The sequence below is a fragment of the Microbacterium sp. MMO-10 genome (assembly GCF_037148715.1).
GTDB lineage: Bacteria > Actinomycetota > Actinomycetes > Actinomycetales > Microbacteriaceae > Microbacterium.
The window spans coordinates 787,862-836,204 of sequence record NZ_JBBCSV010000003.1; the positions used below are offsets into that span (position 1 = coordinate 787,862).

Consider the following 48,343-nt stretch of genomic DNA (forward strand, 5'->3'; position numbering starts at 1 on the left):
CGCGTCGAGCCCGTAGGCGTGCGCGACGGCGGCGCGGCCCGTGATCCGCCCGAACACGAGCAGCTCGATGAGGGAGTTGCCGCCGAGCCGGTTCGCACCGTGCAGACCGGAGGAGGCCTCGCCGATCGCATAGAGCCCGTCCACATCGGTGCGGTGGTCCTCCGGGCGCACCCAGACTCCGCCCATCGAGTAGTGTGCGGTCGGCGCGATCTCGATCGGGTCCTTCGTGATGTCGAGCATCTGCAGTTCGAGGAGCGTCTGGTACACGCGGGGCAGGCGGGTCATGATCGTCTCGCGGGGCAGGTGCGAGACGTCCAGCCAGACGCCGCCGTTCGGGGTGCCGCGGCCCTCCGCGATCTCGGTGTACGCCGCCAGCGCCACACGGTCGCGGGTGGACAGTTCCATCCGCTCCGGGTCGTAGCGCTGCATGAACCGCTCGCCGAGCGCGTTGCGCAGGATGCCGCCCTCGCCGCGTGCGGCCTCGGAGACGAGCGTGCCGGCCTCGCTCTCCGGCTCGATGATGCCGGAGGGGTGGAACTGCACGAGCTCGGGGTCGCGGATCCGCCCGCCCGCCTCGACCGCGAGGCGGAAGGAGTCGCCGGTGTTCTCGTCGCGGCGGGACGAGGTGCGCCGCCAGATGCGGTTGTGCCCGCCCGCGGCGAGGATCACGGCGTCGGCGTGGATGAGGTACCGGGTTCCGTCGATGAGGTCGAAGCCGTACGCGCCGAAGATCCGCGGGACCGTGCCGCCGTCCGGGCCCTCGACCTCGTCGACCAGCAGGCGCGTGATGTAGACGGTGTCGAGGATCGGGATCTCGAGCTGCTCGGCGCGGCCGGTGAGGGCTCGCTGGATCTCCAGGCCCGTGTAGTCGCCGGCGAACGCGGTGCGACGGAAGGTGTGCGCGCCGAAGAAGCGCTGCGAGATGCGGCCGTCGTCCTCGCGGGCGAAGCCCATGCCGTAGCGCTCGAGGTCGCGGATGCCCTCCTCGGCTCCCCGGGTGACGATCTCGACCGTGCGCGGGTCGGCGAGGAAGTAGCTCTCCTTGAGGGTGTCCGCCGCATGCTGCTGCCAGCTGTCCTGCGGATCCATGGTGCCGAGGGCGGCGTTGATGCCGCCCGCGGCGAGCGAGGTGTGCGCGTCGTGGCGCGGGCGCTTGCCGACGGCCAGCACGTCGACGCCCTGCTCGGCGATCTCGATGGCCGCGCGCAGGCCGGATCCGCCGGTGCCGATCACGAGCACGGTGGTGGCGACGAGGCGTTCGCGAGGGGGGTTCTCAGTCATGGGTTCCACGCTAGGAATCCGCCGACGATTACTCCAATGCATAATTCCGCTGGACTGAATGCCTCTAGGCTGTGGCCATGAACCTCGAGCAGCTCCGCGGATTCGTCGAGATCGCCCGGCTCGGCAACTTCACCCGTGCCGCCGAGGAGCTGCATCTCGCGCAGCCCTCCCTGAGCCGGCAGATCTCCACCCTGGAGCGCGAGCTCGGATCCGAGCTGTTCCATCGCGCGCGCGGGCACATCTCGCTCACGGCCGCGGGAGAGGTGCTGCTGCCCTACGCGCGGCGCATGCTCGCGGATGCCGCGTCGGTGCGGCGGGAGATGGCCGAGATCGCGGGCCTGCGCCGGGGGCGGGTGCGCCTGGGCGCGCCGCCGTCGCTGTGCGCGAGCATCGTGCCCGAGGTCGTCGGCGCCTTCCGCGCCGCGCACCCCGGGATCGAGCTGGAGCTCACGGAGCGCGGCTCGCGCGGGCTCGTCGCGGCGCTCGCCGAGGGGGCGCTGGATCTCGCGCTGCTCGCATCCTCCGACGCGGCGGCGGCCTCGCCGGTGAGTCTCAGCCGTACGCCGCTGCTCGAGGAGGATCTCGTGGTGATCTCATCCGCCGCGCAGTCGCCGGTGAGCCACGGTCAGGCGATCGCGCTCGCCGCCGTGGCGGATCTGCCGCTCATCGCGTTCCCGCGCAGCTACGAGCTGCGCGCCGCGACCGATGCGGCCTTCGCCGCCGCCGCGCTCGCGCCCGAGGTCGTCGTGGAAGGCCCCGAGATGGACACCGTACTGCGCTTCGTCGAGCGCGGAGTGGGCGTCGCCGTGGTGCCCGCCATGGTCGCACTCGACCGGCCGGGACTCCGCGCGGTGCCCCTCGCCTCGCCGAAGCTGACGCGCACCGTGAGCCTGGCGCACCGGGCCGACATGGCGCCGACGCGCGCCGCCGCGGCCCTCCGCGACACGATCATCGCCACCGCCGACGCGCTCGTGGGATCCGGCGGCTTCGTCGCGAAGGCGGTCTGAGCCCCGCGCGGGTCAGGATCCGGAGAGCACGTCCCCGAGGACGCCCGCCGCCTCGGGGAAGCGCTCCGGGCCCTCGCCGGAGTAGGTGAGGCGCACGAACGCGCCGGACGGCTCGGCGGGGAACCACTCCGACCCGGGCGCGAGCACGACCCCGCGCGCGGCGCACTCCCGCACGACCAGCCCGTGCTGAGCATCCTCTGGGCCGGGATCCTGCTGCGCGAGCAGCTCGGCTGGGCGACGATCCTCGGCGGATGCGCCGTCATCCTGTGCGCCGCGCTCGCCGTGCGCACGCGGCTCCGCGGGAGCGCCTGACGGGTCCCGTCCCGAGGAGCGATGCGCGTCCTTCCGCGGTCGTTCCGCGGATCGGCATCGCTCCTCGAAACCGCTGCCGAGGGCTCAGTGCCCGCAGGTGCAGGCCTCGCCGCCGCCGCAGCAGGCGGATCCGGATCCGGCCGCGGCGTGCGCCTGCGACGACTCGGGCACGTCCATGCCGGGGTTCTGGTCGAGGAACCCGTAGGGGCGGAACGCGAAGCCGGCGGTGTCGACCGGCATGATCGGCCAGTCCTCCGGGCGGGGGAAGTGCGTGAGCCCGAAGGTGTGCCAGAGCACGAGGTCGGCGCCGTCCGGGCCGTCCAGCGGGGCGTCGTCCGCGGAGTACGCGGGCAGGCCCGCACCGCCCTGGTGCGCGTTCGGGTAGCGGCCGGCCGGCCAGATCTCCCCCTCGCGGTAGGCGGTGGCCCAGAGGTGCCTGGTCGCGAACGCGGCGCGCGCGGCGACGGAGGAGGCCGGATCCGCCATGAGCAGCGCGGTGGGCTGCGGCACGAGCTGGTAGGCGGTCGCGCGCCCCACGGCGTTGGTGTGCGAGGCGCTCTGGACCTCCCAGACCCGGGCCACGGAGGTGTCGGCGTCGCGCTGCGCGGCGGACTCGGATCCGAGGACCGTCTCGGTCCAGCTGAAGGCGTTGCCGAACGGGTTCTCCGGCCCCATCGGCACGCGCTGCGCGTCGACCTCGAGGAGGCGGTTGTCGTTGCCGTCGATCGCGACGTCCAGTCGCGCGGAGAAGAGGTGCTGGTGCACGGGCGCGAACACGCCGGGGGCGAGCTCGGTGGCATGACGCTGCGGGACGCCCGGCTCGCCGGCGCCCACGAACACGATGCCCGTGGCCTTCGCCACGACCTCGATCGTGCCGTCCAGGCCGAAGTTCCAGTAGAACCCGTAGTCGTAGTTGCCGATCGTGGAGAAGTAGGAGACGACGAAGCGGCGCGCGCGGCGCACGTCCGAGCGGCCCTCGAGGTTCGTGTGCTTCCAGAGGATCCCGGTGTCCTCCTCGTGCATGCAGACGACGTTGGGGATCCGGACCGGGTGGCCCCGGTCGTCGGCGACGTAGCCGTCCAGGTAGCGGATGACGCCCAGACAGTCGCAGCCGAGCTCTAGGTGGTTCGCGTTCTTGCCGAGCAGGTACTCGCCGGCGTCGAAGTAGCTGATCCAGAAGCGCCCCGGTGCGGTGTCGCCGTAGGGGACGACCATCTCGGGCACGCTTGCGCGGTTCAGCACCGGGCGCCCGTCGAAGGTCACGTCGTGCAGCACGAGGCCCTCGCGGGCGTTGAAGCTCACCCGCATCGACCAGTTCTCCCACTCCACGAGGGATCCGGTCACGGAGAAGCTCGGCCCCTCCGGCTGGACGATCTCGATCGGCTTGAGCGAGCTGCGGGCCTCGCCCTGCACCTCGGGGTAGTAGTTGCCGTGGCCGGCGGGCACGGGGACGTCGCCGACGTCCTCGACGCGGATCACGCTGTTCGCCGTGAGGTCGATGTGCACGATGAGCCCCTCGACCGGATGCGCCCAGGGGGAGTCGAGCTCGTCGTAGCGCAGGAACGTGAGCGAGCGGATCACGCGCCGCCCGACCTCGTCGGCGCGGCCGGTGTAGCCCGGGGCGAGGGGGCCGCAGAAGGCGAGGTCGATGTGCTCGGCGAGCCCGCGGCGCTCCATCGCGGCGCGCCACTCGGGGGAGGCCTTGGCGATGGCCTCGGCGCGCTCGTACTCCTCGAACAGGTACTGGGGCTGGCCGTACGGCGGGGCGTCGTTGGGCACGCGGTCGGCGCGCAGCACCTCGCCGCGCGTGATCGAGACCACGACCTCGGTCGCGACCCCGGTCGCCGTGTCGAGCAGGGTGGCGTCGACGCGGCGGTCGATCGGGGCGCCGGGACCCCAGGCGGCGAGCTCGGCCCGCGTCGGCTCGTCCGGCAGCAGCATGGGCACGCGCACCGTGTCGCCGAGCAGGCCCGCGGACACGAGGATCGCGCGGGCGGCGGCGATCTCGGGCCCCGTGAGGGGATCCAGCGGGTGCGGCGTCGGGATGGCGTCGAGCGTGATCGGCTGCGGGGCGTGGTGGGACATCGTCGACCTCTGCGGTTTAGTTGAGCGACTGCTCAAGAAACGGGTTGGGTCGATGATAGGCCGCGCGAGGGTGCGGGCGCAATGGCCGGATCCGCGGGGCGGCGCTCCCTGTGCTCGGGCGTGGGCTGTCGGCTGTGCTCGATGGCGCGGCTCGCACAACTCAGGCTGGAGTCTGCCGAGGCTGCGGCGCAGTGCCGAGATGTCGCGGGAGGGGCGCGTACGGGCGGACGCCTGGCCTGAATTGTGCGAGCGCCACGTCTGGCTCGGGGCGGAGGGAGTGCCAGCCTGAGTCGCGGTCACCGGTCGCGTCGCCGTCACCGGCCGGGGGCGCCGGTCGCCGGTCGCCGGCCGGGGCGCCGGGGTCAGGCGCGCCAGGGGGACAGGATCGCCGCGAGCACGCGCAGGTGCGCGGCGGGGTCGGCCGGCTCGGCGACCTCGACGATCTGCTGCCCGTAGGTGATCGCACGGAGGAGCGCGAGCACGTCGTCGAGCGGGGTGTCCCTGCGCAGCTCGCCGTCGGCGACCGCCTCCTCGAGCGCCTCGGCGGTCTCGGTGCGCCAGAGCGGGATGGTCGCCATCGAGGCGTCCGCGGCGGGGGCGAGCGAGGCGAGGCGTCCCCAGAACCCCACGACGACGTGCGCCTCGGTGCGGGTCACCGCGTCGACCGGCAGCACCTCGCGCATGATCGCGTCCAGTCGCGCGAGCCCGCGCAGGCCCTCGGTCGCGGCGCGGATCCGGTCCTCGGTGCGGCGGGTGACCTCGGCGGCCGCGGCGCGGATCACGTCGTCGAAGCCGTCGAAGTAGTGCCACAGGGATCCGACGGCGACGCCCAGCTCGCGCGCAACGGCGCGGGAGCTCACCCCGTCGTGGCCGTCCCGCGCGGCGACGGCGAGGAGCGCAGCGGCGATGTCGCGCCGGCGCGCGTCGTGGTCGACGACTCTGGGCATGCGTCCATCCTGGCCCAGTCCGGGGCGGGGTGCGGCGGATCCGCTCCCGCGCGGGGCCGAGTCGTGCGCGACGATACGGTTCCTCCCCGGGGTATTGTTTTTGAGCGAGCGATCAAGAACACTGTGGGCATGCTCCATGCGGCGGTGTTGCTGCTGATGATCGGATCCGCGATCACGGCCGCCGCCTGCTGTCTCGCGGCGGGCGGCGTGATGCCCCGCGCGGTGCCCTGGCAGGCGCGGCAGAGCGCGGTGGTGATGGCGCTCGGGATGATCGCCCTCTGCGCCGGCGAGGGCGACGCCCGTGTTCTCCTGCTGATCGCGGTCGCGGGGATCGCATCGGCCATGCTCGGCGTCGTCGGCACGCGCGGACGCCCGCACGCCGACGCCTGCTTCCACCGCGCGCTCGGCTGCGTCGTGATGGCGGTGTGCGCGCTCGCGATGCTCGGTGCGCGATCCGGGGCGCCGGATCCCGCACCCGCCGGCTTCGGCCATGCGGGGCACGGCGCGGTCGTGCCGATGTCCGTGGCGGCGGCGATCGGCGTCGCGGCGCTGCTGGGACTGATGGTCCTCGCCCGGGTGCGCCACCGTGGCGACGTCGGGAGCCCCCTCGCGGGGAGCCCCGTCTCGGGAAGCGCCGCCTCGGAGGGCGTCGCGGTGGGGAGCGCCCTGGTGCGGCTCCGCGGAGTGCCGCGTGGGCGGATCCTGCTCGAGGCGGAGGGTGCGGCGATGGCGGTCTCGCTCGTCGTGATGGCGGTGATGGTCCTGGCGCCCTGATCGGCGGGGCGCGCCGGTCGGGCTTTCCGGGTATCGTTCGGATCCCGTACATTCTGGTGCATGACCTTTTCCGGCACCGCCGCGATCGACCTCGGCAAATCGAAGTGCCGGGCCCGGCTCTCGATCGACGGCACCCGGACGCACCGCGAAGGCGGGGGAGCCCCCGGACTCGCCGCGCGCGACGGCGTCGCCCTCGCCTTGGCATCGATCCTGCCGCTGCTGGCCGATGCGCGTCCGGAGCGGATCGGCGTCGGCGCGGCCGGCGCGATGTACGCGATCGCGGAGGCCGAGGCCCTCGCCGGCGCGCTCGCGGATGACCGCGGCGCCCCGTGCGCCGTCACCTCCGACGTGGTCACCGCGCACGCCGGCGCGCTCGACGGCGAGGCGGGCGTGCTGCTCATCGCCGGCACGGGCGCCGTCGCCCTGGGCATCACCGCGGACGCGCACCGCATGGTGGACGGCTGGGGTCCCGACCTGGGCGACCTCGGCAGCGGATCCTGGCTCGGCCGCGAGGGCGTACGTGCCGTGCTCCGCGCCCGCGACGGGCTGGGGCCGGCGACCGTGCTGACCGATGTGCTGACCCTGCTCATCGGAGACGGCGCCTCCCCGATCGCCTGGGTGGGCGGGGCCGCCGCACCGGCCCGGCTGCTGGCCACCTTCGCCCCGGCGGTGCTCGACGCCGCCGATCAGGGCGACGCCGCCGCGCAGGCGATCCGCGACGAGGCAGCCCGCCTGCTGACCGAGACCGCGCTCGCCGCGTCCGGGGGATCCTCCGTGGTCGCCCTGCACGGCGGGCTGACCTCGCACGACGGCTTCCGTGCCGCGGTGACGTCGGCCCTCGGCGCGCGCGGACTCGAGACCCTTCCCGCCCGAGGCGATGCGCTGGACGGCGCCGCTATGATCGCCGAGGGGCGCGCCCCTCTTCACGAAAGGTTCGTGCACCGTGTCGGATGAGAGCAAGCCGGGAGAGAACCCGAACGACGACGCGCGTCTCGCCGCGCTGATCGGCGAACTGTCCCATCTGTCGACCGAGCAGGCCGACACCGCGCGGGGCGACCTGGACCTGCTGCCGACGCCCGAGCTCGTGCGCGCGATGAACGCCGAGGACCGGCGCGTTCCGGAGGCGGTCGCCGCGCAGGCGGAGCATATCGCCGAGGCCGTCGACGGCATCACCGAGCGCTTCCGCCGCGGGGGTCGCCTGGTGTACATCGGCGCGGGCACCGCAGGGCGGGTCGGGGTCCTCGACGCCTCGGAGTGCCCGCCCACCTTCGGCACGGATCCGGGCATGGTCGTCGGCCTCATCGCCGGCGGGGAGGGCGCGATCCGCAGCGCCGTGGAGGACGCGGAGGACGACGACCGCGCCGCCGCCGAGTCGCTGCGCGCGCTCGGACTGGGCGAGAACGACACGGTCGTCGGGATCTCCGCCTCGGGGCGCACCCCCTATGTGCTCGGCGGACTCGCCTATGCGCGCGAGGTCGGCGCGCTGACCGTCGCGATCGCCGCCAACGCCGGATCCGCCATCGGCGCCGCCGCCGATGTGCCGATCGAGGTCGTCGTCGGGCCGGAGTTCGTGACCGGATCCACCCGGCTCAAGGCCGGCACGGCGCAGAAGCTCGTCGTGAACATGCTCTCGACCCTGTCGATGATCCGCCTCGGCAAGACCTATCGCGGCGTCATGGTCGATCTGCAGGCGACGAACGAGAAGCTCCGCGCGCGGTCGGTGCGCACGCTCATCCAGCTCACCGGCGCCGCCCAGGGCGACGCCGTGCGTGCGCTCGCCGAGGCGGGCGGATCGGTCAAGCTCGCCCTGCTCATGCTCTTCACCGGCGCCTCCGCCGAGGCCGCGGCCCCGGCGCTCGCCGGCGCCGGTGGAGTGCTCCGCGACGCGATCGCCGCGCTGTCCTGAGGCCGCCCCGCGACCGGTGCGTGGCGCGGCCGGATCCGCTCCCGTCGCAGAAGATGTCGTTCCGGATGACGGAGAGCGACGACTTCTGCGACGGGAGCAGTGCGGAGCAGCGCCGGTGCGCGCGGCTCAGCCGGCGGCCGGGCGTACGGCGAACCAGGCGATGGCGGCTGCGACGAGGGCGGCCGAGGCCATCGTCACGCCCATCGTGACCGCGTTCGCCCCGCCGGCCATCACGGCGAGCGGCGACAGCAGCGGGCCGACGAGGAACGTCGACATCCCGAGCAGGGCGGACGCGGTGCCGGCCCGGGCGCCGTGGTGCGCGAGCGCCAGCGTCGACGAGTTCGGCCCGCCGAGCCCGACGCACAGCATGAACCCCACGAGCGCTGCGGCGAAGCCCCACACCCCGATGCCGAGCAGGGCGACGACGGCGAGCACGACGGTCGCGATCGCCGTCGTCGTGGTCCCGGCCAGGTAGACGCGCAGCGGGCTCGAGCGCCGCACGATCAGCCGGCTGAGCTGGGTGCCGGCGATGTTCGCGAGCGCCCCCAGCGCGAAGGCGAGGCTGAAGCCCTGCGGATCCAGGCCGAACTCGTCCTGGAGCACGAACGACGACAGCGACAGGTAGGTGAAGAAGGCGACGCCGCCGCCTGCCCCGGCGCACAGCACGGCGACGAACAACCGGTCCCTGAGCACGGCGCCCGTGTGCGATCGCAGCGTGTGGAGCCCTCCCGGATGGCGGTCGGCGCGGTCCAGGGTCTCCGGCAGGGCGAACACGACCACGAGCAGCAGGGCCACCCCGATGGCCGCGAGCACGCCGAAGATGCCCCGCCAGTCCATGATCCTGGCCAGCTGGCCGCCGACCACGGGCGCGATCACCGGAGCGGATCCGGAGACGAGGAACAGCAGGGACAGCATGCGGCTGAGCTCGGCGCCGTCGAACTGGTCGCGGGCGATCGCGAGGCAGATGACGATGCCCGCGGATCCGGCCAGCCCCTGGAGGAACCGCGCGACGAGCAGCACCTCGATGTTCGGGGCGAGCGCGCACATCAGCGAAAGCACCGCGAAGGCCGCGACGCCCACGAGGAGCGGACGACGGCGCCCGAACCGGTCGCTGAGCGGCCCGGCGGCGAGCTGGCCGAGCCCGAGCCCGATCATGCATGCCGACATCGTGGCCTGGGCGAGGGCGTCGCTCGTGCCGAGCGCGGCGGAGAGCTGGGGCAGCTGCGGCAGGTACAGATCCATCGACAGCGGGCCGAACGCCTCCAGCATGCCGAGCACGAGCATCGCCCGCAGCGTGCTCATGCGCGGGCGCGCCTGCACACCGCTCATCCGTCGAGCCGCAGCACGCGGCGCAGCCAGCTCTCCCGCGCGGCGTTCGCGGCGACCGAGACCACGGCGTCGGGGGAGAAGCCGTGGAAGCCGTGGTATCCGCCGGCCCAGACGTGCAGTTCGGCCTGTCCGCCGGTGGCCCAGATCCGGGACGCGTAGTCGACGGCCTCGTCGCGGAACGTCTCCGCGGCCCCCACCTCGATGTACGCCGGGGGGAGGTCCGCGAGGTCGGTCGCGCGGGCCGGCGCCGTGTACGGCGACACCCGGTCGGTGAAACGGTCGTCGCCCGCGATCGCGGTCCAGGCGGTGTCGTTGTTGTTGCGGTCCCAGGCGCCGATGCCGTCGTACTGCCGCGCGGACACGGTCTCGTTGCGGTCGTCGAGCATCGGGCAGCCGAGCAGCTGGCCGGCGAGCCGCGGGCCCTGGCGGTCGCGCGCGAGGAGGGCCACCGCGGCGGAGAGGCCGCCGCCCGCGCTCTGCCCCGAGGCGATGATGCGCTCGGGGTCGATCCCGAGCTCGTCGGAGTGCGCGGCCATCCACAGGAGCGCCGCGTAGCAGTCCTCCGCCTGGGCGGGACCGGGGTGCTCCGGGGCGAGGCGGTACTCCACCGCCACGCCCACCACGCCGTGCCGCTCGGCGAGGTCGATGAGCTCGGGCGTGCCGAAGAAGCGGGTGCCGAGCACCATGCCGCCGCCGTGGATCGACAGCACCGCGGGGGCCGGATCCGCAGCGGCGGCCGTGGGGCGCACGATCGTGATCTCGACGGCGGGGGCGCCGGCGGGACCGGGGATCGTGCGGTCCTCGAAGGTCACGGCCCTGCCCTCGGCCTGCGCCGCCATCGGGGGGATGATCGTCGCGAAGTGCGCGCGGTTGGCGAGGATCGTGTCGGCGCGCAGCGGGATGATCTCGACGAGGTCGAGGAACGCCGCGAGCCCGTCGACGAGCTCGGGGTCGTAGGGCACGGGCGCGACGGATCCGATCGCGGTCTCGTTCGCGGCCATCATGCGCCCCAGATCCGGCGCAGCCAGCTGGCCCGCGCGGCCAGCGCCGCCCGGGAGATCTCGGCATCGGGCATGTACATGTCGAAGCCGTGCGCGCCGCCGCCCCAGACGTGCAGCTCGGCCTGTCCGCCCGTGGCCCAGATCCGCAGAGCGTACTGGGTGTCCTCGTCGCGGAACATCTCGGCCTCGCCGACCTCGATGAACGCCGGGGCGAGGCGCGAGAGGTCGGCGGCATGGGCCGGCGCGGCGTAGCCCGAGGCATCGGGGCTGAACGCCAGGTCGTCGCCGAGCAGGCACGACCAGGCGAGCAGGTTCGCCTCCCGCTGCCACGTGCCGATGCCGTCGTACTGCAGGCTCGACACCGTGGTGTTCGTGTTGTCGAGCATGGGGCAGAGCAGCAGCTGGCCGGCCAGCGCGGGTCCCTGCCGGTCCCGGGCGAGCAGCGCCACCCCGGCGGCGAGGCAGCCGCCCGCGCTGCCGCCGCCGACGATGATCCGGTCGGCGTCGACGCCGAGCTCGGCGGCGTGGTCGTGCAGCCAGAGCAGCGCCGCGTAACAGTCCTCGAGCCCGGCCGGGGAGGGGTGCTCCGGCGCGAGCCGGTACTCGACGTTGACCGCGACCACGCCGTGCTCCTCGACGATGTCGACCACGCGGCCGGTCTCCCAGCTGCGGTGCCCGACGATCTGTCCGCCGCCGTGGATGTTGACGAACCCGGGACGGGCGGATCCGGCCGTGCCGCGCGGACGGAAGATCGTGACCTCGATGCCGGGCGCTCCCGCCGGACCGGGGATCACGCGGTCCTCCCAGTCGATCGCGCGCCCGGCGATCACCGTGTCGTTGTCGGGGAACATCGCGTCCGTGCCCTCGCGGGGGAGCGTGTCCCGGGTGAGCGCGGGCTGCGGGTTCTGCGCGATCGCGTCGAGCACGATCTGCACCTCGGGGTCGAACGGGACGGGGGTCACGGTCGGGTAGCCGGCGGCGGTGACGGTCATGCGGGGATGCCTTTCAGGTTGTGCGGAAGGTTCTGGCCGAGCAGGGCGACGTCAGGGGCCTTCGGGGTCGACGATGTCGCGATCGGCCCAGAACGGCTCGACGAGGCGGCGCAGCTCGGCGGCGCCGACGCGATCGACGAGGGCGGCGGCATCGAGGTTCGCGCGCAGCTGCGCGATGCTCGACGCGCCGAAGAGGGTCGTGACGAGGGCGGGGTGCGTGAGGGTGAACGCGATGCCCAGCTGCGCCGGGGTCGCGTCGAGCGACTCCGCGAGCGCCGTGAAGGCGGGCACGTCGTCGATGATGCGCTGCCGGATGTCGCCCGGATCCCGCCCGATCTGCCGGTCGCCGTTCACCTTGCCGGCGAGCACGCCGCCCTCCAGGCAGTCCGAGGCCTGCAGCGTCAGCCCCTGCTCCCAGAGGCGGGCGAACGGCGCCCCGTCGGGGATGGAGCGGCGCGAGACGCTGTACTTCAGCTGGGCGATCTGCGGGCCGGGGACGCCCTCGGCGGTCGCGATGTCGATGAGCCGCTGGATAGATCCGGCCGACCAGTTGTTCACGCCCCAGGCGCGGATCAGGCCCTCGTCGGTGAGCCGGGCGAGATCGAGCACGAGGTCGCCCAGCTCCAGGTCGTCCCGGCGCAGGTCGCCGAGGATCACCAGATCCGCGTGCTCGGCCCCGACGCGGAACAGGGCGTTCTCGAGCTGGGGGCGGAAGCCGTCCGCGCCGAACGCCTCCAGCCACAGCTTCGACGAGAGCAGCCATTCGTCGCGTCGCAGGCCCGCCGCCCGCACCATCGCGCTGAAGATGACGTCGGTGAAGGCGGGCGGCATGCCGGGCCCCGTGTACACGCCGACGTCGAAGAGGTTCACGCCGCGGTCGACGGCCTCGCGGAGCATGGCGGTGGCGTCGCCGAAGTCCATGCGGTCGTAGGTGTGCCAGGAGCCGAGCGAGAACAGCGACGCGCGGATACCGCTCGTGCCGATCTCGCGCCGAGCCATCTCCGGTCGATGCGGTGTCGTGGTCTCTGCGTTCATGGTCGCGGTCTCCTTCACAGCCGGGGGTCGATGACGGCCTTGACCTCATCGAGGTGGTGCATGTTCGCGATCTTCTCGGAGGCCTGGGCGAGCCCCACGGGGGCGCTGAACAGCGCGTCCCACGGGTACCGGTCGGCGAAGGCCTGGAAGAAGTCGATCGAGCGGGCGTAGTCGGCGATGTCGCCGTTGAGCGAGCCGACCATGGTCAGCTCCTTGCCCATGAGGGCGCTCACGGGGAAGGCGTCCCCCACGGGACCGGTGGACCCGACGATCACGACGGTGCCGCGCGCGGCGGCCATGCCGACGGCGTCCGGTCCCACGCTCGGTGCGCCGGCGAAGTCGAACACGTGGTCCGCGCCGTGGCCGTCCGTGAGCTCCATCACCTGGGCGACGACGGGGCCCTCGCGGAAGTCGACGACCGCGTCCGCGCCGAAGCGCGCGGCGAGCTCCAGCCGTGCGGCCGGGGCGCCGACCGTGATCACGCGTCCGGCGCCGGCGATCTTCGCCACCGCGGTGGCGAAGATGCCGAGGGCTCCGGAGCCCTGCACGACGACCGTGGATCCGGGGCGGATCCGCCCGCCGCGCTCGAAGGCGCGCAGCACGGTCTTCGCCGCGCAGCCGGCCATCGACGCCCACGTGTCCTTCACCGCATCGGGCAGCAGCAGCTTCGCCGCCCCCGGGGTGACGTAGGCGTACTCGCTGAGTCCGGCGGTCGCGAACGGCGGCACGTCCGAGCGCTGCAGGAAGCCGTAGCCGCGGCGGGAGCAGTGCACGGGCTCGCGCAGCACGACGCATCCGTAGCACTCGCCGCAGGTCGACTCCGACCAGCCGATCCGGTCGCCGACGTGCAGCGGCCGGCCGAGCGCATCCACGGTGCCCTCGCCGAGGGCGACGATCTCGCCGACCATCTCGTGGCCGAGGACCATCGGCAGCATGCCGGGGAAGGTCATCCTGCCTTCCCAGATCTCGATGTCGGTGCCGCACAGGGTCGACACCGCGATCCGCACGAGGGCGGCGCCGGGCGGGACCTCGGCGGGGAGGGGCAGATCCTGCAGGGTGAGCGGCTGACCGTGCTCGGTGAGCACGGCTGCGCGGGTCGTGGTGGGGATGGTCATGCGGATCCTTCCGGGATCGGGGCGTTCGCCGGGGGCGGGGCGGTCAGACGAGCAGCTGGCCGCCGTCGACGGGGACGGAGACGCCGGTGATGTGGCTCGCGGCGGGGCCGGCGAGGAAGACGACGAGCGGGGCGACCTGCTCGACCTCCGCGATCGTGCCGAGCGGGATCCGCGCCTCCCAGGCGGCGCGCGCCTCGGGGTCGGTCGCGAAGCCGGCGGTGAGCGGGGTGAGGATCGGTCCGGGCGCGACGGCGTTCACGCGGATCCGGCGTCCTGCGAGCTCGATCGCGGCGGTGCGGGTCATCGCGTCGACGGCGGCCTTGGTCATCTCGTAGTGGCCCATGCCCGGCGTGGGCTGGCGCCCGCCGATCGACGAGGTGTTCACGATCGCGCCGCCGTCGGGCAGGCGCGGGGCGAACTCGCGGAGCATGAGGAACGTGCCGCGGATGTTCACGGCCACGGCCGCGTCGAAGACCTCGAGCGGGACCTGCTGCTGGGTGCCGCCGCCGAGCACGACGCCGGCGTTGTTGACGAGCACGTCGATGCCGCCGAGCGCGGCGCCGGCCGCGGCGACGGAGGCGGGGTCGGCGATGTCGAGCGCGATCGCCGTGGCGCCGAGCTCTGCGGCCACGGCGGCTGCGGCCTCGGCGTTCACGTCGCCGATGATCACCTCGTCTCCGGCCTCTCGGAAGGCGGCGGCGATGCCGCGGCCGAGCCCGGAGGCTCCTCCGGTGACGAGAATGCGGCGGGGGGAGATGGTCATCTCACGTCCTCTCTGACGGGGCATCTCCGTTATATTCTACAAGCATAGAAAAACGCAACCCGGGTTCCTCCCCGGTCGTTGAGCGAGGACGGCGCAGCCGCCCGAGACGAAACGCCCTCACAGCAAGGAGCACACATGTCAGCGTCGACACTTCCTCACCGCGCCCTCGGCGGGCTCGTCGTCCCCCCGCTCGCGCTGGGATCCTGGAACACCTGGGACCGGATGGATCCCGACGACGCCGCGGCCATGATCCGCCGCGCCGTCGAGCTCGAGGCCGGGTTCTTCGACGTCGCGTACTACAACATGGGTCCGCACGCCGAGAACTCCCGCACCGACATCCTCTTCGGCCAGGCCCTGCGCGAGAGCGGGATCGATCGGAGCACGATCGTGCTGTGCGGCAAGCTCTGGCTGTGGGACTGGCCGAACCAGTCGTTCCGCGCCCAGCTCGTCGAGAGCCTGGAGCGCGCGGGGCTCGACCGCTTCGACACGCTCGTGGTCGGCGACTACCTGGACGAGCCCGACGTCGCGCGGATCGTGGCCGACGTCAACGCGCTCATCGCCGAGGGTCTCGTGGGCGGGTGGGGCATCAACAACTGGCGGATCGGGCACACGCGGGCCGCCCTGGCCGTGGCGGCCGACACGGGTCTCGTCGGACCCTCGTTCGCCCAGCTCAAGTACGGCATCGCCCGGCGCGCCATGGCGGAGGGGGCCGCCTACGGCCCGCTCTTCGCGGACGGGACGCTCGCGCTGCAGGCCTCGGACGTGTTCGAGGGCGGGATCCTCGCCACCGGCCTCGTGCCGCAGCGCAAGATCGGCGCCGACGTGGGCGGCATTCGCGAGCGCATCCTCGCGCTGTACCCTGAGGTCGCCCGCATCGCCGACGGCTTCGGGGTCACCCCCGCGGCCCTCGGCATCGCGTTCTGCCTCACCCATCCGGCGGCGGCGAACGTGCTGTTCGGCGCCTCCCGGATCGCGCAGCTCGAGCAGAACCACGCGGCCCTCGCGCTCGTCGCCGAGCGCGGAGGCGAGGTGCGCGAGGCGCTGGCCGGTCTGCAGGCGGACGTCGTCGTCCGCGACGACGGGGCCTGGTGAGCGACGTGGCGGAGGCCGCGCGGCGTCGGGACGAGAACGGGACAGAGGGACGAGGAGCACGCAGTATGGATCTTCAGGACGAGACGACGCCGTCCGCCGGCTACCGCGGCTTCGGCGGCCGGGTGGGGGAGTTCACCTCGGAGTCGGAGCCGTGGTGGCCGCCGCAGCCGAGCGCGGCGCCGGGGGCCCCGAACGTGATCGTGGTCCTCGTCGACGATCTCGGCTTCAGCGACCTGGGACCGTTCGGCGGGGAGATCGACACCCCGCACATCGATCGGCTGGCCGAGGAGGGGTGGACCTTCACGAACTACCGCACGGCGCCGCTGTGCTCGCCCGCCCGCGCGGCCCTGCTGACCGGGCTGAACCCGCACCGGGCGGGGTTCGGCCTCGTCGCGCACACCGACCCGGGCTATCCGGGGTTCTCGTGCACGCTGCCCGAGGACGCGCCGACGCTCGCGGAATCGCTGCGCGCCGGCGGATACGCGACCTTCATGGTCGGCAAATGGCACCTCACCGTCGACTCCCGCCTGCACGACGGCGCGGACCGGTCGTCGTGGCCGCTGCAGCGCGGCTTCGACCGCTACTTCGGCTCGATGGACGGCTTCACCTCGCTGCACCACCCGCACCGCCTCGTCCAGGACAACTCGGTCGTCGACGTGCCGGAGTTCCCGGACGGGTACTTCCTCACGGACGACCTCACCGACCGCGCCATCGGCATGATCGACGACCTGCGCACGAACGACGCGGCCAAGCCGTTCTTCCTCTACTTCGCGCACACGGCCGTGCACGGGCCGATCCAGGCGAAGGAGGCCGACATCGCGAAGTACCGCGGCCGCTACGAGGCCGGGTGGAACGCGCTGCGCGAGGAGCGGTTCGCCCGCCAGCGCGAGCGCGGCATCGTCGGAGGCGACGCGGCGCTGCCGCAGGGCGCGCTCGCGGACGAGGGGCGCATCCCGTCCTGGGACGACCTCGACGACGCGGAGCGGGAGCTGTTCGCACGCTACATGGAGGTCTACGCCGCGGCCGTGGACGAGGTCGATCAGAGCGTGGGCCGGCTGATCGCCCACCTCGAGGAGCGGGGGGAGCGCGACAACACCATCATCGTGGTCGCGAGCGACAACGGCGGCACCGCCGAGGGCGGTCCGCGCGGAACCCGCAGCTACTTCGCCCAGTTCGGCAGGATGGGACCGGATCCGGAGGGCTGGGTGCCCGACGAGCCGCGCGAGGTCGACCTGATCGGCGGCCCGCGTCTGTTCGCGCATTACCCCGCCCGGCTGGGCGCGCGTGTCGAACACGCCGTTCCGCTCGTTCAAGGGCTCGCTGTACGAGGGAGGGGTGCACGCTCCGCTCATCGTCTCCTGGCCTGCCGCGCCCGAGGAGATGCCGGCGGGGCTGCGCGACCAGTTCGTCTTCGTCTCGGACCTCGCCCCGACGATCCTCGAGCTGACCGGGACGCCGCGGCTGGACCGGCGGCACGGGAAGGAGGCCGTGCCGAGCGACGGCCGCAGCGTCGTCGACGTGCTGGGCGACCCGCAGGCGCCGGGACGGCAGGACCAGTACTTCGAGTGCTTCGGCAGTCGCGCGCTGATCGAGGACGGCTGGAAGGCGGTCTCCACGACGCCGCCGACCCGGGAGCAGGGGGCGGCGGGCGGCGTCTGGGAGCTCTACCGTCTCGCGGAGGATCCGACCGAGACGCGCGACGTCGCGGCGGAGCAGGAGGAGCGCACCACGCGGCTCGCCGGGCGCTGGCGCGAGGAGGCCTGGGCGAACGGGGTCTTCCCGCTCGACGACGACGGATCCCTGCACCGGATCCGGCCCGCGACCGAGCGTCCGCTGGGCGATCCCGTCGCCCTCGTGCCCTACCGGCCTCCGCTGGAGCGCTACCGTTCGGCGGCCCTCACCGTGCTGAGGTCCTTCGAGGTGCGGATCGACGTCGTCACCACGGCGGACTCCGCCGGCGTGCTCGTGGCGCACGGCGATCAGGGCGGCGGCTATCTCGTCGCGATCGACGGGGGCGCCCCTCTCGTGTCCTACAACGCGTACGGGCGCATGCATCGCGCCCGGGGCGCGGCGCTCGCCCCCGGTGCGCATCGCCTGGTGCTGAGGATGGCGGAGCAGGACGACCTGCGCTGGAGCGTCGAGCTCGAGGTCGACGGCGCCGCGGGCGTGCGGATCCCCTCCGTGCCGATGCTGCTGGGAATGGCGCCGTTCACGGGGATCAGCGTGGGATACGACTACGGCGGACCCGTCGACTGGGAGCTCTACGAGAGGCATCGCAGTTATCGGTTCGACGGACCGGCGCTGGTCGTCCGCTACCTGCCGGGTGCGAGATCGGCCCACGACGTCACGGAACTGCGCGAGATCGACCGCCAGGTCGCGCGGGTCGCGGATTGAGCGTGCGCCGCCCTCGTCCGAGCCGCGGGCGACAGCTCTGCGCGCTCGGACAAGGGCGATTCGCGCAGGGTCATGGATCCGGTCCGTCCCGGGGGAAGAACTGCTTGCGTTCTTTTTCCACACATGTAGACTAAACGCAACGACACATCGGAGTGACGTCGGCAAGGCTCCCCGGAGCGCGGCCGAAGGTGCTTCGAACCCTTCTTCACCTCAACCCGCACCGAGAGAAGGAACCATGAAACGAGTGCCCCTCGCGATCGCCGCGGCCGTGGCCGCGGTCCTCGCCCTCACCAGCTGCTCCGGCGGCGGAGGCGCCACGACGCAGGCGAGCGACGCAGCCGCCGCGGCGAACGCCCCCGACGACCTCAACATCGGCAACTTCCTGGACGTCACGTCCTGGGATCCGGCCCTGGCCGACATCGGCTTCGACGGGCCGTACCTGTCCGCGGTCTACGACGCCCTGATCGCCCTCGACAAGGACGGCAAGCCGGTTCCCGCCCTCGCGGAGAAGTGGGAGGTCGCCTCCGACGACCTCAGCATCACCCTGACCCTGCACCAGGGCGGGAAGTTCAGCGACGGCACCCCGGTCGACGCCGACGCCGTCGTCAAGAGCCTCGACTACCTCAAGGCGGGCGCGCGCTCCGGCGAGGCCTACACGAACGTGTCGTCCTTCGAGGCGGTGGACGACCACACGGTCAAGATCAACCTCACGCAGCGCGACGACACCATCCTGTACTTCATGGGACTCGGCCGCAGCTACGTGATGTCGCCGAAGGCGATCGCCGCGGGCACGCTCGGCAAGCAGCCGGTCGGCTCCGGCCCCTACACGCTGGACAGCGCGACGAGCGTCGCCGGATCCGAGTACCACTTCACGAAGGTCCCGGGCTACTGGGACGCGAAGGCGTACACGTTCAAGAACCTCGCGATCTTCCCGATCATGGACGCCACCGCCCGCCAGAACGCCATGCTCAGCGGTCAGATCAACGTGCAGTACGGCGACATCACGAACAAGGACGCGGCCCAGCAGCAGGGCTGGAACACGGTCTCCCGGGTCTCCGGCTGGGCGGGGCTCGTCATCACCGATCACACCGGCGCGAAGAACAAGGCGCTCGGTGAGCTCAAGGTCCGCCAGGCGCTGAACTACGCCTTCGACGGCGCGGCGATCCTCAAGGCCGTCGGCAGCGGCGCCGGCGTCGCGACGAACCAGGTCTTCCCCGACGGCGGCTCGGTCAACGACCCGTCGCTCAACAAGCAGTACGCGTACAACGTGGACAAGGCGAAGCAGCTCCTCACCGAGGCCGGCTACCCGAACGGTTTCGACATCTCCATGCCGATGTCGCCGGTGTTCGAGCAGTGGAAGCCCGCCGCGGACCAGGCGCTGACCGCGATCGGCGTCAAGGTCACCTGGGACAACATGCAGATGCCCGACTACCAGCTGAACGCGCCGAACTACCCGATGTTCATCTCCTTCCTCGCGATGGACGGCAACGAGGTGGCGACGGTCGCCCGGCAGGTCACGTCCAAGCAGTGGTTCAACCCGGCACCCGACTACGCGAGCAACGCGGTCCTCGCACCGCTCGTGCAGAAGGTCCAGGACACCAAGGGGAGCGACCAGACGAAGGCGATCAAGGACCTGAACAAGGCCCTGGTCGACCAGGCCTGGTGGTCGGTCTGGTACCAGGCGGACAACACCTACTACTCGGTGTCCGGCATCAAGGTGCAGCCCGTCATCGGCATGATGTTCCCGACGCTGCGCTACATCACCAAGGGCTGACGCCCCGGGGGCCGGGCCCGTCGCCGGGTCCGGCCCCCGTCTCCTCCTCACTCCCGAGAGGTCCTCATGCTCCTGTTCACCGCGAAGCGGCTGCTGTCCGGCATCGTGCTGCTCGTGGTCGTCTCCGTCGCGACGTTCTTCCTCGCGCACCTGGCGATCAAGGATCCGACCGCCGCGCTCCTCGGCACCACCGCGAGCCCCGCGCAGCAGGCCGCGCTGGCGACGAAGATCGGCATCGACCGTCCGCTGCTCGTGCAGTTCTGGGACTGGTTCTCGCACCTGCTCACCGGCGACTTCGGATCCTCCTGGCGCAACTTCCAGCCCGTGGGAGCGCAGCTCGCCATCAAGGTCCCGGTGACCCTCTCGGTGGTCACCTTCGCGACGCTCATCACCGCGGTCCTCGGGATCGCCTTCGGCATGGTCACGGGCCTGCGCCCGGGGACCTGGTTCGACCGGATCCTCAAGGGCGTGTCCGTGGTCCTGTTCGCCCTGCCCGGCTTCTGGGTGAGCCTCGTGCTCGTGATGTGGTTCGCGGTGCAGCTGAAGTGGTTCCCCGCGGTCGGCTACGTCCAGCCCTCGCAGTCCTTCGACGGCTGGATCCGCTCGCTCACCCTGCCCGCGATCTCGCTCGCGCTCGGCGGCGTGGTCGCCGTCTCGGAGCAGCTGCGCAACGCCGTGATCGCGCAGAGCCGTCAGGACTGGGTGCGCACGCTCCGCAGCCGCGGGCTCTCCCCGGCCCGGGTCAACCTGCACATCCTGCGCAACGCGTCTCCCGCGGCGCTCACCGTCATCGCCCTCATGTTCGTCGGCCTGCTCAGCGGCGCGATCGTGGTGGAGCAGATCTTCAGCCTCCCCGGCATCGGCATGCTGACCAACCAGTCCTCCCAGAACGGCGACATCCCGATGCTCCTCGGCATCACGGTGGTGTCGATCGTCTTCGTCGTGATCATCAACCTCCTGCTCGACCTCGTGCTCGGCTGGATCAACCCGAAGGTGCGCGTCGCATGACCACCACCGACATCCGCGTCGCGTTCGACCGCGCCAGGCAGCGCCGCCGCTCCGGCCTGTTCCGCCGGTTCCTCCGTCACCCCGGCGGATACATCCCGCTCGGGATCTTCGTCCTCATCGTGCTCGTGGGCGTCGCAGCCCCGCTGCTCGCGCCGATGGATCCGAACTTCGTCGACCTCGCGGCCGCCAAGGCGCCGCCGTCCGCTGCGCACCTGCTCGGCGCCGACTCGACCGGGCGCGACATCCTCAGCCGGCTCATCTACGGGACGCGCGTCACGATCTGGGGCGCGCTCATCACGATCGTGACCGCGGTCGTGATCGGCGTCCCCACGGGCGTCGCCGCGGGCTACTTCCGCGGCCCGTTCGACCGGATCGCGATGTGGGTCAGCGACGCGCTGCAGTCGATCCCGGGCATGATCATCCTGCTCGTGGTCGCCGCGGGCAGCCGCAACAACTTCGAGCTGCTCATGGTCACGGTCGGCGTGTTCATGGTGCCGGGCTACTTCCGCATCGCGCGGTCGCAGACGATGTCCGTGCGCGAGGAGCCCTACATCGATGCGGCCCGGGTGTCCGGCCTCTCCGATGCGCGGATCATCTCCCGGCACGTCGTCACGGCGGTCTACCCGCCCGTCATCATCCAGACCGCGCTCACCGCGGGCATGGCGATGGGCATGCAGGCGGGGCTCCAGTTCCTCGGCATCGGAGACTCCAACGTGCCCAGCTGGGGCGCGATGATGCTCGAGGGCTTCCGCCTCATGCTCACCTACCCGCTCATGCTGCTGTGGCCCTCGGTCGCGCTCGGACTGACGATCGCGGTGCTCGCGATCATGGGATCCACCCTCGCCGAGCTGGCGCAGGTGCGCACGCCGCGGCTGCGCCAGCGCGGCGCGAAGGGCGCCGACGCGGCCGTCGAGGCCGCGCCGGCGACCGGAACCGTGCGGCACGCGGCCGAGGCATCCGCGCTGCGCGTGGAGAACCTGCGCGTGAGCCACGCGACCCCGAACGGCGTCGTCGAGGTCGTGCACGGCGTGACCCTCGACGTGGCCCCCGGCGAGGTCGTCGGGATCGTCGGCGAATCCGGATCCGGCAAGTCGCAGACGGTCTTCTCCGTGCTCGACCTGCTGCCCGCGAGCGGTGCGAGCACCGCCGACGCCATCCGCATCGCCGGTCAGGACGTCACGACGGCGACGCCGAAGCAGCGCCAGGCGCTCCTCGGCCGCGAGCTCGGCTACGTGCCGCAGGAGCCGATGAGCAACCTCGACCCGTCGTACACGATCGGGCACCAGCTCATCGAGCCGCTGCGCCGCGTGCACGGCATGAGCGCCGCCGACGCGAAAGCCAGGGCGCGCGAGGTGCTGCTGCGGGTGGGACTGGCGGATCCGGACCGTGTCCTGCGCAGCTATCCGCACCAGGTCTCGGGCGGCATGGCGCAGCGCGTGCTCATCGCCGGCGCGATCTCGGGCCGCCCGTCGATCCTCATCGCCGACGAGCCCACCACGGCCCTCGACGTCACCGTGCAGGCCGAGGTGCTCGAGCTGCTGCGGGAGCTGCAGCAGGAGTACGGCATGGCGCTGCTCATCGTCACGCACAACTTCGGCGTCGTCGCCGACATCTGCGACCGCGTGATCGTGATGCGCGGCGGCGAGATCGTCGAGCAGGGCGACGTGGATCCGCTGTTCGCGCACCCGCAGCAGCCGTACACGCGGGAGCTCATCGCGGCGTCCCTCGACGACGCGGCAGGGCGGGCGGAGCTCGACGCCGAGGGGCGCGCGGGACTCGGCACCGTCGGCCGCGTCACCGCCGGCACGACCAACACGACGGAGGTGCGCGCATGACCGCGCTGCTGGAGGTGCAGGACCTGGTCGTCGAGTACGGCCACGGCCGGTCGGCGTTCCGTGCGCTGCACGGCGTCTCGATCGACGTCGCGCCGGGGGAGTGCATGGGCCTCGTCGGCGAATCCGGATCCGGCAAGTCCACGCTCGGCAAGGCGATCCTCGGCCTCGCGCCCGTGACCGGCGGCAGCATCTGCTTCGACGGCAGGGACATCACCTCGCTCGGCCGCGCGGAGCGCCGCGCGCTCGCGGCCGACGTGCAGGTCGTGTTCCAGGATCCGTACGGATCCCTGAACCCGGCGATGACCATCGGCGACATCCTGTCCGAGCCGCTGCTGACGAGCGGCCTGGGCGGATCCGAGGCGCAGGCGCGGGTGCGCGAGATGCTCGACCGGGTGCGCCTGCCCGAGACCGCGATGGACCGCTATCCGAGCGAGTTCTCCGGCGGGCAGCGCCAGCGCGTCGCGATCGCCCGCGCGCTCGTGCGCCGGCCGCGCCTGATCGTGTGCGATGAGCCGGTCAGCGCCCTCGACCTCACCACCCAGGCGACGATCCTCGACCTCTTCATCGAGCTGCAGCGCGACACGGGCGTCTCCTACCTGTTCGTCTCGCACGACCTCGGCGTGGTGCGCCGGGTGTGCCACCGGGTCGCCGTGATGTACCACGGGGAGATCGTCGAGACCGGGGCGGGGGAGCAGATCACCCGTGCACCGCGGCATCCCTACGCCGAGCGCCTGCGCCTGGCCTCGCCCGTCGCCGACCCCGTCAAGCAGCGGATCCGCCGGGCCGAGTGGCTGGCGCTGCGTGAGGCAGCGGATGCCCCGGTACGGTAGCAGGCAGCGATCCCGCAGCTGCGCGCCCCGGTGCGCGCCGTCGCCGGACGCCCCGTCGGAAGGAACCCATGCCGAAGATCATCGATCACGATCAGCGTCGTCGGGAGATCGTCGAGGTCGCCAAGGGGATCATCCTCAAGGGCGGGTTCGAGGCGGCGACCATGCGCAGCATCGCCGCCGAGGCGGGCTTCGCGAACGGGGCGCTGAAGCACTACTTCCCGGGCAAGGAGAGCATCGTCGCGGCGACGTTCGAGGCCGTGCTGCGGGAGCACGACCTGTGGCTGCAGGCGTCGATCTCGGCGGAGGTCGGTCCGGAGGAGATGCTGCGCCAGATGCTGGTCGGGACGCTCCCCAGCGAGCCCGAGGAGATCGCCAGCGGGCGCGTGCTGCTGGCGCTGTGGGAGTACGCGATGGCGAACGAGTCCCTCGCCGAGCTCTACCAGGTGCACCTGGCCCGCTGGAGGGCCATGCTCGTGGAGCGCATGGAGGCCGCCCGGGACGCCGGTGCGATCCGGGACCAGGACTACGTCGCCATGGCGAACGAGTTCATCTCGGTCGCCGTGGGCGCGACGGTGATCAACCTCATGTATCCCCAGGGCGATCGCATCCCCGACTATCAGGCCTACATCGACCGGTTCCTCGCGCGACTGCGCTGACCGCGTCGCCGGCGGCCTCCACCCCCGATCGAGAGGAGGGCGCCCGATGAGCGGTGCACCCGAGAACACCCTGTCCGTCACCCGGAGCGCGGGCTCCGGCCGCCCGGTCGTGCTGCTGCACGGCCTCGCGTCGCGGGCGACGCAGGACTGGCCCGCGCCGGTCTGGGAGGAGGCGTTCGCGGGTCGGCCCCTCGTCCGGGTGGACCTCCCCGCCCACGGCGAGAGCCCCGCGGTCGGCGTGCTCCCGACGACCGGCGTCGTCGACCTGCTCGCGCAGGCCGTCGCGGCCGTCGCCCCAGGGGAGGAGGTCGACCTCCTCGGCTACTCCCTGGGGGCGCGGCTGGCCTGGGCGCTCGCCGCGCACCCCGCGCTCGCGGTGCGGCGCGTGGCGCTCGGCGGGCTCAGCCCGATGGAGCCGTTCACGATGGTCGACCTGCCCGCGGCCCGCCTCGCAGCCGCGGGGGGACCGGCGCCGGCGGATCCGATCACGGGCATGATCCTGGGCATGACGACCCTCCCCGGCAACCGTCCGGAGGCGCTGCTCGACCTCATCGAGGGCCTCGCCGCCGAGCCGTTCGATCCCGCCGTCGGCGCGCCGGCCCAGCCCGTGCTGCTGCTCGGCGGGGTCGAGGATCCCATGGCGCAGGGGATCGACGCGCTCGCGGCGGCGCTGCCGGACTCCCGGGTCGTCCGCGTCCCGGGCGACCACCTCGGGGCCCTGCACGCCCCGGAGTTCCGCGCCGCCGCCGCCGGGTTCCTCGCCGAGGACTGACCCCGGCTCCAGGCTCGTCGACCGGGCCGCCGACGCCGCCCGAGTCGAAACGCGGCCCCCCGACACGTTCGGGGTCGTTGAGCGAGGACGGCGGAGCCGCCCGAGACGAAACGCGGCTTCCGAAGATCCCGTGGACACCGCTGTCCACTATTTCCTACAATTGTAGAAACAAGAAAGGCACACCATGACAACCACACCCGACGCCGCGCGGATCCTGGACATCGCGACCGGCTACATGGCCTCGAAGCAGCTCTTCGAGGCGAGCCGGATCGGCCTCTTCGCGGCGATCGCGGACGGCGCCGACACGGTCCCCGCCATCGCCGAGCGCACCGGCGTGAGCGAGCGCATCGCGCGCATCCTCGCCGACGCGATGGCGGGCAAGGGGCTGCTGACCCGCGCCGACGGCCGCTACGCCCTCGAGCCGGACTCCGCCGCGTACCTGGCCGGCGACGCCTCGGCCCTCGACCTCGCGCCGTTCCTCACCTTCCTCGGCGAGATCAGCTACCCGCACTGGCTGCAGTTCGCGCACACCGTCGACACGACCGAGCCCGGCGACCTGCAGATGGACGACGCGCGCTGGGGCACCTTCATGGCCGGCGTCATGACGTACAACGCGCTGCACGCGCAGGAGTTCGGCCGCCTCGTCGACCTCTCCGCCGCGACGAACGCGCTGGACTTCGGCGGCCTGTCGGCGGGCTTCGCGCTCGAGGCGATGCGGCGCAACCCGGGCCTGCGCACGACGTTCCTCTACGCCCCCGGGTTCGAGGACGGCATCGCCGAGGCCGTCGAGGCGGCCGGCGCGGCCGACCGCGTCACGGTCGAGATCGGCGACACGGCGACCGCGCAGCCCCAGGGCGCCTACGACGCCGTGCTCGCGAACCATGTGATCCACCGCTTCTCCGCCGAGGAGAACGCGCAGATCTTCCGCAACCTCCGGGCCGCGGCGGTGCCGGGCGCCACCCTGACCGTGCTCGATTTCTTCCTCGACGACGACGCGCAGCAGCGCGGCATCGACGCGCTGCACGCGGGGGAGTACCTCGTCATCGACGGCACGATCGTCTACCCCGAGGCGCAGGTGCGCGGCTGGCTGGCCGACGCGGGCTGGGACGTGCGCGAGAAGATCGCCCTCCCGGCGAGCCCGCGGGTGCTCATCGCCACGGCGGTGTGAGGCGGCGTCGCCCTGCCCTGCGGGGCCGGGCGACGCATCGGGATCCGATCCTGCGGACGGGAGCGGATCCGGGGCGGGCGACGAGCGGACACGTCGCCCGCCCCTTTCCCGTCGCGCGGGCGGGTCCGGGCCGCTGCGGAGCGCCTCAGAGCGCCGAGCGCACGGAAAGGTGTCGAGTGCACGGCGCGTTCGCGTGAAGTAGCCGTGTGCTCGGCAGGATCCGGTGCATTCGGCGCACCACGATCCGAGGTCGATCAGCGGATCAGCCCCGCTCGAACACCGTCCGGCCGTCGACGATCGTGCGGGCGACGCCGATGCCGGCGACAGGACGGCCGGGCTCGGCCGGATCCTCGTCCAGCACGGTGAGGTCGGCGACCTTGCCCACCTCGAGCGATCCCTTCCACGCGGACGCGCCGTCCTGGCGGGCGGGATCCAGCGTGATGCGGCGCAGCAGGGCGTCCCGGGTCGCCGCGTCGTCGCGGCCGAGGAGAGCGAGCGAGGCGTCCAGCCCGATGCGCCAGTCCGGCGTCGCGATCGGGGCGTCGCTCGTGATCGTGGTGAGGGCGCCCGAGTCGATCATGGCGTGCAGCGGCCAGGCGGCGGCGGTGCGCTCGGGCCCCAGCTGCGTCCCGGCCCACGCGCGCGTGTGCTCGGCGATGAGCGGCTGGACGGCGAACCCGGCGCCGACGGCGCGCATGCGCTCGATCTGCGCGGGGGTGGCGAGGTCGGCGTGCACGACGTAGTGCGGCGCGGCGGCGACGTGCGGGTGCGCCTCGAGCACGCGCAGGAACTCCTCGATCGACTGGTCGCCGGTGGCATGCACCGCGACCTGCTCGCCCCGCTCGACGGCGAGGCCGATCATGCGCCGGTAGGCGTGCAGCGCCCCCTCGGCGCCCTGCGGCAGCAGCTCGCCCGAGCTGCCGTCCGGGTAGGGCTCGCTGACCCAGGCGGTCGTCATCGGGGGGATCCCGTCGGCGAAGATCTTGACCCCGGTGACGGCGAGCCAGTGCGGATCCGTCTCGGGCTTCGGCGCGAGGATCCCCCGCTCGAAGTCCGCGAGGTCGGCCGTGCCGTCCAGCTCCCCGAACAGGCGCAGCAGCGTGACGCGGGCCGTCTGGGCGCCGGCGCGATGGAGGTCGAGGTAGGCGTCCATCATGGCGGTGCCGAAGCACCCCGTCTCGCCCCCGTCCTCGCCCGGCCCGATCCCGGGTTCGGTGTAGCTCGTGATGCCCAGCTCGGCGAGCAGGCGCCACGCGTTCCGCAGGGCGTCGCGGCGATCGGCGTCCGTGTGCACGAGCCGGCCGGCCGGCTGCTCGTGCGCCGGGATGTCGGAGAAGAACAGGTGCGGCCAACGGGCGCCGAGCCAGGCGGCGTGCAGGTGCGCGTCGTTCACGCCGGGGATCGCGGTGCGGCCCTCGAGGTCGACGGTCGCCGCAGCGGGGAGCGCGCGGGCGTCCGCGCCGACGGCGACCACGCGCCCGGAGCGGATCGCGAGCGCGTCGACGACCGATCCGTGCGGGTCGAGGGTGCGGATCCGGCCGCCGTGCAGGAGGAGATCGGCCGCGTCGCCGAACGGTGCGTTCTTCATTATTCCACCAGTGTAGACGAACGATTCTCTGGAGCGCGACGATTCGGGAGGGGGCGTGTCCTGCCTCTCCGTCGTGGCGGATCTGGCGCAATTTGCCTGCCCGCGGCTCGGCAGGACGGGGCCGTGCTTCAGCCTGGAGTCAAGAACAGCGGTTCTTGCGCGCCGGATCGGCCGGTTCGAGGGCGTGCCGACGCCTACCCTGGGAGAGGGCGGATCCGCCCCACCCGATTCCGCGCCACCGATCCCTGGCGCATCTGCTTGCAAGGACGCTGATGAACGACTTCGCCGCGCGCCGCGACGACTGGAAGGCCAGAGAAGAACTCGCCGAGCGGATGATCCCGCTGATCGGCGGGCTGAACCGAGATCGCGACGTGGTGACGTCGCTGCACGGGCACCGCCTGCTCGGGCTCTCCACGACCGAGATCCTCGAGGTGCACGAGCGCGTCGCCGCCCTCGGGCACGACGAGCTCGCGCTGGAGGACACGCTCGCGGTGCTCGAGGCGCTGCGCCGGCTCGCCCCGTCCGCCGCATCGCTCGACGTCGGCCGTCTGGTCGAGAACGTCCAGGGCGACGAGGCGACCCTCCTCGAGCGCCTGCGCGCCGAGCTCGCCCCGGCGCTCGGCGAGGCGTCCGAGGCCGCCGAGCCGACCGACGTCGTGCTCTACGGGTTCGGCCGCATCGGCCGCCTGCTGGCGCGGATCCTCATCGCGCACACCGGCGGGGGCAGCGGGCTGCGCCTGCGTGCGATCGTGGTGCGCAAGGGGGCCGAGAACGACCTCGTCAAGCGCGCCTCGCTGCTGCTGCGCGACTCCGTGCACGGGCGCTTCGAGGGCTCCGTCGACGTCGACGAGGAGAACTCGCAGCTCATCGCCAACGGCACCCGGATCCAGGTCATCTACTCCAACGACCCGGCGACGATCGACTACACCGCCTACGGCATCCACGACGCGATCGTCGTCGACAACACCGGCCGCTGGCGCGACGAGGCCGGCCTCAGCCGCCACCTGGAATCGACCGGCGTCGCGCGCGTGCTGCTCACCGCACCGGGCAAGGGCGACCTGAAGAACATCGTGCACGGCATCAACCACGACACGATCGAGGACGGCGACCGGATCCTGTCGGCCGCGTCCTGCACGACCAATGCCATCACGCCGGTGCTCAAGGCCGTCGACGAGGCGTACGGCATCGTGCGCGGTCACGTCGAGACGGTGCACTCGTTCACCAACGACCAGAACCTCATCGACAACTTCCACTCCGGCGACCGCCGCGGCCGCTCGGCGGTGCTCAACATGGTGATCACGGAGACCGGTGCCGCGAAGGCCGTCGCCCGCGCGCTGCCCGAGCTCGCCGGCAAGCTCACCGGATCCGCGATCCGCGTGCCCACCCCCGACGTGTCCCTCGCCGTGCTGCATCTGACGCTGGAGCGCCCCGCCGAGAAGGCCGAGCTCAACGACTACCTGCGCCGCGTCTCGCTGCACTCGAAGCTCCGTCAGCAGATCGACTACGTCGAGTCGCCCGAGGTCGTCTCCACCGATTTCGTCGGCTCGCACCGCGCCGGCATCGTCGACGGCCTCGCCACGATCGCGAACGGCACCGACGTCATCCTCTACGTCTGGTACGACAACGAGTTCGGCTACTCCAGCCAGGTGATCCGCGTGCTCGAGGTCATGGCGGGATCGCACCCCGTCGTGCTGCCCGTGCGCCGCGAGGTCACGCTGCAGGGCTGAACCCCGCTCCGTCTCCTCCTCCCCGGACGTCGGGCGAGCCGAGCCGTGGGCCGAGCTCGCCCGGCGTCCGCGAGGTCTCCGCTGCGCGGAGACCGATCCGCGATCCGCGGCGCCGTCTTGGACTCGTCTGGGAGAGCCGGTGGTGAGATCGTGGTGAGGACAGGAGGTCCGCATGACCGATGCCCGCCCGCGGCTGCTCTACGTCGAGGACGATGCCGACATCGCCGAGATGTCCCTCGAGGTGCTCGGCGAGACCTATGCGGTCGACCACGTGACGGACGGCGCTGCGGCGCTGCGCCGTGCTCTCGACGAGCGCTACGACGTCATGCTCGTGGATCGTCGGCTGCCCGGGATGGACGGGGCGAGCCTCGTCGCGGCGATCCGCACGGCGCACATCACGACGCCGGTGCTCATGCTCACCGCCCTCGGCGCGGTGCCGGATCGTGTGGAGGGGCTCGACGCCGGCGCGAACGACTATCTCACCAAGCCCTTCGACTTCGATGAGCTGCTGGCGCGGCTGCGCGCGCTGCGCCGGGGATTCCAGGCGGAGGGGCGCCGCCGGGAGATCGGCGACTGGACCTTCATCCCCGACTCCTGGGTGCTGCATTCGCCCACCGGCGCCCGGGTGTCGCTGACGGCGACCGAGGCGGCGTTCCTCGAGTTCCTCTCGGCGAGCCCCGAGCGCGTGTTCAGCCGCGAGGAGATCCTGCGCGGCGTGTTCTCGTCGGCGGACGGCGTGGGCACCGTCGACACCTACGTGCACTACATCCGCCGCAAGACCGCGCCCGAGATGATCGACACCGTGCGCGGACGCGGCTATCGCGCGGGGGATCCGCGATGATGCGGCCGGCGCGACGGTGCGGGGCAGCGTCATGAGCGGATCCGCCGACCGCGAGCGGGTGCGCCGCTCCGCGCGTCAGATCGGCCTCTGGACCGGCGTCGCCTCGGCGGTCGTCATCGCCGCAGGCGTCGGGATCCTCGTCGCCGTGATCCTCGCCACCTCGCGGCCGCAGGGGGACGACCGCGTCACGGCGGGCCCCCGGCCCGGCGGCTTCGCCATCGACAACCCGGATCACGTCGTCGTCGACGTGGACAGGGTGCTGCCGTGGGTGGTCGTGCTCGGCGTCGTCGGGGTCGCTCTGCTCGGACTGATCGCCTGGTTCACGGCGCGGCGTGCGGTCGCGCCCCTCGAAGGGGCGCTGCAGGCGCAGCGCGATTTCGTCGCCGATGCGAGTCACGAGCTGCGCACCCCGCTCACCGCACTGTCGAGCCGGGTGCAGATCCTGCAGCGTCGTGTCGCGCGCGGGGAGGACATCGGCGACGCCCTCGACCGGCTCCGCAGCGACACCGCCGTCATGGACGAGATCCTCACCGAGCTGCTTCTCGCCGCGCAGGCCGACCAGGCGCCCGTCCGGGCGGAGGCGTCCGACGCCGCGGCCGCGGTGCAGGGCGCGGTGGAGGTGATCCGGCCGATCGCCGAGGACGCGGACGTGGCGCTGCAGGCGGCGGTCGTTCCGGGGCTGTCCGTGGCGGTGCCCGCGGTGACGGTCACCCGGCTCTGCACGGCGCTCCTCGACAACGCCGTGCAGCATGCCCCGCGGCGCTCGTCCGTGACCCTCTCGGTCGCTTCGGGCGACGGCCCCGGCCGCGGTTTCGTGGAGTTCCGGGTCGTCGACCGCGGACCCGGGATCCGCGCGGAGGACCGGGAGCGGATCTTCACGCGGTTCGCCCGCGGCCCCGAGACCGGACGGCGTCGCGGGTTCGGCCTCGGTCTCGCGCTGGTCCGCGACATGGCGACGCGCTACGGCGGATCCGTCGGCATCGAGGACACGTCGGACGCGGGGACCACGTTCCTGCTGCGCCTGCCGGCCGCGGTCACGGCCCGGGGATGAGGAGCGCCGGGTCGTCCTCGGCGATCGTGACCTCGACCCCGTGCGCCCAGCGGCGGATGCGCCCGTCGGCGGCGACGAGCATGCCCGAGCAGTCGGGGGCGTCACGCAGCCAAGTGAGGTCGTCGAAGCCCGCGACCACCGCGACCGTCGCCCAGGCGTCGGCGTCGCTCAGGTGCTCGGCGATCACGGTCGCCGTGGGGGCGCCGGCGATGGCGCGTGCGGTCCCCGGGGCTCGCGAAGGGCGCGGGTCGATGATGTGGGCGCCGCGCTCCGACGGTCCCGAGGTCGCCACGGCGCCCTCGCGCAACGGCACCCGTGCCAGCACGGCGCCGGGGCGGAGCGGGTCCGCGATGCCGACGTTCCAGGCCCAGTCCGCCCCGGGCGCGGTGAGCAGCTGCATGTCGCCCCCCGCGGTGAGCCCGGCCGCGACCACGTCGTCCTCGGCGAGCAGCGGGGCGAGGTGCCGGGCGCTCGCCTGCTCGACGGCCCAACCCTTGACGTACCCGGTCGGATCGAACCAGCCGTCCCGGTTCGCATCGAACCGCCCGCCGCTCGCCGCCGCGAGGCGGACGCAGGCCTCCGACACCTGCAGGATCCGCGGATCCGCATCCTCGGGGCGCAGCGACCCGTCGCGCAGCAGGGAGATCTGCGAGTCCGGGCGGAACGGCGAGAACAGCGCGTCCAGCTCATGCAGCTCATCCAGCGCGGCGGCCTGGGCGGCGGCGATCCGCGCGGCGACATCCGGCGCGGGGGAGCGGGAGGCGGTGAGCACGTGCGCGCTCGCGACCGTTCCCATCAGCTCGGCCGTGGCGACGTGGCGGTGCGGACCGGAGGGGGGGGCCGCCGGTGCGGTCCCCGGCGGCAGGCGGGGACCCGATCATGCCTTCGCCTGGTCGATCGCGCTCTGCAGCGACTGCGTGTAGCCGTCCGAGGTGAAGGTGGCGCCGGAGACCATGTCGATCTGTGCGGACTGGGCGCTCTTGGTCTCCGAGACGAGGATCGGGAGCGCCTGCGCGTTGATCTCCTCGTCGCGGCGCTCGGTGTTCGGGTACTGCGGCACCGACACATCGGTGATCTGCCCGCCCGACACGGTGATCGCGACCTGCACGGCGCCGTAGCGGGTGTCGGCCGCCTGACCGGTGAAGGTGCCGTCCTTGAGACCGCTCGCCGTCGTGGCGGACGCGGTCCCGGAGGATCCGGTTCCGGACGAGGTCGACCCCGACGTGGATCCGGACGCCGACCCCGATCCCGAGGCTGACGCCGACGAGGATCCGCTCGTGCTCGAGGCGCCGGCGGATCCGGTCGTGCTCTTCGTCGTTCCGGAGGCGCCGGTCGCGGCCGGCGCGACGGCTTCGAGGGAGGTGCGGTAGCTGAACAGCAGCACCAGCCCGGTGACCGTGGCGAGGACGGCGTAGACGATCTTCTTCATGGTTCTCTCGCTTTCGGTTCCGTCGCCCGTCGCTCAGACGGCGAAGGCCTCGCTGTGGATGCGTTCGGCGGGGACGCCGGCGGTGCGCAGGTCCCGGCGGATGCTCTGCATCCACGGGATCGGCCCGCAGAGGTACACGTCGTACCGGGACAGGTCCCCGGCGATGCGCTGGAGCAGCTGCGCACCGTCCCAACCGGCGTGGGTCGCGGGCACCCAGCTCGTGCCCTCTTCGGCGCGGCGCCCGTGCAGCGTGTAGTGCACGAGCCCGCGGGACATCGCGAGCCGGTCGATCTCCGCGCGGCGCAGTCCGTGGGCGGCGGAGTGGTCGCGCGTGACGAGGATCGCCTCTCCGGGGGCGTACGGCTCGGATTCGAGGAGCGCCACGAGGGGCGCGACCCCCGCACCGGCGCCGAGCATGAGCAGGCGCGACCCGCTCCGGCGCTCGCCGGTCATGTGGCCGTAGGGGCCCTCCACCATGACCCGCGTGCCGGGGCGCAGCTCGGCGAGGCGGTCGGTCCCGTCGCCGACGCGGCGCGCGGAGAGCACGAGCTCGCCGCCGGCCGGATCGGCGGCCAGGGAGAACGGATGCCCTCGCGTCCAGCCCGGTCCGTCGAGGAACCGCCAGATGAAGAACTGCCCCGCCCTGGCGCCGAGGCGGCGCACGTCGCGGCCGGCCACGCGGACCGAGACGCCGTCCCGGCCGTCCGGGGCGACCGCGACCACGCGGAGGCCGTGCCGGGCGCTGCGCACGAGCGGGAGCGCGACCCGGAACCACAGCACGCACGCGGCGGTGGCCGCCCACAGCGCCCACCAGTAGAGGGTGGCGCCGGCCGACGCGGTGAAGTCCGCCCCGGTCCACAGCATGTGCGGGATCGCGAGGCCGACCCCGAGGTAGCCGTACAGGTGCAGCAGGTGCCAGGACTCGTACCGCAGCCGGCGCCGCGCCCGGCGGATCGACGTGACCACGACGAGGATCAGCAGGAGGGTGCCCGCCGTCGCGAGGAGCATGCCGGGGTAGTCCCAGACGAAGTCCCACGCCTGCACGAGGACGTTGGTGCGCGCCGTGATCGCGTAGCCGATCGTGATGAGCACGAGGTGCGCCAGGAGCAGCCAGAACGACCAGAAGCCGACGAGGCGGTGCAGCCGCGTGATGCCGTCCCGTCCGAAGCCGCGCTCGAAGACCGGCACGCGGGCCATCAGCAGCACCTGGTACAGCAGGAGGTTGGCGGAGACGAGCCCGGTGAGTCGTCCGAGCGTGGTCAGGGTGTCGCCGTCGAACGCCAGCAGGGACTGTATGCCGGCGCCGCTCACCCAGAGCGCGAGCACGAAGAGGCTCGTCGCCCAGATCAGCGTCACCGCGGCGAGACGCCAGAGCACGGGGCGCCGTCGGTGCGCCCGCGCCGCGACGAGCGGGCCGACCGGTGCGAGGGGGGTGAGCGTTGCCATGGCACCATCGTCGGAGGCCGCTTGACAGAGAAGGCCAAGAATCGACCGCCCTGAGCCGGGTCATAGGAAACTCATCGGGATCGCCGGGATCCGCGCACGTCCGCGGCGCACGGCATGATGGAGCCCATGACGGCACTCCTGAGCGAGCGGCTGCGCTCGCATCGGCTCACCGCCCCCGCGCGCACTCCGGTCGCCGCCGCCCGGCACCTGCTCGCCGTGCAGGGTCAGGAGTTCCTCGCCGGCCGCTGGGCGCTCGGGATCCGCTCCTCGGGCGCACCGACGCTCGCCGCGGTCGATGCCGCGTTCGACCGGGGCGAGCTCGTGCGCACCCACACCATGCGCGGCACGCTGCACGTGATCCCCTCCGAAGACCTGCGCTGGGTGCTGTCGGTGACGGGGGAGCGGCAACTCCGCCAGGATGCGACCCGGCAGCGCCAGCTCGGCATCGACGACGCGCTCGTCGCCCGGGTCGAGGCGGCGTTCCGTGAGCGCCTTGCCGACGGCGGGCGCACCAGGGCCCAGCTCTTCGACGACCTGGTCGAGATCGGCGTCGACCCCGCGGGGCAGCGCGGCGTGCACCTCATCTATGCGCTCAACGTGCGGGGGATCCTCGTGCAGGGGCCCGTCGTGCATCGCGACGACGCGGTGTCCCGCGAGCAGCTGTTCGTCCTCGCCGACGAGTGGATCCCGGAGACCGCGCCGCCGGAGGATCCGCTCGCCGAGCTGTTCGTCCGTTACGTCGACGGACACGGCCCGGTGACGGTCGCGGACTTCGCGTGGTGGTCGGGACTTCCGATCACCACGGCACGCGAGGCGGCCGAACGCGCACGGGGACGGGTGACCGAGCGTGCGGAGGGCGTGTACCTCGGGGCCATGCGCCCGCGCCGCGCATCCGGCGCCGATGATGCGGCGACGCTCGCGCTCCCGATGTTCGACGAGTACTACATCTCCTACGCCGACCGGTCCGCGGTGGCCTCGGCGCAGAGCATGGCGCTGATCGGCCCCGGGAAGAACGGGATGGTGCGGGCGAGCCTGCTCACCGCGGGGCGCGTCGCCGGCGCGTGGACACACTCCGCGGCCGTCGGACGGCACCGCGACGCGCCGATCCCCGAGCTCTTCGACGGAGAGCCGGCTCCCGACCCGGAGGCCGTCACCGCGGCCCTGCGTCGCTACGCCGACTTCGTCTCGGCGCACTGAGACGGCCCCCGTCGGACCCCAGACCGCTTCAGAGCTCGGCGGAGAACGCGCCGTCCGACTCGAGCAGCTGGCCGGACACCCAGCGGCCCGGGTCCGGGTCCCCGGCCACCCGGCCCGGATGCAGGATCAATCGACGAAGACAGGACGGAAACGGCGGATCCTTCCTGCATTCGTCGCAGGATCCTGCAGAGTTCCACGCCGGACCGGCCGGAGCGGGCCGCGCCTACTGGGCGGCGTGCCGGTCGAGGAAGGAGTACACCTCGTTGTCGTCGACGCCGGGGAAGGCGCCGCGGGGGAGCGGCGAGAACATGTGCGTGTGCACGCGGGCGCTCGGCCAGGCCTTGCTGCTCCACCGCTCGGCGATGCCCGCCGGGGCGCGACGGCAGCACGCCTCGTCGGGGCAGGTCGACTGCGCGCGGTCGCCGGTCTCCCGTCCGCGCCACCAGCGGGCGTCGTCGAACGGCACGCCGACCGTGATCGAGAAGCCGCCGCCGTCGGTGGATCCGGTCTGGGTCGAGCACCAGAAGGTCCCCGAGGGCGTGTCGGTGTACTGGTAGTGCTCGGTGGTGCGGTTGCGCTGGCTGAAGGCCGCCCTGGCCGAGAACTTGCGGCACACGGTGAGGCCCTCGACGGATCCGGTGACGTCGGTCGGCAGCGGCAGGTCGTCGTTCTCGTACACGCGGGTGAGCGCCCCCGACTCGTCGACGCGCAGGAAGTGCAGGCGCATGTCGAGGTGGGTGGTCATGAGGTTGGTCATGCGCATGCCCGCCGCCTCATGGGTCACCCCGAACGCGTCGCGGAAGTCCTCCACGGCGAGGTTGCGGTCCTTCTTCGCCTGCTGCAGGAAGGCGACGCCGGCCGTCTCCGGGATGAGGCAGCAGGCCGCGTAGTAGTTGATCTCGAGCCGCTGCTGCAGGAAGTCCGCGTAGTCCGTCGGGGGAGTGTGCCCGAGCAGCCGGTGCGCCATCGCCTGCAGCGCCATGGAGCGCAGGCCGTGGCCGCCCGGGATCGACGCCGGCGGCAGGTAGATCCGCCCGTGCTCGAGATCGGTCACCGAGCGCGTGGAGTGCGGCAGGTCGTCGACGTAGAGCAGCTCGAAGCCGAGCTGCTCGGCCATGATGCTGACCGTGCGGTGCGTGAGTGCCCCGGAGGAGTGCCCGGCGGCGCGGAGCTGCTTCTCGGCGAGCGCCTCGATCTCCGGCAGGTGGTTGTCCAGGGCGCGCATCTTCAGCCGCAGCTCCGTGTTCGCGCGGCGGGCCTCCTCCGGCGTGGCGATCGCCTCGCGCTCGCGCCGGTGCAGTTCGCGGTGCAGGCCGAGGATCGACTCGATCGTCTCGTCCGGCATGCCCTTGCTCACCCGCACCGGAGAGATGCCCAGCTGACGGAACACCGGGCTGGACTGCGCGCGATCCAGTTCGATCTCCAGCGCCGCACGCCGGTTCGGCGGCTCGCCCGAGATCAGGTCGCTCACCTCGGTGCCCGTCGCGTCGGCGATCGCCTGCAGCAGCGACAGCTTCGGTTCGCGCTTCCCGTTCTCGATGAGGCTGAGCTGGGATCCGGCGACGCCGACGGCAGCGCCCAGCTCGTCCAGCGTCATGCCGGTGCGGGTGCGGTGATGACGGATGCGATGTCCGAGGGTGGTGAGCTCGAGTCCGGAGGCCATGGAATTGATACTAGCGAAAGAATTGAGTTTCTTGACGCCGCAAATGACACAAAGACTGGCAAATGCTGGCGCAAGATGGGTGTAACGCCCCACCCTTTAAGGAGCAGACCATGGCTATCGCCGAGACGTCCACCCCGCGGATCTCCCCCCTCGCCCCCGTGCGCGAGTACGGTGCGGCTCCCGAGTACGACACCCCGGCCTTCGCCGAGCTGTCGGCGTGGGTCGAGGAGATCCGTGCCCTGACCCAGCCCGACCGCGTGCACTGGATCGACGGCTCCGCGGCCGAGAACGACGCGCTGCTGCACGAGCTCGTCGACGAGGGCAAGCTCATCAAGCTGAACCCCGAGTGGCGCCCCGGCTCCTACCTCGCCCGTTCGCACCCCAGCGACGTCGCGCGCACCGAGGGCCGCACCTTCATCGCCTCCGAGAAGGAGATCGACGCCGGCCCCACGAACAACTGGGCTGACCCCGTCGAGATGCACGCGAAGATGACCGAGATCTTCGAGGGCTCCATGCGCGGTCGCACGATGTACGTCGTGCCGTTCTCGATGGGCCCGGTCGGCGGCCCCATCTCGCAGATCGGCGTGCAGATCACCGACAGCGCCTACGCGGTCGCCTCGATCGGCATCATGACCCGCGTCGGCGCGGCGGTGGTCCGCCAGATCGCGGAGGGGACGCAGTGGGTGCGCACCGTCCACTCGGTCGGCGCCCCCCTCGCCGAGGGCGAGGCCGACACCACCTGGCCGTGCAACGACGAGAAGTGGATCGTGCACTTCCCCGACACGCTCGAGGTCTACTCCTTCGGCTCGGGATACGGCGGCAACGCGATCCTCGCCAAGAAGTGCTTCGCGCTGCGCATCGCCTCCGTGCTCGCCCGCGACGAGGGCTGGATGGCCGAGCACATGCTGCTCATCCGCGTCGTCTCGCCCCAGGGCAAGGCCTACCACGTGGCGGCCGCGTTCCCGTCGGCGTGCGGCAAGACCAACCTCGCGATGCTCCGCCCGACGATCCCCGGCTGGAAGGTCGAGACCCTCGGCGACGACATCACCTGGATCCGCCCCGGTGCCGACGGCCGCATGCGGGCGATCAACCCGGAGGCCGGCTTCTTCGGCGTCGCGCCGGGCACCGGCGAGTCGACCAACGTGACCGCGGTCGAGACGCTCTGGGGCAACACGATCTTCACGAACGTGGCGCTGCGTCCCGACGGCGACGTCTGGTGGGAGGGGCTGACCGACGAGGCGCCCGCCAACCTCATCGACTGGGAGGGCAACGCGTGGACGCCGGAGAGCGGTCGCCCCGCGGCGCACCCGAACTCGCGCTTCACGGTCTCCGCGGCCCAGTGCCCGCAGATCGCGGAGGACTGGGAGGACCCGGAGGGCGTGCCCCTCGACGTGATCCTCTTCGGCGGCCGCCGCGCCACCAACGTGCCGCTCGTCGTCGAGGCGACGGACTGGAGCCACGGCGTCTTCCTCGGTGCGACCATCTCGTCCGAGCGCACGGCCGCGGCCGAGGGCACGCTCGGCGAGCTGCGCCGCGACCCGTTCGCGATGCTGCCCTTCTGCGGCTACAACATGGGCGACTACTTCGCGCACTGGCTGAAGATGGGCCGCAGCGTCCGCTTCGACAAGGCGCCGCGCATCCTCCAGGTGAACTGGTTCCGCCGCGGCTCCGACGGCCGGTTCCTGTGGCCCGGATTCGGCGACAACGCCCGCGTGATCGACTGGATCATCCGTCGCATCGAGGGCGAGGTCGGCGCCGTCGACAGCCCCATCGGCCGGCTGCCGAAGATCGAGGACCTCAACCTCGAGGGCGCGGATGTGACCGACGAGGACCTCGCGGAGCTGTTCCGCGTCGACACCGCGTCGTGGAGCCGCGAGGCCGACTCGACCGAGGAGTTCTTCGCGACCTTCGGCGACCGCCTCCCGGCGGCGCTGACGACCGAGCTCGCCTCGCTGCGCTACCGCCTCGCGAGCGCGTGATGACGTGATCCGGTGCCTCGCGCCGGATCCACCAGCCCGCGGCGGCGGGACGCAGGGGATGAAAAGCTGAGTGGTCCCCGGCGTCCTGTCGCCGCGTTCTTCGTTCGTGCGCCGATGCCGTCTTCCGCTCGGCGGCGCAGCGCAGCCGTCCCGCGCCTGCAGAGCGGGGGTAGCGTCGCGTCATGGACGTCATCGAGTACCTGATGCAGGGGGATCCCGCGATCCGGTGGCAGGTCCTCCGGGATCTGACCGATGCCGGGCCGGAGGCGGTCGCGGCCGAGCGGGCCCGGGTTGCGCGGGAGGGCTGGGGAGCACGCCTGCTCGCTCTGCAGGCCGAGGACGGCCTCTGGGACGGCGGCGTGTACCGCCCGGGCTGGGTCGACGAGGAGCGCCCGATGTACGACGCGTGGACCGCGACCCATTTCAGCAAGCAGCAGCTCGTCGACCTCGGCGCCGACCCCGCGGACCCGCGGATGCGGAGCGCCGTGACCCGCGTGCGTGAACGGGTGCGCTGGGACCAGGACGACGCGCCCCGGTACTTCGACGGGGAGACCGAGCCGTGCATCAACGGCGTCGTGCTCTCGATCGCGTCCTATGTCGGCGAGTCCGGCGACGCGGTCGTCCGCACGATCCTCGACGGGCAGCTCGCCGACGGCGGATGGAACTGCTGGGCCGAGTACGGCGCCGGGGTCTCCTCGCTGCACTCCACGATCTGCGTGCTCGAGGGCCTGTGGGACTGGGAGCAGGCCACCGGCGGCACCGTCGAGTCGCGCACGGCGCGCCTCGCGGCCGAGGAGTATCTGCTGGAGCGCCGGCTGTTCCTGAGCAGGCGCACCGGAGCGGTCATCGACCCGCGGTTCACGATGGCCTCCTACCCGGTGCGCTGGTACTACGACGTCGTGCGGGGGCTGGACTACCTGCGCCGCTCCCGCCCGGAACCGGACCCGCGGTGCGACGAGGCGCTCGCCCTGCTGCGCGCGCGACGCCGCGCCGACGGTCGCTGGGCGCTGGAGAACGAGCACCCGGGCCCGATCCCGTTCGAGCTGGACGGCGAACGCGAGGGGTTCCCGAGCCGCTGGGTCACGCTCCGCGCCCTGCGCATCCTGCGCTGGGCCGGTGACGACATCGGGCGCACCCCCGCCGCCTAGGCTGGGGCGATGCAGCTCCCTCCCAAGGCCCGGCCCGGCGACCGGGTCGCGGTGCTCTCGCCGGCGTTCGCGGCGCCCGCCGTCTCCATCCCCGTCCACGAGCAGGCGATGCGGCGGCTGCAGGAGATCACCGGCCTCGTGCCGGTGGAATACCCCACCACCCGGCTCCTGGGTGCGTCCCCGCAGGCGCGCGCGGCGGATGTCAACGCCGCCTTCGCGGACCCGGCGATCCGCGCGATCGTCTCCACGATCGGCGGCGACGATCAGATCCTGGTGACCCCGCATCTCGACCCGGCCGTGGCGCGGGTCGACCCCAAGCCGTTCCTGGGATACAGCGACAACACGAACATCCTCGACTGGCTCTGGCGGCAGGGGATCGCGGCCTTCCACGGCGGATCCACGCAGGTGCACCTGGGGCCCGGTCCGCGGGTCGACGGGATCCACGTGCGCTCCCTGCGCGCCGCGCTGCTCGACGGCGGCGAGATCGAGCTCGACGAGCCGGGGGAGTCGGAGGACTTCGGCGTGCGCTGGCAGGAACCGGCCGCACTCACGCGGTACGGGGAGCGGGAGCCCGTCTCGCCGTGGGTCTGGGCGGGGCCGGCGGCGCGCGTCCAGGGACGGACCTGGGGCGGATGCCTGGAGGTGCTGTCCCAGCTCGCGCTCGCCGGCCGCTTCCCCCGGGACGAGCAGCTGGACGGCGCGATCCTGCTCCTGGAGACGAGCGAGCGGTTGACGCCCGCGCCTGCGGTGGCGGAGCAGCTGCGCGCCTACGGGGAGCGCGGACTGCTCGCCCGCGCGGCCGGGGTGGTGGTCGCGCGTCCGCCGGCGAGCACGCACGAGGTCGTCCCGTCCGTGGGGGAGCGCGCGGCGGCGCGGGCGGCGCAGCGCGACGCCGTGCTCGCGGCGATGGCCCGCTACAACCCCGAAGCGGTGGTGTGCGTGGGCGTGCCGTTCGGGCACACCCGGCCGCAGTGGATCCTGCCCTACGGGGGCCGGATGGTGCTCGACGGCGCGCGCCGGGTCATCACCGCCGACTACGCCTGAGGCTTCGGGGCCGGTGCGCCGCCGCTGCGGTCAGCGGCGACCGAAGCGGCGGTGCGCCGCCTGCCGGGTGATGCCCAGGGCGCTGGCGATCGCCTGCCAGGAGTATCCGGCGGCGCGCGCCCGGCGCACCTGCACCTCCTCGGCGCGGGCGATGTCGCGGCGCACCGCGACCAGCCGGTGCAGTTCGGCGAGGGGCTCGCCCTGCGGGTCCAGATCGTTCGCCGTCTTCGTCATGGCATCCTCCTGTATGTCAATGCTGGTTGACATGAGGGGCGATGTCAATCGACGTTGACGGATCCCGTTCCGCTGTCGGCGAAGGAGCGGACGAGACGCCGCCGGCGCGCGATGCCGATGGCCACGGCCGCCGTCATGAGCAGCGCGAGCTCCGTGCTGCCGAGGGTCAGGGCGGCGCCGTGCAGGGCGTCGAGACCGGACGCGGTACTCGGAGGCGCCGGATGCCGGTGCCCGCCGATCCCGGATCCGCTCGACGCCACGTGCAGCAGCAGCATGCCGGCCGACATCGCCAGCGCCCCGCCCCAGGCGGTGTCGGGCGGAGCGGTCCGGCGCGGGCGCAGGCACAGCAGGCACCCGGCGGCGAGGGCGAGCATCGCCAGGCCGAGGGGCGACGGCGCCGGCAGCAGCAGCGCGAGGTGCACGACGACGCAGCCGGCCGATGCGAGGAGCACCGCCCCCTGCAGTCCGGTCCAGGCGACCCGTGTCGTCGCTGCCATCCCCGTGCTCTCCCTTCCGTGATGCGCCGAGGCCCCGCGGGCGTGCCCCTCAGCCGTGCTGGAACCAGGTGGTCTTCCAGTCGGTGTAGTTGTCCACCGCATGCCGGGAGAGATCGCGGCCGAATCCCGACTGGCGGAACCCGCCGAACGGCGTGGTGAGCCCCAGGGCGTCGACGGTGTTGACCGACACGGTGCCGGCGACGAGACGCTCCGCCACCCGGTGCGCGCGACCGAAGTCGCTCGTCCACAGCGACGCGGCCAGGCCGTACTCCGTGTCGTTCGCGAGCCGGATCGCCTCGTCCTCGTCGTCGAAGCCCAGCACCGCCACGAGCGGACCGAACACCTCGACATGATGCAGGTCGTGGTCGGCGCCGAGACCGGTGACGATCGCGGGGCGCAGGTAGGCGTCGGATCCGGTGATCGTCACCCGGTCTCCGCCCGCCACGAGCTCGCCGTCGGCGGCCGCCCGCGCGATCGCGGCGGACACCTCGTCGGCGTGCGCGCGACTGATCAGGCTGCCGTTCCCCTCGGCGCCCGCGAGCGGGTCGCTCGGGGCGTACTCCTGCGACGCCGCGGCGAGAAGGGCGACGAACTCGTCGTGCACGGCGCGCTGCACCAGGATCCTCGAGTTCGCCGAGCACACCTGCCCCTGGTTGTAGAACGCGCCGAACGCGGCCTTCGCCGCGGCGGCCTCGAGGTCGGCGTCGGCGAACACGAGGTTCGAGCTCTTCCCGCCCGCCTCCAGCGCCACGCGCTTCATGTTCGAGGTGCCGGCGCTGATCATGAGCCGCTTCGCGACGGCGGTCGAACCGGTGAAGGCGAGCACGTCGATGTCGGGATGCTGCGCGATGCGCTCGCCGACGACGGATCCGCGACCCGGCACGACGTTCAGCACCCCCGCGGGAACTCCCGCCTCGAGTGCCAGATCCGCGAGGCGCAGCGCGCTCAGCGAGGTCTCGGTCGCGGGCTTGTGCACGACGCTGTTCCCGCTCGCGAGGGCGGGGGCGAGCTTCCAGGCCGCGATCTCGAGCGGGTAGTTCCACGGCGTGATCGCGCCGACGACGCCCAGCGGAACGCGCCGCACGAGGGCCGTGGATCCGGGCGGCGTGGCGGGGATCTCATCGAACCGCTTGTCGGCGAGCTCGCCGTACCAGCGGAACGTCTCGGCGGTGCCCGGCACATCGACCGTCAGGGTCTGCGCGATCGGCTTGCCCGAGTCGAGGGTCTCCAGCAGGGCGAGCTCTTCGAGGTTCGCCATGATCAGGTCGGCGAGCCGCACGAGCACCCGACCGCGGTCGGCCGCCGCCCGGCGGCTCCAGGATCCGGCGTCGAAGGCGCGCCGGGCGACGCCGACCGCCCTGTCGACGTCGTCCGTGGTGCCGGAGGCGAGGTCGGCCAGGTGGGCGAGCGAGCCCGGGCTCTGCACGGTGATCGTCGCGCCGTCGGACGCAACGACGCGGCGGCCGTCGATCACGGCGCGTCCGTCGATGCCGAGGCTGCGGCTGCGTGCGGTCCAGTCGATGGTGCTCATGCGGCGCTCTCCTTGAGGGTGGTCTGATCGTGCTGCGGGTCGTCGGAGTCGCGGTCGTGCGGGCGGTCCTCGGCGCCCCGGCCGGCCGGGGTGTCCGAGGCCCGCGGATCCGGGGCGAAGACGTCGATCACCGTCCACGCCATGAGGACGGCTGCGTCCCGCAGGGCCTGCTCCGCGACGGGGCCCACGCAGGCCGCCGCGAACTCCTTCTGATGGTTGCCGTACGGCAGCGATCCGACCCCGATGTAGGGGTGGATCGCGGGGACGAGCTGCGAGACGTTGCCCATGTCCGTCGACGCGCGGTTCATGCGGCCGGCGACCGCGGGATCGGCGAACACCCGCCCGCGGGCGAGCGCATTGCGGCGATAGGCGGCCAGGGCGCGCTCGTCGGTGCGGAACTCCGCGTAGGGCTTGCTCTCCGGAGTGATCCGCAGCGTCGCACCGCTGGCGAGCGCCCCCGCCTCGAAGCAGCGGTTCACCCGCGCCTCGAGCACCTCCAGCTCGGCGAGGGAGTTCGCGCGCACGTACCAGCGCCCCTCGGTCCGCTCCGGGATGGCGTTCGGCGCGTACCCGCCGACGGTCTGCACGCCGTGCACACGGGTGTCGGCGGGCAGCTGCTGGCGGAGCAGGCCGATGGCGACCTGCGCGACCAGGAACGCATCGTTCGCGTTGACGCCCTGATCGGGGTACGCGGCGGCGTGCGCGGAGACCCCGTCGTAGGCGATGTGGCTGTGCGAGACGGCGAACGGCCGCGCCTCGGCGACGTCGACGGGTGCGGGATGCACCATGAGCGCGAGGGCGAGATCCCGGAACGCCCCGGCCTCGATCAGCTCGATCTTGCCGCCGCCGCCCTCCTCCGCCGGTGTGCCGTAGACGCGCACGGTGAGCCCCAGCTCGTCGGCGAGCGGGGCGAGTGCGAGCCCCGCGCCGACCGCGCTCGCGGCGATCAGGTTGTGCCCGCATGCGTGCCCGAGGCCAGGGAGGGCGTCGTACTCCGCCATGATCCCGATGACTGTGGGACCCGAGCCGGCTTCGGCGAGGAACGCGGTCGGAAGCCCCAGGTATCCGGGCGTCAGGCGGAACCCGCCGGCGGCGAGGGCCTCGGCGACCCGGGCCGCCGAGCGGTGCTCCTGCCATGCGGTCTCCGGATCCGCGTGCAGCGCCTCGGAGAGCCGGATCAGGTCGGCGGATGCGGCGGCGACGACCGCGTCCGCCGCGTCCTTGAGCGCGCCGGTCTCACGCATCGCCGGGCACTCCGTACGCGGGGGCGGCCGAGGGATCCAGGCCCCGCGTGACGTAGTCGTCGCGCTGCGGGAGCCAGAGCTCCAGCAGGGTGCCGAGCTCGGCGATCGGATCCCCGTCCGTCCAGTCGACCCGGAGGTCCGTGACCCGCCAGCCGGCGTCGCGCACCACGGAGAGCCCGGCGGAGTGCACAGGGCCCTCCTCGCCGCCGGCGGCGACGGCCGCTTGCAGGGCCGCGAGCAGGCGCCGCTCGAGGTCGCCCTCGGCGGCGGCGAACGCGTCGACCATGAGCTGCGGGATGTCCGTCGAGGCGAGCATGTTGCCGCCCGCGGCGACCCCGGAGCCGGTGGCGGCGCCGACGTTGCCGAGCGCGCGCTCGCCCGAGTAGACGGCCGCGCGCCCCGCCGCATCGACGACGAGGAGCTGGCGGAAGGCGATGTGCGCCGTGCCGGCGACCGCGGCGGCCAGGGCCTCCTCGGACGACGCGCCGCCGCGCAGGGCGTCGAGCAGGATCGGTCCGAGGCGCGGATCCGTGATGTTCTGCGAGTTCACGGCCCCGACGCCGTCGGCCAGGTGCACGCAGCGGGCGGCGACCGCGGGCGAGGACGACGAGATCGCGGATCCGAACGCCCCTGTCTCGTCGCGGGCGACGATCGAGAACGTCATCGCGTCGCCTCGTCGAGGGCGGAGTCGCGGCCGTCGGCGCGGTCGGCCGGGGTGCTGATGACGGCTGTCGCGTCGATCTCGACGAGCCATTCCGGGCGGGCGAGGGCGCTCACGACCAGCCCCGTCGAGACCGGGAACACGCCGGTGAGCCAGCGGCCCATCACCCGGTAGACGGTCTCCCGGTAGCGGGGGTCGATGATGTAGACGACGACCTTGACGATGTCCTGGAGCGAGGATCCGGCCTCCTCCAGCAGCATCGCGATGTTGGCCATGGCCTTCTCCGCCTGGGCCTCGACGTCGCCGATCCCCACCGACTCCCTGGTGTCCAGATCCTGGCCGATCTGTCCCCGCAGGTACACGACGCCGTTCGCGACGACGGCCTGGCAGAGATCGTTGTCGAGGTTCTGCTCGGGGTAGGTGACCTTCGTGTTGAAGGGGCGGATGCGGGTGTGCGCGGTCATCGGGCGACTCCTGACGTGACGAGGGCGGGTTCCGAGGGCTCGGATGCGGGACGGTACGCGGTGTAGCCGCGCTGGATGCCGATCTGGTCGGCGATGTAGCGCGCATCGTGCCAGACGCCCCAGAGGAAGCTGGATCCGCGGCGGGACTGCCAGGGCAGGCCGAGGAAGTAGACCCCCGACTCGGCCGAGACGCCGCGCTGATGGCGGGGGCGGCCCCGCTCGTCGAAGGCCTCGGGGTCGATCTGCAGCCAGGAGTAGTCGAGCGCGAAACCGGTCGCCCACACGATCGAGGCGATGCCCGCGGCCTGCAGGTCGAGCGTGAGGATCGGGTGCGTGAGGCTCTCCGGATCCGGGCCGATCACGTGCGCCTCCGGCTCTTCGGGCAGGTCGAGCCCGTTGCGCCGCACGTAGGCGTCGGCCTCGTCCAGCACGGAGAGGTAGTTCGCGTCGCCCGCGGCGATGTTCGCGCGCAGGTCGGGGGCGATCGCGAGCACGCCGTCCTCAAAGGCGCCGGCGCGGCCGAGCAGGGTGACCCCGGTCGCGGCGAGGGCTCGGAAGTCGACCGTGCGCCCGCCGTGCGCGCCGCTCACGGCGATCGTCACGTGCTCGGCGCCCACCGGGGGAGCGGCCATGTCCCACTTGCCGAGCACGCCCAGCCACCAGCAGAAGTCCCGGCCGCGGTAGCTGCGCGGCGGCCGGTCGTGCGGACCCACCGCGAGGAAGACCTCGCGCCCGGAGCGGCGCAGCTCGTCGGCGATCTGCACGCCTGAGGATCCGGCGCCGACCACGAGCACCGCGCCCTCCGGGAGCTGTGCCGGATTGCGGTACTGGTTCGAGTGGATCTGGTGGATGCCGGCGTCCTCCGGCACGACGGCGGGGATGATCGGGCGCTGGAAGGGGCCGGTCGCGGCGACCACATAGCGGGCGTCGATCGTGCCCTGGTCGGTCTGCACCCGGAAGCCCGGCCGGCCCGGGAGCCGGGTGACGCTCTGCACCTCGACGCCGGTGCGGATCGGCGCCTCGAACTTCTCGGCATAGGCGACGAGGTAGTCGGCGACCTGCTCCTTGCCCGCGAAGGCGTCGGGGTCCACGTCGAACTCGAGGCCGGGGAACCGGTCGTGCCACGCGGGCCCGTTGGCGACCAGCGAGTCCCAGCGCCAGGAGCGCCAGCGCTCCGCGATGCGATCCCGCTCGACCACCAGGTGCCCGATGCCGGCCCGGCTCAGGTGCTCGCTCATCGCGATGCCCGCCTGGCCGGCGCCGACGACCAGCACTTCCACCTCTTCGTGCGACATCCGTTCCTCCACTGCGCCGTTCTTCCTGCTCTGGTGCTGCTGCTCCTCCATGCTCCCGAGAACGCTGATATCTGTACACTTCACAGAATCGAAGACGTGCATCAATCTGATTGATACTGTGAGGCATGGCCAGACTGCACAGCGCCGACATGACCCTCGTCCAGCTGAGGTACTTCGTCACCGCCGCGTCCTACCGCTCGATGACCGAGGCGTCCGTCGACCTGCACGTCGCCCAGTCGGCGGTGTCGACGGCGATCGCCCAGCTGGAGCGGTCCCTGGGCGTGCAGCTGTTCGTGCGCCAGCGCAGCAAGGGCCTCGCGCTGACGGAGGCGGGCGAGCAGCTGCTGCACGACGCGCAGTCCCTGCTCGCGCAGGTGGAGGAGATGGCGGACACCGTCCGAGGCCGCCACCATCAGGTGCGCGGCACCCTGCGACTGGCGTGCTTCGTCACCCTCGCGCCGTTCGTGCTGCCGCGCCTCATCTCGCGCGTCGAGCAGGAGCATCCCGACCTGCGCATCGAGATCATCGAGGCCGACATGGAGGGCACGACCGAGCTGCTGCTCTCGGGCGCGGTCGAGGGCGGCATCGTCTACGACTTCGGGCGGGTGCACGACCTGGCCTTCGATCCGCTCTTCTCGGCGGCTCCGCACGTGATCCTCGCCGCCGATCACCCGCTCGCCGATCGTGCCGGGATCGCGCTGGCGGACCTCGCCGAGAGCGAGCTCGTGCTCCTCGACCTGCCGCACTCGCGGGAGTACTTCCTGGGCATCCTCGAGGACGCCGGCGTCGCGCCGCGGGTGCGCTACAGCTCGCACAGCTACGAGACGGTGCGTTCGCTCGTCGCCCGCGGTCACGGCTACTCGATCCTGAACCAGGTGCCGCTCGCCGCCACGACCTACGACGGGGGCGCGCTCCGGGCGCTACCGATCGCCGGTGAGGCGCCCCCGCTCGAGGTGTGCTTCGCCCGGGTCGCACGGGTGCGGCCGACCGCGCGGACGCGGGCGGTGGCCGCTCTCGCCCGCGAGCTGTTCGGCACCGATCCGCGCTGATGCCGCCGGCGGTCGAGGGCGTGTGGGTGTTCCTTCCGGGGTCGTTGGGCTTCCGGGGTCGTTGAGCGGGGGCGTGTGGGGGTTCCTTCCGGGGTCGTTGGGTGAGGGGCGTGTGGGGGTTCCTTCCGGGGTCGTTGGGTGAGGGGCGTGTGGGGGTTCCTTCCGGGGTCGTTGGGTGA

44 protein-coding genes and 1 pseudogene (1 of these 45 only partly in view) are annotated in these 48,343 nt (G+C 72.7%); 23 read left to right on the top strand and 22 right to left on the bottom strand.

The genetic code is table 11. The annotated features are described in order from the left end of the window. A protein-coding gene (locus tag WFJ17_RS12445; RefSeq protein WP_251438538.1) for an FAD-binding protein crosses the window boundary here: on the bottom strand, nucleotides 1–1,281 show its 5' portion. The gene continues 486 nt to the left of window position 1, outside the view; 1,281 of the gene's 1,767 nt are visible here — the first part of the coding sequence; it begins with the start codon at nucleotides 1,279–1,281; its stop codon lies off the left edge, out of view. Between the two features lie 77 nt (nucleotides 1,282–1,358). Here WFJ17_RS12445 and WFJ17_RS12450 point away from each other — a divergent pair, with 77 nt between their 5' ends. After that, complete coding sequence (locus tag WFJ17_RS12450) at nucleotides 1,359–2,288, top strand: LysR family transcriptional regulator (RefSeq protein ID WP_251438537.1); 930 nt, start codon at nucleotides 1,359–1,361, stop codon at nucleotides 2,286–2,288. A gap of 12 nt (nucleotides 2,289–2,300) precedes the next feature. Here the strand turns inward: WFJ17_RS12450 and WFJ17_RS12455 are convergent, their stop codons facing one another. Next, nucleotides 2,301–2,462 (bottom strand): hypothetical protein, encoded by a 162-nt coding sequence (locus WFJ17_RS12455; protein ID WP_336648582.1) that lies wholly within the window; start codon nucleotides 2,460–2,462, stop codon nucleotides 2,301–2,303. A 9-nt stretch (nucleotides 2,463–2,471) separates the two neighbouring features. Here WFJ17_RS12455 and WFJ17_RS12460 point away from each other — a divergent pair, with 9 nt between their 5' ends. Next, the gene (locus WFJ17_RS12460) at nucleotides 2,472–2,600 is read left to right on the top strand and encodes a hypothetical protein (RefSeq protein WP_442927982.1); all 129 of its coding nucleotides are present in this window, start codon (nucleotides 2,472–2,474) and stop codon (nucleotides 2,598–2,600) included. An 84-nt stretch (nucleotides 2,601–2,684) separates the two neighbouring features. On the opposite strand, the gene WFJ17_RS12465 is transcribed toward WFJ17_RS12460, so the two are convergent. Next, the gene (locus WFJ17_RS12465; protein WP_336648583.1) at nucleotides 2,685–4,685 is read right to left on the bottom strand and encodes a primary-amine oxidase; all 2,001 of its coding nucleotides are present in this window, start codon (nucleotides 4,683–4,685) and stop codon (nucleotides 2,685–2,687) included. Nucleotides 4,686–5,047: 362 nt separating this feature from the next. Beyond that, entirely contained in the window at nucleotides 5,048–5,632 is a 585-nt protein-coding gene (locus WFJ17_RS12470; RefSeq protein ID WP_292881745.1) for a TetR/AcrR family transcriptional regulator, read from the bottom strand. 129 nt (nucleotides 5,633–5,761) lie between these two features. Between WFJ17_RS12470 and WFJ17_RS12475 the strand changes: the two genes are divergently transcribed. The 3 genes from WFJ17_RS12475 to murQ are packed head-to-tail and all read left to right on the top strand — an operon-like array spanning nucleotide 5,762 to nucleotide 8,312. After that, nucleotides 5,762–6,406 (top strand): hypothetical protein, encoded by a 645-nt coding sequence (locus WFJ17_RS12475; protein WP_251438534.1) that lies wholly within the window; start codon nucleotides 5,762–5,764, stop codon nucleotides 6,404–6,406. Between the two features lie 60 nt (nucleotides 6,407–6,466). After that, nucleotides 6,467–7,360, top strand: a complete 894-nt coding sequence (locus WFJ17_RS12480) for an N-acetylglucosamine kinase (protein WP_251438533.1) — start codon at nucleotides 6,467–6,469, stop codon at nucleotides 7,358–7,360. Further along, nucleotides 7,350–8,312: an N-acetylmuramic acid 6-phosphate etherase gene (gene murQ, locus WFJ17_RS12485; RefSeq protein ID WP_336648584.1), complete on the top strand. Its 963-nt coding sequence runs from the start codon at nucleotides 7,350–7,352 to the stop codon at nucleotides 8,310–8,312. The genes WFJ17_RS12480 and murQ overlap by 11 nt, the downstream gene beginning before the upstream one ends. Before the next feature lie 126 nt (nucleotides 8,313–8,438). Here the strand turns inward: murQ and WFJ17_RS12490 are convergent, their stop codons facing one another. From WFJ17_RS12490 to WFJ17_RS12515, 6 genes are read right to left on the bottom strand one after another with little or no spacing between them, the layout of a single operon-like run. Next, on the bottom strand, nucleotides 8,439–9,641 hold the full coding sequence (locus tag WFJ17_RS12490; RefSeq protein ID WP_336648585.1) for a multidrug effflux MFS transporter: 1,203 nt from the start codon (nucleotides 9,639–9,641) through the stop codon (nucleotides 8,439–8,441). Beyond that, nucleotides 9,638–10,642 carry an alpha/beta hydrolase gene (locus tag WFJ17_RS12495; protein ID WP_442927985.1) on the bottom strand — a complete coding sequence of 335 codons (1,005 nt, stop codon included), beginning with the start codon at nucleotides 10,640–10,642 and terminating at the stop codon, nucleotides 9,638–9,640. The genes WFJ17_RS12490 and WFJ17_RS12495 overlap by 4 nt, the downstream gene beginning before the upstream one ends. After that, complete coding sequence (locus tag WFJ17_RS12500; RefSeq protein ID WP_336648587.1) at nucleotides 10,642–11,634, bottom strand: alpha/beta hydrolase; 993 nt, start codon at nucleotides 11,632–11,634, stop codon at nucleotides 10,642–10,644. Before WFJ17_RS12500 ends, WFJ17_RS12495 begins: the two co-directional genes overlap by 1 nt. 51 nt (nucleotides 11,635–11,685) lie before the next feature. Continuing rightward, entirely contained in the window at nucleotides 11,686–12,669 is a 984-nt protein-coding gene (locus tag WFJ17_RS12505) for an aldo/keto reductase (protein WP_251438528.1), read from the bottom strand. A gap of 14 nt (nucleotides 12,670–12,683) precedes the next feature. Further along, a complete protein-coding gene (locus tag WFJ17_RS12510; RefSeq protein ID WP_336648588.1) occupies nucleotides 12,684–13,784 on the bottom strand; it encodes a zinc-binding dehydrogenase in 1,101 nt (366 codons plus the stop codon). A gap of 43 nt (nucleotides 13,785–13,827) precedes the next feature. After that, nucleotides 13,828–14,547: an SDR family NAD(P)-dependent oxidoreductase gene (locus WFJ17_RS12515; RefSeq protein WP_251438526.1), complete on the bottom strand. Its 720-nt coding sequence runs from the start codon at nucleotides 14,545–14,547 to the stop codon at nucleotides 13,828–13,830. 135 nt (nucleotides 14,548–14,682) lie between these two features. Here WFJ17_RS12515 and WFJ17_RS12520 point away from each other — a divergent pair, with 135 nt between their 5' ends. The 10 genes and pseudogenes from WFJ17_RS12520 (at nucleotide 14,683) to WFJ17_RS12560 (ending at nucleotide 26,076) form a co-directional block, all read left to right on the top strand. Then, on the top strand, nucleotides 14,683–15,639 hold the full coding sequence (locus WFJ17_RS12520; RefSeq protein ID WP_251438525.1) for an aldo/keto reductase: 957 nt from the start codon (nucleotides 14,683–14,685) through the stop codon (nucleotides 15,637–15,639). Nucleotides 15,640–15,704: 65 nt separating this feature from the next. Beyond that, nucleotides 15,705–16,718: pseudogene (locus tag WFJ17_RS18710) on the top strand (sulfatase-like hydrolase/transferase); the annotation flags it as partial. A 205-nt stretch (nucleotides 16,719–16,923) separates the two neighbouring features. Next, nucleotides 16,924–18,033: a hypothetical protein gene (locus WFJ17_RS12525; RefSeq protein WP_336648589.1), complete on the top strand. Its 1,110-nt coding sequence runs from the start codon at nucleotides 16,924–16,926 to the stop codon at nucleotides 18,031–18,033. A gap of 235 nt (nucleotides 18,034–18,268) precedes the next feature. Then, on the top strand, nucleotides 18,269–19,807 hold the full coding sequence (locus WFJ17_RS12530) for an ABC transporter substrate-binding protein (RefSeq protein WP_251438523.1): 1,539 nt from the start codon (nucleotides 18,269–18,271) through the stop codon (nucleotides 19,805–19,807). Between the two features lie 66 nt (nucleotides 19,808–19,873). Continuing rightward, nucleotides 19,874–20,815 carry an ABC transporter permease gene (locus WFJ17_RS12535; RefSeq protein ID WP_251438522.1) on the top strand — a complete coding sequence of 314 codons (942 nt, stop codon included), beginning with the start codon at nucleotides 19,874–19,876 and terminating at the stop codon, nucleotides 20,813–20,815. Next, the gene (locus WFJ17_RS12540; protein ID WP_336648590.1) at nucleotides 20,812–22,650 is read left to right on the top strand and encodes a dipeptide/oligopeptide/nickel ABC transporter permease/ATP-binding protein; all 1,839 of its coding nucleotides are present in this window, start codon (nucleotides 20,812–20,814) and stop codon (nucleotides 22,648–22,650) included. The genes WFJ17_RS12535 and WFJ17_RS12540 overlap by 4 nt, the downstream gene beginning before the upstream one ends. Then, entirely contained in the window at nucleotides 22,647–23,480 is an 834-nt protein-coding gene (locus WFJ17_RS12545) for an ATP-binding cassette domain-containing protein (RefSeq protein WP_336648591.1), read from the top strand. The genes WFJ17_RS12540 and WFJ17_RS12545 overlap by 4 nt, the downstream gene beginning before the upstream one ends. 68 nt (nucleotides 23,481–23,548) lie before the next feature. Next, entirely contained in the window at nucleotides 23,549–24,136 is a 588-nt protein-coding gene (locus WFJ17_RS12550; protein ID WP_336648592.1) for a TetR/AcrR family transcriptional regulator, read from the top strand. 46 nt (nucleotides 24,137–24,182) lie between these two features. After that, on the top strand, nucleotides 24,183–24,908 hold the full coding sequence (locus tag WFJ17_RS12555) for an alpha/beta fold hydrolase (protein ID WP_251438518.1): 726 nt from the start codon (nucleotides 24,183–24,185) through the stop codon (nucleotides 24,906–24,908). A gap of 184 nt (nucleotides 24,909–25,092) precedes the next feature. Further along, nucleotides 25,093–26,076 (top strand): methyltransferase family protein, encoded by a 984-nt coding sequence (locus WFJ17_RS12560; protein ID WP_251438517.1) that lies wholly within the window; start codon nucleotides 25,093–25,095, stop codon nucleotides 26,074–26,076. A gap of 262 nt (nucleotides 26,077–26,338) precedes the next feature. Here the strand turns inward: WFJ17_RS12560 and WFJ17_RS12565 are convergent, their stop codons facing one another. Further along, entirely contained in the window at nucleotides 26,339–27,664 is a 1,326-nt protein-coding gene (locus WFJ17_RS12565; protein ID WP_251438516.1) for an amidohydrolase, read from the bottom strand. A 272-nt stretch (nucleotides 27,665–27,936) separates the two neighbouring features. On the opposite strand from WFJ17_RS12565, the gene WFJ17_RS12570 reads away from it, so the two are divergent. The 3 genes from WFJ17_RS12570 (at nucleotide 27,937) to WFJ17_RS12580 (ending at nucleotide 31,283) form a co-directional block, all read left to right on the top strand. Beyond that, on the top strand, nucleotides 27,937–29,391 hold the full coding sequence (locus WFJ17_RS12570; RefSeq protein WP_251438515.1) for a glyceraldehyde-3-phosphate dehydrogenase: 1,455 nt from the start codon (nucleotides 27,937–27,939) through the stop codon (nucleotides 29,389–29,391). Between the two features lie 172 nt (nucleotides 29,392–29,563). Continuing rightward, a complete protein-coding gene (locus WFJ17_RS12575; RefSeq protein ID WP_251438514.1) occupies nucleotides 29,564–30,232 on the top strand; it encodes a response regulator transcription factor in 669 nt (222 codons plus the stop codon). A gap of 31 nt (nucleotides 30,233–30,263) precedes the next feature. Continuing rightward, nucleotides 30,264–31,283, top strand: coding sequence for a sensor histidine kinase (locus WFJ17_RS12580; protein WP_336648593.1), 1,020 nt, complete (start codon nucleotides 30,264–30,266; stop codon nucleotides 31,281–31,283). Here WFJ17_RS12580 and WFJ17_RS12585 read toward each other — a convergent pair. The 3 genes from WFJ17_RS12585 to WFJ17_RS12595 all read right to left on the bottom strand — a co-directional run bounded on the left by WFJ17_RS12585 (nucleotide 31,267) and on the right by WFJ17_RS12595 (nucleotide 34,158). Then, nucleotides 31,267–32,079 (bottom strand): FAD:protein FMN transferase, encoded by an 813-nt coding sequence (locus WFJ17_RS12585; protein ID WP_336648594.1) that lies wholly within the window; start codon nucleotides 32,077–32,079, stop codon nucleotides 31,267–31,269. The two genes, WFJ17_RS12580 and WFJ17_RS12585, sit on opposite strands and share 17 nt — an antisense overlap. Nucleotides 32,080–32,160: 81 nt before the next feature. Continuing rightward, nucleotides 32,161–32,712: an FMN-binding protein gene (locus WFJ17_RS12590; RefSeq protein WP_251438511.1), complete on the bottom strand. Its 552-nt coding sequence runs from the start codon at nucleotides 32,710–32,712 to the stop codon at nucleotides 32,161–32,163. 33 nt (nucleotides 32,713–32,745) lie between these two features. Then, nucleotides 32,746–34,158 carry a ferredoxin reductase family protein gene (locus tag WFJ17_RS12595; RefSeq protein ID WP_336648595.1) on the bottom strand — a complete coding sequence of 471 codons (1,413 nt, stop codon included), beginning with the start codon at nucleotides 34,156–34,158 and terminating at the stop codon, nucleotides 32,746–32,748. 126 nt (nucleotides 34,159–34,284) lie between these two features. Here WFJ17_RS12595 and WFJ17_RS12600 point away from each other — a divergent pair, with 126 nt between their 5' ends. Next, the gene (locus WFJ17_RS12600) at nucleotides 34,285–35,355 is read left to right on the top strand and encodes a winged helix DNA-binding domain-containing protein (RefSeq protein ID WP_336648596.1); all 1,071 of its coding nucleotides are present in this window, start codon (nucleotides 34,285–34,287) and stop codon (nucleotides 35,353–35,355) included. A 223-nt stretch (nucleotides 35,356–35,578) separates the two neighbouring features. On the opposite strand, the gene WFJ17_RS12605 is transcribed toward WFJ17_RS12600, so the two are convergent. Further along, nucleotides 35,579–37,018 carry a helix-turn-helix domain-containing protein gene (locus tag WFJ17_RS12605; protein ID WP_251438508.1) on the bottom strand — a complete coding sequence of 480 codons (1,440 nt, stop codon included), beginning with the start codon at nucleotides 37,016–37,018 and terminating at the stop codon, nucleotides 35,579–35,581. 110 nt (nucleotides 37,019–37,128) lie between these two features. Here WFJ17_RS12605 and WFJ17_RS12610 point away from each other — a divergent pair, with 110 nt between their 5' ends. The 3 genes from WFJ17_RS12610 (at nucleotide 37,129) to WFJ17_RS12620 (ending at nucleotide 41,189) form a co-directional block, all read left to right on the top strand. Further along, a complete protein-coding gene (locus tag WFJ17_RS12610; protein ID WP_336648597.1) occupies nucleotides 37,129–38,997 on the top strand; it encodes a phosphoenolpyruvate carboxykinase (GTP) in 1,869 nt (622 codons plus the stop codon). 182 nt (nucleotides 38,998–39,179) lie between these two features. Further along, complete coding sequence (locus WFJ17_RS12615) at nucleotides 39,180–40,145, top strand: hypothetical protein (RefSeq protein ID WP_336648598.1); 966 nt, start codon at nucleotides 39,180–39,182, stop codon at nucleotides 40,143–40,145. A 9-nt stretch (nucleotides 40,146–40,154) separates the two neighbouring features. After that, nucleotides 40,155–41,189 carry a S66 family peptidase gene (locus tag WFJ17_RS12620; RefSeq protein WP_251438495.1) on the top strand — a complete coding sequence of 345 codons (1,035 nt, stop codon included), beginning with the start codon at nucleotides 40,155–40,157 and terminating at the stop codon, nucleotides 41,187–41,189. Between the two features lie 30 nt (nucleotides 41,190–41,219). Here WFJ17_RS12620 and WFJ17_RS12625 read toward each other — a convergent pair whose 3' ends face one another. The 7 genes from WFJ17_RS12625 to WFJ17_RS12655 are packed head-to-tail and all read right to left on the bottom strand — an operon-like array spanning nucleotide 41,220 to nucleotide 47,115. Continuing rightward, nucleotides 41,220–41,423 carry an AsnC family protein gene (locus WFJ17_RS12625; RefSeq protein WP_251438494.1) on the bottom strand — a complete coding sequence of 68 codons (204 nt, stop codon included), beginning with the start codon at nucleotides 41,421–41,423 and terminating at the stop codon, nucleotides 41,220–41,222. A gap of 44 nt (nucleotides 41,424–41,467) precedes the next feature. Beyond that, nucleotides 41,468–41,920 carry a hypothetical protein gene (locus WFJ17_RS12630; RefSeq protein ID WP_251438493.1) on the bottom strand — a complete coding sequence of 151 codons (453 nt, stop codon included), beginning with the start codon at nucleotides 41,918–41,920 and terminating at the stop codon, nucleotides 41,468–41,470. 49 nt (nucleotides 41,921–41,969) lie between these two features. Further along, nucleotides 41,970–43,451, bottom strand: coding sequence for an aldehyde dehydrogenase family protein (locus WFJ17_RS12635; protein WP_336648599.1), 1,482 nt, complete (start codon nucleotides 43,449–43,451; stop codon nucleotides 41,970–41,972). Then, complete coding sequence (locus WFJ17_RS12640) at nucleotides 43,448–44,695, bottom strand: M20 family metallopeptidase (RefSeq protein WP_251438491.1); 1,248 nt, start codon at nucleotides 44,693–44,695, stop codon at nucleotides 43,448–43,450. Before WFJ17_RS12640 ends, WFJ17_RS12635 begins: the two co-directional genes overlap by 4 nt. Beyond that, nucleotides 44,688–45,359 (bottom strand): DUF1028 domain-containing protein, encoded by a 672-nt coding sequence (locus tag WFJ17_RS12645; protein ID WP_251438490.1) that lies wholly within the window; start codon nucleotides 45,357–45,359, stop codon nucleotides 44,688–44,690. The genes WFJ17_RS12640 and WFJ17_RS12645 overlap by 8 nt, the downstream gene beginning before the upstream one ends. After that, nucleotides 45,356–45,820: a RidA family protein gene (locus WFJ17_RS12650; RefSeq protein WP_251438489.1), complete on the bottom strand. Its 465-nt coding sequence runs from the start codon at nucleotides 45,818–45,820 to the stop codon at nucleotides 45,356–45,358. Before WFJ17_RS12650 ends, WFJ17_RS12645 begins: the two co-directional genes overlap by 4 nt. Next, nucleotides 45,817–47,115, bottom strand: a complete 1,299-nt coding sequence (locus tag WFJ17_RS12655) for a flavin-containing monooxygenase (protein ID WP_251438488.1) — start codon at nucleotides 47,113–47,115, stop codon at nucleotides 45,817–45,819. Before WFJ17_RS12655 ends, WFJ17_RS12650 begins: the two co-directional genes overlap by 4 nt. Before the next feature lie 125 nt (nucleotides 47,116–47,240). Between WFJ17_RS12655 and WFJ17_RS12660 the strand changes: the two genes are divergently transcribed. Then, complete coding sequence (locus tag WFJ17_RS12660; RefSeq protein WP_251438487.1) at nucleotides 47,241–48,164, top strand: LysR substrate-binding domain-containing protein; 924 nt, start codon at nucleotides 47,241–47,243, stop codon at nucleotides 48,162–48,164. Nucleotides 48,165–48,343: the final 179 nt, after the last annotated feature.

Bases quoted from the DNA above. Each gene is read 5' to 3' on its own strand.
- WFJ17_RS12450 (WP_251438537.1), top strand. From the start codon at position 1,359: ATGAACCTCGAGCAGCTCCGCGGATTCGTCGAGATCGCCCGGCTCGGC.
- WFJ17_RS12465 (WP_336648583.1), bottom strand. From the start codon at position 4,685: ATGTCCCACCACGCCCCGCAGCCGATCACGCTCGACGCCATCCCGACG.
- WFJ17_RS12470 (WP_292881745.1), bottom strand. From the start codon at position 5,632: ATGCCCAGAGTCGTCGACCACGACGCGCGCCGGCGCGACATCGCCGCT.
- WFJ17_RS12475 (WP_251438534.1), top strand. From the start codon at position 5,762: ATGCTCCATGCGGCGGTGTTGCTGCTGATGATCGGATCCGCGATCACG.
- WFJ17_RS12480 (WP_251438533.1), top strand. From the start codon at position 6,467: ATGACCTTTTCCGGCACCGCCGCGATCGACCTCGGCAAATCGAAGTGC.
- WFJ17_RS12490 (WP_336648585.1), bottom strand. From the start codon at position 9,641: ATGAGCGGTGTGCAGGCGCGCCCGCGCATGAGCACGCTGCGGGCGATG.
- WFJ17_RS12495 (WP_442927985.1), bottom strand. From the start codon at position 10,642: ATGGCCGCGAACGAGACCGCGATCGGATCCGTCGCGCCCGTGCCCTAC.
- WFJ17_RS12500 (WP_336648587.1), bottom strand. From the start codon at position 11,634: ATGACCGTCACCGCCGCCGGCTACCCGACCGTGACCCCCGTCCCGTTC.
- WFJ17_RS12505 (WP_251438528.1), bottom strand. From the start codon at position 12,669: ATGAACGCAGAGACCACGACACCGCATCGACCGGAGATGGCTCGGCGC.
- WFJ17_RS12510 (WP_336648588.1), bottom strand. From the start codon at position 13,784: ATGACCATCCCCACCACGACCCGCGCAGCCGTGCTCACCGAGCACGGT.
- WFJ17_RS12515 (WP_251438526.1), bottom strand. From the start codon at position 14,547: ATGACCATCTCCCCCCGCCGCATTCTCGTCACCGGAGGAGCCTCCGGG.
- WFJ17_RS12520 (WP_251438525.1), top strand. From the start codon at position 14,683: ATGTCAGCGTCGACACTTCCTCACCGCGCCCTCGGCGGGCTCGTCGTC.
- WFJ17_RS12530 (WP_251438523.1), top strand. From the start codon at position 18,269: ATGAAACGAGTGCCCCTCGCGATCGCCGCGGCCGTGGCCGCGGTCCTC.
- WFJ17_RS12535 (WP_251438522.1), top strand. From the start codon at position 19,874: ATGCTCCTGTTCACCGCGAAGCGGCTGCTGTCCGGCATCGTGCTGCTC.
- WFJ17_RS12540 (WP_336648590.1), top strand. From the start codon at position 20,812: ATGACCACCACCGACATCCGCGTCGCGTTCGACCGCGCCAGGCAGCGC.
- WFJ17_RS12545 (WP_336648591.1), top strand. From the start codon at position 22,647: ATGACCGCGCTGCTGGAGGTGCAGGACCTGGTCGTCGAGTACGGCCAC.
- WFJ17_RS12550 (WP_336648592.1), top strand. From the start codon at position 23,549: ATGCCGAAGATCATCGATCACGATCAGCGTCGTCGGGAGATCGTCGAG.
- WFJ17_RS12555 (WP_251438518.1), top strand. From the start codon at position 24,183: ATGAGCGGTGCACCCGAGAACACCCTGTCCGTCACCCGGAGCGCGGGC.
- WFJ17_RS12560 (WP_251438517.1), top strand. From the start codon at position 25,093: ATGACAACCACACCCGACGCCGCGCGGATCCTGGACATCGCGACCGGC.
- WFJ17_RS12565 (WP_251438516.1), bottom strand. From the start codon at position 27,664: ATGAAGAACGCACCGTTCGGCGACGCGGCCGATCTCCTCCTGCACGGC.
- WFJ17_RS12570 (WP_251438515.1), top strand. From the start codon at position 27,937: ATGAACGACTTCGCCGCGCGCCGCGACGACTGGAAGGCCAGAGAAGAA.
- WFJ17_RS12575 (WP_251438514.1), top strand. From the start codon at position 29,564: ATGACCGATGCCCGCCCGCGGCTGCTCTACGTCGAGGACGATGCCGAC.
- WFJ17_RS12580 (WP_336648593.1), top strand. From the start codon at position 30,264: ATGAGCGGATCCGCCGACCGCGAGCGGGTGCGCCGCTCCGCGCGTCAG.
- WFJ17_RS12585 (WP_336648594.1), bottom strand. From the start codon at position 32,079: ATGGGAACGGTCGCGAGCGCGCACGTGCTCACCGCCTCCCGCTCCCCC.
- WFJ17_RS12590 (WP_251438511.1), bottom strand. From the start codon at position 32,712: ATGAAGAAGATCGTCTACGCCGTCCTCGCCACGGTCACCGGGCTGGTG.
- WFJ17_RS12595 (WP_336648595.1), bottom strand. From the start codon at position 34,158: ATGGCAACGCTCACCCCCCTCGCACCGGTCGGCCCGCTCGTCGCGGCG.
- WFJ17_RS12600 (WP_336648596.1), top strand. From the start codon at position 34,285: ATGACGGCACTCCTGAGCGAGCGGCTGCGCTCGCATCGGCTCACCGCC.
- WFJ17_RS12605 (WP_251438508.1), bottom strand. From the start codon at position 37,018: ATGGCCTCCGGACTCGAGCTCACCACCCTCGGACATCGCATCCGTCAT.
- WFJ17_RS12610 (WP_336648597.1), top strand. From the start codon at position 37,129: ATGGCTATCGCCGAGACGTCCACCCCGCGGATCTCCCCCCTCGCCCCC.
- WFJ17_RS12615 (WP_336648598.1), top strand. From the start codon at position 39,180: ATGGACGTCATCGAGTACCTGATGCAGGGGGATCCCGCGATCCGGTGG.
- WFJ17_RS12620 (WP_251438495.1), top strand. From the start codon at position 40,155: ATGCAGCTCCCTCCCAAGGCCCGGCCCGGCGACCGGGTCGCGGTGCTC.
- WFJ17_RS12625 (WP_251438494.1), bottom strand. From the start codon at position 41,423: ATGACGAAGACGGCGAACGATCTGGACCCGCAGGGCGAGCCCCTCGCC.
- WFJ17_RS12630 (WP_251438493.1), bottom strand. From the start codon at position 41,920: ATGGCAGCGACGACACGGGTCGCCTGGACCGGACTGCAGGGGGCGGTG.
- WFJ17_RS12635 (WP_336648599.1), bottom strand. From the start codon at position 43,451: ATGAGCACCATCGACTGGACCGCACGCAGCCGCAGCCTCGGCATCGAC.
- WFJ17_RS12640 (WP_251438491.1), bottom strand. From the start codon at position 44,695: ATGCGTGAGACCGGCGCGCTCAAGGACGCGGCGGACGCGGTCGTCGCC.
- WFJ17_RS12645 (WP_251438490.1), bottom strand. From the start codon at position 45,359: ATGACGTTCTCGATCGTCGCCCGCGACGAGACAGGGGCGTTCGGATCC.
- WFJ17_RS12650 (WP_251438489.1), bottom strand. From the start codon at position 45,820: ATGACCGCGCACACCCGCATCCGCCCCTTCAACACGAAGGTCACCTAC.
- WFJ17_RS12655 (WP_251438488.1), bottom strand. From the start codon at position 47,115: ATGTCGCACGAAGAGGTGGAAGTGCTGGTCGTCGGCGCCGGCCAGGCG.
- WFJ17_RS12660 (WP_251438487.1), top strand. From the start codon at position 47,241: ATGGCCAGACTGCACAGCGCCGACATGACCCTCGTCCAGCTGAGGTAC.